The organism is uncultured Oscillibacter sp., assembly GCF_910579365.1.
GTDB lineage: Bacteria > Bacillota > Clostridia > Oscillospirales > Oscillospiraceae > Oscillibacter.
The window spans coordinates 1-57,345 of the sequence record NZ_CAJTUX010000001.1 but is presented as its reverse complement, the minus strand read 5'-3'; the positions used below and the strand labels follow the sequence as shown (position 1 = coordinate 57,345).

At 62.6% G+C, this 57,345-nt stretch carries 49 protein-coding genes and 2 pseudogenes (1 of these 51 only partly in view); 21 read left to right on the top strand and 30 right to left on the bottom strand.

The genetic code is table 11. The annotated features are described in order from the left end of the window. Together QZ329_RS00255 and QZ329_RS00250 are read right to left on the bottom strand one after the other, a co-directional pair. On the bottom strand, positions 1-54 hold the 5' portion of the coding sequence (locus QZ329_RS00255) for a CobW family GTP-binding protein (protein ID WP_295747103.1). Its footprint begins 1,101 nt before the window's first position; the window shows 54 of its 1,155 coding nt (coding positions 1-54); it begins with the start codon at positions 52-54; its stop codon lies off the left edge, out of view. A gap of 92 nt (positions 55-146) precedes the next feature. Then, a complete protein-coding gene (locus QZ329_RS00250; protein ID WP_295747101.1) occupies positions 147-1,034 on the bottom strand; it encodes a hypothetical protein in 888 nt (295 codons plus the stop codon). Positions 1,035-1,264: 230 nt separating this feature from the next. Here QZ329_RS00250 and QZ329_RS00245 point away from each other — a divergent pair, with 230 nt between their 5' ends. After that, positions 1,265-2,143, top strand: a complete 879-nt coding sequence (locus tag QZ329_RS00245; protein ID WP_295747099.1) for a carbon-nitrogen hydrolase family protein — start codon at positions 1,265-1,267, stop codon at positions 2,141-2,143. Between the two features lie 54 nt (positions 2,144-2,197). On the opposite strand, the gene QZ329_RS00240 is transcribed toward QZ329_RS00245, so the two are convergent. The 8 genes from QZ329_RS00240 to moaA are packed head-to-tail and all read right to left on the bottom strand — an operon-like array spanning position 2,198 to position 8,254. After that, positions 2,198-2,698, bottom strand: a complete 501-nt coding sequence (locus QZ329_RS00240) for a MogA/MoaB family molybdenum cofactor biosynthesis protein (protein WP_295747097.1) — start codon at positions 2,696-2,698, stop codon at positions 2,198-2,200. A 15-nt stretch (positions 2,699-2,713) separates the two neighbouring features. Further along, complete coding sequence (locus tag QZ329_RS00235; protein ID WP_295747095.1) at positions 2,714-3,772, bottom strand: ATP-binding cassette domain-containing protein; 1,059 nt, start codon at positions 3,770-3,772, stop codon at positions 2,714-2,716. Further along, positions 3,769-4,434, bottom strand: a complete 666-nt coding sequence (gene modB / locus QZ329_RS00230; protein ID WP_295747093.1) for a molybdate ABC transporter permease subunit — start codon at positions 4,432-4,434, stop codon at positions 3,769-3,771. Before modB ends, QZ329_RS00235 begins: the two co-directional genes overlap by 4 nt. An 18-nt stretch (positions 4,435-4,452) precedes the next feature. Further along, positions 4,453-5,277 carry a molybdate ABC transporter substrate-binding protein gene (gene modA / locus QZ329_RS00225; protein ID WP_295747091.1) on the bottom strand — a complete coding sequence of 275 codons (825 nt, stop codon included), beginning with the start codon at positions 5,275-5,277 and terminating at the stop codon, positions 4,453-4,455. Between the two features lie 59 nt (positions 5,278-5,336). Then, entirely contained in the window at positions 5,337-6,356 is a 1,020-nt protein-coding gene (locus QZ329_RS00220) for a molybdopterin-binding protein (protein ID WP_295747089.1), read from the bottom strand. Beyond that, positions 6,353-6,796: an MOSC domain-containing protein gene (locus tag QZ329_RS00215; protein ID WP_295747087.1), complete on the bottom strand. Its 444-nt coding sequence runs from the start codon at positions 6,794-6,796 to the stop codon at positions 6,353-6,355. Before QZ329_RS00215 ends, QZ329_RS00220 begins: the two co-directional genes overlap by 4 nt. Before the next feature lie 2 nt (positions 6,797-6,798). Continuing rightward, positions 6,799-7,269, bottom strand: coding sequence for a cyclic pyranopterin monophosphate synthase MoaC (gene moaC / locus QZ329_RS00210; protein ID WP_295747084.1), 471 nt, complete (start codon positions 7,267-7,269; stop codon positions 6,799-6,801). Positions 7,270-7,273: 4 nt separating this feature from the next. Next, entirely contained in the window at positions 7,274-8,254 is a 981-nt protein-coding gene (gene moaA / locus QZ329_RS00205; protein ID WP_295747082.1) for a GTP 3',8-cyclase MoaA, read from the bottom strand. Between the two features lie 86 nt (positions 8,255-8,340). On the opposite strand from moaA, the gene QZ329_RS00200 reads away from it, so the two are divergent. Beyond that, the gene (locus QZ329_RS00200; protein WP_295747080.1) at positions 8,341-9,036 is read left to right on the top strand and encodes a Crp/Fnr family transcriptional regulator; all 696 of its coding nucleotides are present in this window, start codon (positions 8,341-8,343) and stop codon (positions 9,034-9,036) included. Positions 9,037-9,174: 138 nt separating this feature from the next. On the opposite strand, the gene QZ329_RS00195 is transcribed toward QZ329_RS00200, so the two are convergent. Both QZ329_RS00195 and QZ329_RS00190 read right to left on the bottom strand, forming a co-directional pair. Then, positions 9,175-9,390: a hypothetical protein gene (locus tag QZ329_RS00195; protein WP_295747078.1), complete on the bottom strand. Its 216-nt coding sequence runs from the start codon at positions 9,388-9,390 to the stop codon at positions 9,175-9,177. Positions 9,391-9,444: 54 nt separating this feature from the next. Then, positions 9,445-10,755: an alpha-amylase family glycosyl hydrolase gene (locus tag QZ329_RS00190; RefSeq protein WP_295747076.1), complete on the bottom strand. Its 1,311-nt coding sequence runs from the start codon at positions 10,753-10,755 to the stop codon at positions 9,445-9,447. A 245-nt stretch (positions 10,756-11,000) separates the two neighbouring features. Here QZ329_RS00190 and mgtE point away from each other — a divergent pair, with 245 nt between their 5' ends. The 4 genes from mgtE to QZ329_RS00170 all read left to right on the top strand — a co-directional run bounded on the left by mgtE (position 11,001) and on the right by QZ329_RS00170 (position 14,638). Continuing rightward, a complete protein-coding gene (mgtE, locus tag QZ329_RS00185) occupies positions 11,001-12,383 on the top strand; it encodes a magnesium transporter (protein ID WP_295747074.1) in 1,383 nt (460 codons plus the stop codon). A gap of 493 nt (positions 12,384-12,876) precedes the next feature. After that, a complete protein-coding gene (locus tag QZ329_RS00180) occupies positions 12,877-13,527 on the top strand; it encodes a hypothetical protein (protein ID WP_295747072.1) in 651 nt (216 codons plus the stop codon). 68 nt (positions 13,528-13,595) lie between these two features. Next, on the top strand, positions 13,596-14,072 hold the full coding sequence (locus QZ329_RS00175) for a sigma-70 family RNA polymerase sigma factor (protein WP_295747070.1): 477 nt from the start codon (positions 13,596-13,598) through the stop codon (positions 14,070-14,072). Continuing rightward, positions 14,072-14,638 (top strand): hypothetical protein, encoded by a 567-nt coding sequence (locus tag QZ329_RS00170; protein ID WP_295747068.1) that lies wholly within the window; start codon positions 14,072-14,074, stop codon positions 14,636-14,638. The genes QZ329_RS00175 and QZ329_RS00170 overlap by 1 nt, the downstream gene beginning before the upstream one ends. Before the next feature lie 41 nt (positions 14,639-14,679). Here the strand turns inward: QZ329_RS00170 and QZ329_RS00165 are convergent, their stop codons facing one another. Then, positions 14,680-16,368, bottom strand: a complete 1,689-nt coding sequence (locus QZ329_RS00165) for a glutamine--tRNA ligase/YqeY domain fusion protein (RefSeq protein WP_295747066.1) — start codon at positions 16,366-16,368, stop codon at positions 14,680-14,682. A gap of 250 nt (positions 16,369-16,618) precedes the next feature. Between QZ329_RS00165 and QZ329_RS00160 the strand changes: the two genes are divergently transcribed. Together QZ329_RS00160 and QZ329_RS00155 are read left to right on the top strand one after the other, a co-directional pair. After that, positions 16,619-21,508, top strand: coding sequence for a M60 family metallopeptidase (locus QZ329_RS00160; protein ID WP_295747064.1), 4,890 nt, complete (start codon positions 16,619-16,621; stop codon positions 21,506-21,508). Next, the gene (locus tag QZ329_RS00155) at positions 21,505-22,827 is read left to right on the top strand and encodes an S-layer homology domain-containing protein (protein WP_295747062.1); all 1,323 of its coding nucleotides are present in this window, start codon (positions 21,505-21,507) and stop codon (positions 22,825-22,827) included. The genes QZ329_RS00160 and QZ329_RS00155 overlap by 4 nt, the downstream gene beginning before the upstream one ends. 88 nt (positions 22,828-22,915) lie before the next feature. Here QZ329_RS00155 and glpK read toward each other — a convergent pair whose 3' ends face one another. Together glpK and QZ329_RS00145 are read right to left on the bottom strand one after the other, a co-directional pair. Further along, positions 22,916-24,412 carry a glycerol kinase GlpK gene (gene glpK / locus QZ329_RS00150; protein ID WP_295747060.1) on the bottom strand — a complete coding sequence of 499 codons (1,497 nt, stop codon included), beginning with the start codon at positions 24,410-24,412 and terminating at the stop codon, positions 22,916-22,918. A 24-nt stretch (positions 24,413-24,436) separates the two neighbouring features. Next, positions 24,437-25,369 carry an alpha/beta fold hydrolase gene (locus QZ329_RS00145; RefSeq protein ID WP_295747058.1) on the bottom strand — a complete coding sequence of 311 codons (933 nt, stop codon included), beginning with the start codon at positions 25,367-25,369 and terminating at the stop codon, positions 24,437-24,439. A 222-nt stretch (positions 25,370-25,591) separates the two neighbouring features. Between QZ329_RS00145 and QZ329_RS00140 the strand changes: the two genes are divergently transcribed. Continuing rightward, complete coding sequence (locus QZ329_RS00140; protein WP_295747056.1) at positions 25,592-26,746, top strand: M20 family metallopeptidase; 1,155 nt, start codon at positions 25,592-25,594, stop codon at positions 26,744-26,746. Between the two features lie 157 nt (positions 26,747-26,903). On the opposite strand, the gene nifJ is transcribed toward QZ329_RS00140, so the two are convergent. From nifJ to QZ329_RS00125, 3 genes and pseudogenes are all read right to left on the bottom strand, one after another. Next, positions 26,904-30,410: a pyruvate:ferredoxin (flavodoxin) oxidoreductase gene (gene nifJ / locus QZ329_RS00135; RefSeq protein ID WP_295747054.1), complete on the bottom strand. Its 3,507-nt coding sequence runs from the start codon at positions 30,408-30,410 to the stop codon at positions 26,904-26,906. A gap of 139 nt (positions 30,411-30,549) precedes the next feature. Further along, positions 30,550-31,767, bottom strand: coding sequence for an AbrB family transcriptional regulator (locus QZ329_RS00130; RefSeq protein ID WP_365351160.1), 1,218 nt, complete (start codon positions 31,765-31,767; stop codon positions 30,550-30,552). After that, positions 31,676-32,932: pseudogene (locus QZ329_RS00125) on the bottom strand (MmgE/PrpD family protein); the annotation flags it as partial. The gene QZ329_RS00130 and the pseudogene QZ329_RS00125, both read right to left, overlap by 92 nt. A gap of 150 nt (positions 32,933-33,082) precedes the next feature. Here QZ329_RS00125 and QZ329_RS00120 point away from each other — a divergent pair. Further along, positions 33,083-33,958, top strand: coding sequence for a LysR family transcriptional regulator (locus QZ329_RS00120; protein WP_295747048.1), 876 nt, complete (start codon positions 33,083-33,085; stop codon positions 33,956-33,958). A 135-nt stretch (positions 33,959-34,093) separates the two neighbouring features. On the opposite strand, the gene QZ329_RS00115 is transcribed toward QZ329_RS00120, so the two are convergent. From QZ329_RS00115 to QZ329_RS00090, 6 genes are all read right to left on the bottom strand, one after another. Continuing rightward, the gene (locus QZ329_RS00115; RefSeq protein ID WP_295747046.1) at positions 34,094-35,458 is read right to left on the bottom strand and encodes an MmgE/PrpD family protein; all 1,365 of its coding nucleotides are present in this window, start codon (positions 35,456-35,458) and stop codon (positions 34,094-34,096) included. A gap of 3 nt (positions 35,459-35,461) precedes the next feature. Further along, positions 35,462-35,968, bottom strand: coding sequence for a 3-isopropylmalate dehydratase (locus QZ329_RS00110; RefSeq protein ID WP_295747044.1), 507 nt, complete (start codon positions 35,966-35,968; stop codon positions 35,462-35,464). Positions 35,969-35,991: 23 nt separating this feature from the next. Then, positions 35,992-37,251: an aconitase/3-isopropylmalate dehydratase large subunit family protein gene (locus QZ329_RS00105; RefSeq protein ID WP_295747042.1), complete on the bottom strand. Its 1,260-nt coding sequence runs from the start codon at positions 37,249-37,251 to the stop codon at positions 35,992-35,994. A 44-nt stretch (positions 37,252-37,295) separates the two neighbouring features. Continuing rightward, the gene (locus QZ329_RS00100; RefSeq protein WP_295747040.1) at positions 37,296-38,681 is read right to left on the bottom strand and encodes an MmgE/PrpD family protein; all 1,386 of its coding nucleotides are present in this window, start codon (positions 38,679-38,681) and stop codon (positions 37,296-37,298) included. 168 nt (positions 38,682-38,849) lie between these two features. Beyond that, positions 38,850-39,788 carry a LysR family transcriptional regulator gene (locus tag QZ329_RS00095; RefSeq protein WP_295747038.1) on the bottom strand — a complete coding sequence of 313 codons (939 nt, stop codon included), beginning with the start codon at positions 39,786-39,788 and terminating at the stop codon, positions 38,850-38,852. Then, positions 39,785-40,717 (bottom strand): LysR family transcriptional regulator, encoded by a 933-nt coding sequence (locus QZ329_RS00090; protein WP_295747036.1) that lies wholly within the window; start codon positions 40,715-40,717, stop codon positions 39,785-39,787. Before QZ329_RS00090 ends, QZ329_RS00095 begins: the two co-directional genes overlap by 4 nt. A gap of 361 nt (positions 40,718-41,078) precedes the next feature. Here QZ329_RS00090 and QZ329_RS00085 point away from each other — a divergent pair, with 361 nt between their 5' ends. The 11 genes from QZ329_RS00085 (at position 41,079) to citX (ending at position 53,607) form a co-directional block, all read left to right on the top strand. Beyond that, positions 41,079-42,260: a MalY/PatB family protein gene (locus QZ329_RS00085; RefSeq protein WP_295747034.1), complete on the top strand. Its 1,182-nt coding sequence runs from the start codon at positions 41,079-41,081 to the stop codon at positions 42,258-42,260. A 13-nt stretch (positions 42,261-42,273) separates the two neighbouring features. Continuing rightward, positions 42,274-42,849 (top strand): redoxin domain-containing protein, encoded by a 576-nt coding sequence (locus QZ329_RS00080; RefSeq protein ID WP_295747032.1) that lies wholly within the window; start codon positions 42,274-42,276, stop codon positions 42,847-42,849. 78 nt (positions 42,850-42,927) lie between these two features. Beyond that, positions 42,928-44,001 carry a tripartite tricarboxylate transporter substrate binding protein gene (locus QZ329_RS00075; protein ID WP_295747030.1) on the top strand — a complete coding sequence of 358 codons (1,074 nt, stop codon included), beginning with the start codon at positions 42,928-42,930 and terminating at the stop codon, positions 43,999-44,001. A 94-nt stretch (positions 44,002-44,095) separates the two neighbouring features. Then, complete coding sequence (locus QZ329_RS00070) at positions 44,096-44,527, top strand: tripartite tricarboxylate transporter TctB family protein (RefSeq protein ID WP_295747027.1); 432 nt, start codon at positions 44,096-44,098, stop codon at positions 44,525-44,527. A 15-nt stretch (positions 44,528-44,542) separates the two neighbouring features. Continuing rightward, complete coding sequence (locus QZ329_RS00065) at positions 44,543-46,081, top strand: tripartite tricarboxylate transporter permease (RefSeq protein ID WP_295747025.1); 1,539 nt, start codon at positions 44,543-44,545, stop codon at positions 46,079-46,081. A 114-nt stretch (positions 46,082-46,195) separates the two neighbouring features. Beyond that, a complete protein-coding gene (locus QZ329_RS00060; RefSeq protein ID WP_295747023.1) occupies positions 46,196-48,463 on the top strand; it encodes a hydratase in 2,268 nt (755 codons plus the stop codon). A 37-nt stretch (positions 48,464-48,500) separates the two neighbouring features. Next, positions 48,501-48,797, top strand: a complete 297-nt coding sequence (gene citD / locus QZ329_RS00055) for a citrate lyase acyl carrier protein (RefSeq protein WP_295747021.1) — start codon at positions 48,501-48,503, stop codon at positions 48,795-48,797. Next, on the top strand, positions 48,794-49,693 hold the full coding sequence (gene citE / locus QZ329_RS00050) for a citrate (pro-3S)-lyase subunit beta (protein ID WP_295747019.1): 900 nt from the start codon (positions 48,794-48,796) through the stop codon (positions 49,691-49,693). The genes citD and citE overlap by 4 nt, the downstream gene beginning before the upstream one ends. Then, positions 49,686-51,215, top strand: coding sequence for a citrate lyase subunit alpha (gene citF, locus QZ329_RS00045; protein ID WP_295747017.1), 1,530 nt, complete (start codon positions 49,686-49,688; stop codon positions 51,213-51,215). Before citE ends, citF begins: the two co-directional genes overlap by 8 nt. A 63-nt stretch (positions 51,216-51,278) precedes the next feature. Further along, positions 51,279-52,292: a [citrate (pro-3S)-lyase] ligase gene (citC, locus tag QZ329_RS00040; protein WP_295747015.1), complete on the top strand. Its 1,014-nt coding sequence runs from the start codon at positions 51,279-51,281 to the stop codon at positions 52,290-52,292. Further along, positions 52,264-53,607 (top strand): citrate lyase holo-[acyl-carrier protein] synthase, encoded by a 1,344-nt coding sequence (gene citX / locus QZ329_RS00035; protein WP_295747013.1) that lies wholly within the window; start codon positions 52,264-52,266, stop codon positions 53,605-53,607. The genes citC and citX overlap by 29 nt, the downstream gene beginning before the upstream one ends. 119 nt (positions 53,608-53,726) lie before the next feature. Here the strand turns inward: citX and QZ329_RS00030 are convergent, their stop codons facing one another. The 6 genes and pseudogenes from QZ329_RS00030 to QZ329_RS00005 form a co-directional block, all read right to left on the bottom strand. Then, positions 53,727-54,479, bottom strand: coding sequence for a copper homeostasis protein CutC (locus tag QZ329_RS00030; protein WP_295747011.1), 753 nt, complete (start codon positions 54,477-54,479; stop codon positions 53,727-53,729). A gap of 13 nt (positions 54,480-54,492) precedes the next feature. Continuing rightward, the gene (locus QZ329_RS00025) at positions 54,493-54,948 is read right to left on the bottom strand and encodes a low molecular weight protein-tyrosine-phosphatase (RefSeq protein WP_295747009.1); all 456 of its coding nucleotides are present in this window, start codon (positions 54,946-54,948) and stop codon (positions 54,493-54,495) included. Between the two features lie 185 nt (positions 54,949-55,133). Continuing rightward, complete coding sequence (locus QZ329_RS00020) at positions 55,134-56,021, bottom strand: site-specific integrase (RefSeq protein WP_295747007.1); 888 nt, start codon at positions 56,019-56,021, stop codon at positions 55,134-55,136. Between the two features lie 119 nt (positions 56,022-56,140). Continuing rightward, positions 56,141-56,327: pseudogene (locus QZ329_RS00015) on the bottom strand (excisionase). 240 nt (positions 56,328-56,567) lie between these two features. After that, positions 56,568-56,831 (bottom strand): hypothetical protein, encoded by a 264-nt coding sequence (locus tag QZ329_RS00010; protein WP_295747005.1) that lies wholly within the window; start codon positions 56,829-56,831, stop codon positions 56,568-56,570. After that, a partial coding sequence (locus tag QZ329_RS00005; RefSeq protein WP_295747003.1) for an ATP-binding cassette domain-containing protein occupies positions 56,828-57,345 on the bottom strand: 518 nt, incomplete at its 5' end. The genes QZ329_RS00005 and QZ329_RS00010, both read right to left, overlap by 4 nt.

Below are 57,345 nucleotides of genomic sequence, written 5' to 3'. Positions count from 1 at the left end.
CAGCGTGGTTTTGCCTGCTCCCAGGAAACCGGAGATAACGTCGATTTTCGTCATGGTATCAAGTCCTTTGCTTTCAATTTATTCAGCACAATCATACCACCGAATTTGCAAAATGCAACCCGGTTACAAAAATTTAACAGAAGACCTCAGCCCTCCGGCCCGCCGCCGTTTTCCTCCCGGGCCTGGTTGAGATAGTCCCGGTCGGCGGTCTTTTTGCTGGGGACGAAGCCCTGGGCCGCCGAGCGCTTTTTGCCCTTGCTCTTGGCGTAAAAGAAGCCGGTGAAGGAGAAGACCACCGCGCCGATGAAGTTGACGAAGAGGTCCTTCATGGTGTCGATCAGGCCAATGTCCAGATACCCGCCCAGGCCCAGGCTCTCGCCGTTGACAAGGACCTCCTGGATGCCGGGAACGGCCACGACCTTGTTGGACCGGGTGACGTCCAGGCTGGCGGAGTAGATGGCGTTTATGACCGTGTCCCGCTGCATGTCGGTGTGGAAGAACAGGTCCATGCCGAACTCGAAAAACTCCCAGAGCACGCCGATGGTCATGGAGAAGCAGAAGGCCACCAGGGCCAGGAAGACGGGGGAGAGGTCAAAGGTGAGGCGCTCATCGTCGTTGAGAAGGACTACCATGGCAAAGCCCACGGCGGCGGCCAGAAAGCCGTTGAGGGTATGCAGCATGGTGTCCCAATGGGGGACGACGACGTAAAAGGCGTTGACCTCCCCCAGGACCTCCGCCGCGTAGATGAAGCAGAGCACCGTGATTTCCAGGGCGGGAGGCAGCTCGATGTGGAACTTCACCTGAATCCAGCTGGGAACGTAAAGCAGCAGATACGCCAGGGCGCAGTAGAAGGCGCTCTCATAGCCGCCGATCATGATCTGCCGGATGAAGACCACGATGACCAGAAGCCGCAGGGTGTAAAAGACGATGAAGGAGCTCTTGTGCTCCCGCAGCTCCTTTTCCATGGCCTGCCGGAAGCTCTTCTTCTCCCGCTGCTTGGCGCGTTTTTGTTCCAGTTTGCTGAGCTTGGACATGGGAAACCTCCTTTGTGCAGCCGCCTCTATTTTAAACGGAATTCCGGCGGACTATGTTCCGACATTTTCTCAGTATAGCACAGCGCGGCCCCGCTGGCAAGCAGAGCCGCGTTCCGTTCAAAATAGGCGCCGCCCAAGCGTGATTCCGGCAATTTCAGGAAATCAGCTTGAGCCGGTTCGGGACCGGTGCTATAATCAAGACATCAAACTGGAGGCGCAAGAGGAGAAGAATGATCGTGAAACTTGCTTTATTACAAATAGCGGCGCAGGATACGCTTGACCGCACACGGGACAAAGGTATTTCATTTTGCCGCAGGGCAAAGGAGATGGGGGCAGACGCCGCGTTGTTCCCGGAAATGTTCAGCAACGGATATAACATTTATGACCGTCCGGTATCGGACTGGATGGGGGAGGCAATTCCGGCGGACCATGAATTTGTTAAGGCGTTTCAGGCGCTCTCAAAAGAATTGCGCATGGCGATTGGAATCACGCTGCTGGAGGAATGCGAAACAGGTCCCCGAAATACATTGATCGTTTTTGACCGTTTTGGAAAGCAAATCCTCCATTTTTCCAAAGTCCATACGTGTGATTTTGGTGTGGAAAGAAATCTGACGCCTGGAGATGACTTCCATGTTGCGGACCTTGACACGGAATCCGGGATCGTGAAAGTCGGGGCCATGATATGCTTTGACCGTGAATTTCCTGAAAGCGCAAGGATTCTTATGCTGAAAGGCGCTGAGATCATACTTGTGCCGAACGCCTGCCCGATGGAGATCAACCGGCTATCACAGCTTCGGGCAAGGGCCTATGAAAACATGCTTGGAATCGCGACCTGCAATTATCCTATAAGCGTTCCGGACTGCAACGGCCATTCAAATGCGTTTGACGGCGTCGCATACCTTCCCGGGCTCTCCGGTTCCAGGGATACCTGTATTGTGGAGGCGGATGAGACGGAGGGAATATGGATGGCGGTTTTTGACATGGATAGGATTCGGGACTACCGCCGCACGGAGGTTCACGGGAATGCTTACAGGCGGCCTCGCAAATATGGAATTCTTTGTTCGGAGGAAATCCATGAGCCCTTTGTCCGGGGGGACCGCAGAGAATAAAGAAGCGCACCTCGCCCCCGGCGGGGTTCCGCGCCCCGCCCGGACGCGTCTTTTCTACACATGCGGTTCGGCGGCGCAGTCCGCCGGGCCGCCTAGGAGCATGCGCAATCCGTGGTCCAGGGTGGGCAGCACGGCCTCCAGATTCTCCCTGGCCGCCTTGGGGCTGCCGGGGAGGTTGACGATGAGGGTTCCGCCCCGGATGCCCGCCGCCGCCCGGGAGAGCATGGCCCGGGGCGTCACGGCCAGGGACGCCGCCCGCATGGCCTCTGGAATGCCGGGGGTCATGCGCTGGCAGACAGCAATGGTGGCCTCCGGCGTCACGTCACGGGGAGAGAAGCCCGTGCCCCCGGTGGTGACCACCAGGGCGGCGCGCTCCTCGTCGGCAAAGTGGAGGAGGGCGTTTTGAATGTCCGGGAGCTCGTCCGGAACAACGCGTGTTTCGATCACCGAATACCCCGCTTCCTCCAGCAGGGAGACCACCAAGGGTCCCGCCGCGTCGGGCCGCTGGCCTGCGGAGCTCCGGTCGCTGACGGTCAGGACTGCCGCTTTGTACATAGAGCTTGTTCCTCCTTATTCCAAGAGCATCAGGTGTTCCGGGCGGACCGCCGCCAGGACCGCCGTCTGGTCCTCCAGCGCTGCCCAGGCGTCTTTTCGCAGCTCCATCCGCAGCAGAGGGGCCTCCGGCCCTGCCCCCTCCGGGCGGAGCATTACCAGCGTGGTAAACACGTCCTCCGTCACCCGGACCACCTGGCAGGGAAACGCGTTGACCTCCCCGGGGGCCGCCGGATGGACGTGGTTGGCCCGGACGCCCAGGGTGGCGGCGCCCTTTCGCCAGGGGGCGGCGATCCGGAACGTCAGCCCCCAGTCCGGAGCCTCCGCCAATTCCGGGGCGGGACCGGGGCGGACGGGGATGTAATTCTTACAGCCGGAGAGCCGGGCGGCGCTGACGGTGCCGGGATTTGCCATCAGCGCCTTCATATCCATGGCCGGCGCGGACCGGCCCCGGTCCAGCACGCAGACCCGGGGGCAGTTCCGATAGACCTCGCCCCGGTCGTGGCTGACCCACAGCACAGGGCCGGGGAAGCGGTCCAGCACCTCCCGAAGTTCCAGCTCCAGCTGCCATTTCAAAAAGCTGTCCAAAGCGGAAAAGGGCTCGTCCAGCAAAATGGCCCGGGGCTCCGCCGCCAGAATGCGGGCCAGGGCCGTCCGCTGCTGCTGCCCGCCGGAGAGCTGGCGGGGATAGAGATTCCCCAATCCCTCCAGGCGGAGCATGGCCAGAAGCTCCTCCGTTCTCCGCCGCCGGCGGCGCTTGTCCAGATGGCCCAGGCAGACGGCGATGTTTCGTTCCACCGTCATGTTGGGGAAGAGGGCGTAGTGCTGGAAGAGGAAGCCCACCCGCCGTTTCTGGGGCGGCAGGTCCACCCCCGCCCCGCTGTCAAAGAGGAGCTCTCCGTCCAGCTCGATGCGGCCCCGGTCGGGCTTGTCAATTCCGGCCACGCATTTCAGCGTTACGCTCTTCCCGCAGCCGGAGGCCCCCAGCAGAGCCAGGGCCTCGCCGTCCCCGGCGGTGAAATCCGCGTCCAGAAAAAAGTCCCCATAGCGCTTTTGAATCTGCACAGTCAGGCTCATCTTCTCCGGCCCTCCTTCCGCTCCAGCAGGTTTACCGCCAGCAGGACCACGGCGGAGATGGAGAGATTCACCAGCACCCAGCGCAGGGCCAGGACGTCCTCTCCGGTGCGCCAGAGCTGGTAGACCGTGGTGGAGACCGTGGCGGTGCGGCCGGGGGTGTACCCGGCGACCATGGATGTGGCTCCATATTCCCCCAGGGCCCGGGCAAAGGCCAGCACCGTTCCCGCCAGGATGCCCTGGCGGCAGTTGGGCATGCGCACGCGCCAGAAGAGAAAGGCGCCGCTCAGCCCCAGGGTCCGCCCCGCCTGGATCAGGGTTTCGTCAAAGGCCTCGAAGGCCCCCCGGGCGGTGCGGTACATCAGAGGAAAGCTCACGGCGATGGTGGCGAAGACGGCGGACCACCAGGTCATGGTCAGCTTCAGGCCGAAGACCTCCAGAAACCAGGAGCCCACCACCCGCTTGGGGCCCAGGAGCAGCAGCAGCAAATATCCCACCACCGTGGGCGGCAGGACCAGGGGCAGCGTCAGCACCACGTCCAGCACACCCTTCACCAGGGGCGGGGTCCTGGCGATGTAGTAGGCCGCGAAGACGCCCAGGAAGAACACGGCCGCCGTGGAGAGGGCGGCGATGCGGATGGAGTTGTAAAGGGGAAACCAGTCCATGGGGCCCTCCTTGTTCGCTTATCCCAGGGGTGTGAAGCCTACCGCTTCCAGCACGGCCGCACCGGCGGGGGAGCGGACATAGTCCAGGAATGCCTGGGCCTCGTCCGGGTGCCGGCTGATGTTCAGCACGGCGGCGGGGTAGATGACTTGGCCGCACATCTCTGCCGTGGCGGTGTCCACCACGGTGAGCCCGGCGGAGAAGGCGTCGGTGCCGTAGACGATGCCGCAGTCCACGGTTCCCTCGGAGACCTGGGTGGTGACCTCCTTCACGTTGGAGCCGTAAGTGAGGCAGCCGGTCAGGGCGCTCTCGTCCAGGCCCCAGTAGGCGAAGATTTTCTGGGTGTACTGCCCCACGGGAACGTCGGGGTTGCCTATGGCCAGCAGAATGCCCTGCTGCGCCTCCAGGCGCTCCTTCAGGCCGTCATAGCTCTGGAGGTTGGCCGGATTTCCCTCCGGAACCGCCAGGGCCACTTTGTTCTCCAGCAGGTCAAACCGGGTTTCCGTCAGCACGAAGTCCAGACCCTCGGTGTTCACGCCGGCGCCGGCGTCCAGCTGGTCCATCTGCTTTTGCCCGGCGGAGACGAAGATGTCGCAGTCCGCCCCTTCCTGAATCTGGGTTTTCAGGGTGCCGGAGGAGTCGAAGTTGAAGGTCAGGATGACGTTGGGATGTTCGTTTTGATAATTCTCTCCGATCTCCGTGAAGGTCTCCTGCATGGAGGCGGCGGCGAAGACGATGAGTTCCACATCCTGGGCGGCGGTCTGCGCGCCGGAGCTTCCGCCGCAGGCGGTCAGGGACAACGCCAAAACCAGCGCGAGAATCAAAGTCCATGTTCGTTTGTCCATCGTAATACTTCCTTTCGTATCACGGTGTGCGGGGCCCTTCTTGGAAGGCGCGCTCCGTGTTATTTTCCAAATCCGCAGTTGGGATAGGTGCAGACGTCACAACCCAGGCACAGCCCGCCTTCGCCCATGGAGGCGATCTCCGCCCTGGTGACGGGGACGCCGGCGGCGACGCGGGGCAGGACCAGGTCGAAAATGGTGCTCTTGGCGTACATGACGCAGCCGGGGAGGCCCATCACAGGCGTCCCGTCCGCAAAATATCCCAGCAGGAACATGGCCCCCGGCAGCACCGGCGCGCCGTAGCTGACGATGTTCGCCCCGCTGCGCTTCACGGCCCCGGGGGTATTGTCGTCCGGGTCCACGCTCATGCCGCCGGTGCAGAGAATGAGGTCCACGCCGGTCTCCCGGACCTGCCGGATGGCGGCGGCCACGGCCTCCACCTCGTCCCCGGGGGTCCGGCGCTCCACGGTTTCTATGCCGAAGGCCGCCAGCTTTCGCTCCACCACTGGGGTGAAGGAATCGGAAATGAGACCCTTGGCCACCTCGCTGCCGGTGGCGATGACGGCGGCGGTTTTCAGCTTCCAGGGCAGCAGCTCCAGCAAGGGAGCGCTTCCGGCGGCCTCCCCGGCCCGGCGGAGCGTTTCCTCCTCGATAACCAGGGGGATGACCCGCGTTCCCGCCAGCTTGTCCCCTTTCCGGACCGCTGTGTTTCCGTGGCGGGTGGCGATCATGATGTCCTCCAGGGCGTTGACGGCGTTGAGGCGCGCGCTGTCCACCCGGAAGAGCCCGTCGATGGCGGCGGTGAGCTCGATCTTCCCCTCCTTGACGGCGGAGCGGTCCATATGGGCGTTCCGGCAGAGGGCGCAGAGTCGCTCCGCCGCGTCGTTTTCGTGGACCATGCCGGGGGTCATCTCCCAGATGTACAGGTGCTCCTTACCCATGGACAGCAGGACGGGGATGTCCTCCTCCCGGACCACGTGGCCCTTGCGGAAGCGGGCGTCCTTGTACTGCCCGGGAATGATCTGCGTCATGTCGTGGCAGAGCACGTGGCCCACGGCCTCCTCGGTGCGTATCCGCTTCATGTCGCCGCCTCCTCCAGAATCTCGATGGGGTCCCCCTTGCGGACGGTCCCCTCCTTCACCACTACGGCGAAGATGCCCTCGGTGGGCATGACGCAGGTTCCGGTCAAGCGCTTGATCTCGCAGTCGCTGTGGCACTGCTTGCCGATCTGCGTCACCTCCACCACGGTTTCTCCCAAGCGGAGGCGGGTTCCCACAGGGAGGGTTTTCAGAGATAGCCCCCGGGTGTTGATGTTCTCGGCGAAGGCCCCCGGCTGAAGCTGGGGCAGCAGGGCGCGCATTTTGTCCACGCTCTCCTCCGCCAGCAGGCTGATCTGCCGGTGCCAGTCCCCGGCGTGGGCGTCCCCCTCGATGCCGTGGCGGAGCCTCAGGCGAATTTCCGGGACCTCCTTTTTGACGGTGCCCTTCCGTTCGCTGATGTTGACGGATACCACTTCGGCCATGCTCACCACTCCTTTTCATAGTCGCCGCTCTTCCCGCCGGTCTTCCGGCAGAGGCGGATGTCACAGATTGCCATGTCCTTCTGGACGGCCTTGCACATGTCGTAAACCGTCAGCGCCGCAGCGGAGACCGCCGTCAGGGCCTCCATCTCCACGCCGGTCTCCCCCTTGCACTTCACCTGGGCCCGGATGTGAACGGCGGCCTCCTCCAGGGCGAAGCGGATGTCCACCCCCGTCAGCCGGAGAGGGTGGCACATGGGAATGAGCTCGTGGGTCCGCTTGGCGGCCAGGACGCCCGCCACCTGCGCCACGGCCAGCACATCCCCCTTAGGGGCTCCGCCGGTGCGGATGAGCTCCGCGGTCTCGGGAGCCATACGGATCCAGCCCTCCGCCTCGGCGGTGCGGAAGGTGACGGGCTTCTCCGTCACGTCCACCATGCGGGCCCGGCCCTGTTCGTTAATGTGGGTCAATTTCATAGGTTCAGCCTCCAATCTGGTGCATGTCCCGGCCCGCGTCGCTGTGGCCGGTTTCCGTCATGTGGTGCCGCTCCGGCTTGGCGGCGGCGCCCTCCCGGATGGCCCGGCGCAGGTCCTCGCCATGGAGGCCCCGGAGGGGGAACTCCTGGCCGGAGTGAAGGCAGGGCTTCAGCTTCCCGTCCGCCGTCACCCGAATGCGGTCGCACTCCCCGCAGAAGCGGCGGCTCATGGGCTGGATGAGCCCCACCAGTCCCGCCCCGCCGGGGGAGCGGTATCGCCGGGCCACGCCGGAACCCTCTGCGGGACGGAGGTCCGGGCAGGCCTCCAGCACGGCTCCGGCCGGAAGGAACGGCCCGTTTTTGCCCGCTCCGATGGGCATGAGCTCGATGAAACGGACCTCCACGGGGAAGCGGCGGGCAATGTCCACAAAGGCGGGGATTTCGTCCTCGTTGAAATCCCGCATCAGCACGACGTTGAGCTTCGTCCCGGTGAATCCGGCGGCGGCGGCGGCCTCCAGGCCCTGAAACACATCCTCCAGCCGGCCCACCCGGGTCATGTAGGCGAAACGGTCCGGGCGGAGCGTATCCAGGCTGACGTTCAGCCGGTTCACGCCCGCCTCCCGAAGGGGGGCCGCCAGCTGGGCCAGGGCCACGCCGTTGGTGGTGAGGCAGAGCTCCTGCACGCCCCTGGCGGCGGAGACACCCCGGCAAATGTCCAGGATTCCCCGCCTCACTAGGGGTTCTCCCCCGGTGAGACGGACCTTCCGGACGCCGCAGTCCGCGGCGGCCTGGGCGATTTCCACCAGCTCCTCCACGGAGCAGACGCCGTCATGGTCCCGTTTCGGCACGCCCTCCGCAGGCATGCAGTACCGGCAGCGGAGGGAGCAGAGGTCTGTGACGGAGAGGCGGAGATAGGTAATGGTTCTGGCGTAGCGGTCCCGCATGGCGGCGTCCTCCTCTTCCGGCGGCAGTGTGATGAAATTCATTATAGTAAAGGGCTGCAAAAAATGAGGTTGTTTTAACAACGTTTTTCCGGTATAATTTTCAAAACGACCGGCCGGGAGGGAAGACGATGGATACGGCGCTGCCTGTGCTGAAACAATGCCGCCTCTTCCGGGACCTGCCTGAGGAGGTCCTGGAGAAGAAGATTTTGCCCCAGGGAACGTTCCGGATATTTGAGAAGCAGTCCGTCCTCATTGCGCCGGGGGACCGGGTGGACTGGTTTACGGTGGTCCTGGGGGGGAAGGCGCAGATCTTTCAGATATTTTCCGACGGGTCCAGCAGCCTGATGGACGCCCTGGGGCCCGGCCACACCCTGGGAACGGACCTGATCTGCACCCGGAGCCGCCGGTCCCCCTATTATGCCGCGGCGGCGGGGGGGCTCCGGGTCCTCCGGTTCCCCGGGGCGCTGCTGCTGGAGCCGGGGGGCCCCTGGGAGGCCGAGCGGCAGATATTGTGGCGGAACCTGATGACCATTTTGTCCGACGGGAACCTCCGCAAATACTACCGGCTGGCCATCCTGTCCCAGCGGGGCCTTCGGGACCGGGTGCTGGTCTACCTCACCATGCAGGCGGAGCGGCGGGGGACCATGACTTTCCGTATCCCCTTCTCCCGGGAGGAGTTGGCGGCCTTCCTCTGCGTGAACCGCAGCGCGTTGTCCCACGAGCTGAGCCGGATGGAGGCGGAGGGGCTGATCCGGTTCCGGAAAAATGAATTTACCCTCCTCTCCGCCGGGGAGAAGCGAAGCGCCTGGAGCGGAATGGAATAGAAAAAGCCCCCGCGCTTGGCGGGGGCTTCCAGCGTGTCAAAAAACGCAGAAGACTGACGCAACGGGAAGGAAGAGAGTTACGAGAGGAACCCAGGAGGGGTTCCTTTCGTTTTCAATCAGAAGCTTTTCAAAACTTTTTTAAAGGTTTGAAAAGCTTGCGCAGGCTGCCGAAAAGACTTTTTCGACAGCCTCAAGCCCCCGCGCTTGGCGGGGGCTTCGGACGCCGTCCGGCGAACCGAAAGTCACAATGCGAAAGACAACGATTTGGCGGATGATTTCCTCGTCCGGTATGGTGCTGTCCCGAAGCTGAGCCGCGATTTCAGAGGCTTTTTTCCTCAATTCCAAATCGGTCATGTTTGTCCAAGTGCCTTCCCTTGAATGCGTGCCGCCGGAATCGGAGGGCGGCGTTTACCGCTCGCACTTCCAGAAGGCCACGCTGTAGGGGGGCAGCTCGCTGCCGCCGCCAAAGTCGTGGAGCTTTCCGGTGATGAGATCCACCGCCTGGCCGCAGCCCGCGTCAAAGTGGGCGGTGTAGGGCGCGTCGGAGGCGTTGACCGCCACCAGCACCCGCTCGGAGTCCGTCCGGCGCTGGAAGATGGTCTGGTGGTTGGTGAGGACGATGTCTTGGAAATCGCCGTAGCACAGGGCCTCGCTCTCCGCGTGGGCCTTCGCCATGGCGGCGATCTGGTCCGTCAGGTCCGTCCACTCCGGCGCGTCGAAAGCGGGGCGGAGGGCGTCGTCCCCTTGTGACTTCTCCCCCAGGGCCCCCCACTCGCTGCCGTAGTACAGGCAGGGGATGCCGGGCATGCCGAAGAGGAGACCGTAAATCAGGGGCAGGTGCCGGGGATTTGTCAGGATGCTGGCGGCCCGGGTGACGTCGTGGTTGTCCACAAAGCAGAGGAGGCGCTTGCCCTTGTAGAGGGTCCACGGCTCCGGACCGAACTGGCGCTTCAGGCTATGGACGATCTCGAAGAGGTTCATGGAGTTCAGGCTGGAGTACAAACCCTTATAGCACTCATAGTTCGTGCAGGAGTGGAGCAGACCGTCTCCTACCCAGCGGTTATAGTCCCCGTGGAGGGTTTCGCCCACCAGGAAGAACTCCGGCTTCAGCCCCTCAGTGAACTGCCGGAGGCGGTGGAGGAAGTCCGGTTCCAGGCAGTAGGCCACGTCCAGCCGGAGACCGTCGATATCGAACGCGTCCACCCAGAACTTCACGCAGTCCAGGAGGTAGTCCACGACGGCGGGATTTTGGAGGTTCAGCTTCACCAGCTCGAAGTGCCCCTCCCAGCCCTCGTACCAGAAGCCGTCGTCATAGTTGGAGTTGCCGTCAAAGTGAATGTGGAACCAATCCTTGTAGGGGGAGTCCCACTTCCGCTCCCGCACGTCCTGAAAGGCCCAGAAGCCCCGGCCCACATGGTTGAACACGCCGTCCAGCACCACCCGGATGCCGTGGCCGTGGAGGGCGTTCACCACGGCGGCGAAGTCCTCGTTGGTCCCCAGGCGGCAGTCTACCTTCCGGTAGTCCCGGGTGTCGTAGCCGTGGCGGTCGCTCTCGAAGATGGGGGAGAGGTAGACCGCCCCGGCCCCCACTTTCCGGATATGGGGAGCCCAGTCCGCAATTTTGCCGATGCGGCTCACGGGGACGCCGTCGTTCTCTCTGGGAGCCCCGCAGAAGCCCAGGGGATAAATCTGGTAGAATACGCTTTTGTCAGCCCACATAATCAAACCGTCCTTTCTTGGCGGAGGGGGATTCGCCGGATTTCCCGGCACTGGACACAAAGGTGTTGTACAGATTTTTATTATAACACACTTCGGGGAAAAGGTCGAGGAAAATTCTCTGCCGGGGACTTTCCCCCGCCCCGCCCTTGACAGGGGCGAAAAATAGGAATAGGATGGTAGAAGTGAGAGAAGCCTATTTTTTGGGGTTTTTCCGGCTATTTCTTCATGGAAAGGGGGTCCCGTGCATGTTTGAGGCGCGAAATGACCGGGCAGAGCTGCTGGAAGAAATGGAGGAGTTGTACCGCCGAAAACGCTACGCGGAGCTGCGGGACCTGCTGCTGCCCATGGAGGCGGCGGACATCGCCGCCCTCTGCACGGATTTGGACGAAAAGGTTCCAGTGGTCTTCCGGCTGCTGCCCAAGGAGCTGGCGGCGGAGGTCTTCGTGGAGCTGGACAGCGACGACCAGGAGCTGCTGATTCACAGCTTTTCCAACACGGAGCTGAAAGAGGTGCTGGATGAGCTGTACCTGGACGACACCGTGGACATCGTGGAGGAGATGCCGGCGGGGGTGGTCAAGCGCATTCTGCGCCACTGCGACCCGGAGATGCGCAAGAGCATCAACGAGATTTTGAAGTACCCCGAGGACTCCGCCGGCAGTATCATGACCACGGAGTTCGTGGACTTGAAGGCCAACATGACGGTGGAGGACGCGCTGAAGCGCATTCGCCGGACGGGACCGGACAAGGAGACCATCAACATCTGCTATGTCATCGACGACCGGCGGCACCTCATCGGTCTTTTGACCATCCGCACACTGCTCCTGGCGGAGGAGGACGACGTGATTGGTGACATCATGGAGCGCAACCTCATCGCCGTTCAGACTCTGGACGATCAGGAGGTCGTGGCCCGGTCGCTGAGTAAGTACGACTTCCTGGCCCTGCCTGTGGTGGACAAGGAGAACCGGCTGGTGGGCATCGTCACGGTGGACGACGCCATCGATGTCCTCCAGGAGGAGGTCACGGAGGACATCGAGAAGATGGCCGCCATGCTCCCCGGTGACAAGCCCTATCTGAAAACCGGCATTTTCGAGACCTGGAAGGCCAGGACGCCCTGGCTGATGCTGCTGATGCTCTCCGCCACCTTCACCGGCATCATCCTGACCCACTTTGAAAAATCTCTGATGGCCTGCGCCATTCTGACCTCGTTTATCCCTATGCTCTCCGGTACTGGCGGCAACAGCGGCACTCAGGCCTCCACCGCCGTCATCCGGGCCCTCTCTCTGGGGGAGGTCCGGTTCAGCGACCTCTTTCAGGTGCTGTGGAAGGAGTTCTGGGTTTCCGTCTGCTGCGGGCTGTGCCTGGCGGCCGCCAACTTTGTGAAGATGATGCTGGTGGACCGCTGGCTTCTGCAAAACCCCACGGTGACGCCCCAGGTGGCCCTGGTGGTCTGCGCCACGCTGGTGGGGACGGTGCTCTGCGCCAAGCTGGTGGGATGCTCCTTGCCGCTGCTGGCCAAGCGCATCGGCTTTGACCCGGCGGTGATGGCCTCGCCGTTTATCACCACCATTGTGGATGCGCTGTCCCTTTTGATCTACTTCCGCTTTGCCTCGGCGATCCTGGGGCTGTGAGCGGAGGGGCAGCGCCGCGAAACGCCGTCCGGTCCCTTAGAGATGTGTCTATAAAACAGTAATCTGAAAAATTACGAGCGCCATCTGCCGGCGCGAAAAATAAGCGGAGGGTGGACTTTGATCCATTCTTCGCTTATTTTGCGTTTTTGGGAGCAAAATAGTTGCTTTTTATTGCAAAAAGCGCAATATGGACGCGTGAAAGAATGGTTCTCTTTGCCCAGCGCTGCAATCTCATCAAAATGAGAATTGAAAGAGATTGCTTTCCTTCAAATTTGGCTGTCCCAAAAAAGAAAAAGCGTCCGCCAGGGACGCGCGGCCGCACAAAACTTTTGTGCGTTCAAGGGGGTTGGGGCAAGATTGTGTCAAAACGCTATGAAAAGGTCGTTATTATGGTATCAAAGCGCGGAACGGCAGGGACGGGAATTATACGAAAGGAAAAATTCAGGATTGCATTTGCAGGGCAGAGGAAAAGATAGCCGCGTATTTGGAGGAATTGGAACGAATTGATAAAGAAATGGAATCAGAAGACCAGGCCAGAACAATAGAGGCTGCCATTGTGTCTCCTGTGGAACGCAGGACAGAATTGGAAGGGTATCTTGAACGTATTACCTGGGGAGAAGAAACGCAGGTGTCGCTGACCGATCCGGACAGCCGGCTGATGAAGACGAAGGACGGTATGCCGGTGTGTCTAAATGTCCAGACCGCTGTGGACGGCAAGAATAAAATGGTGGTGGAGTCTGCGGTCTGCAATCAGGTACAGGACAAAAATCTGATGTCGCCTATGGCAGAAAAAGCCTCAGAGATACTCGACGCAGATCACATGACGATCGTAGCGGATAATGGATATGACAATGTAAGCGATGTGGCGCAGGTGCTTGCCGGAAACAACATTCCGGTTGTATGCGGCGGCGATTATGAATTCTGGTATCCAGCGACTGCGGAGAAGGCAGGAGTTATAACCGGTTATGATGAGACAATTGCCCGTTCGGTATATATTCCAAGCGCGTGCTCACATTGCCCCAAGAAGTGTACGACGATGCGGTATTTCTATGAGGAACGGATGATAATGAATAAGGGATCTTCTTTTCAGTCACAGTCGGGGTCCCCCGGTTTTTTTGAGGAAATTTTCAGGAAAATGAGATAGAATCCATCTCTGAGGGATATTCCCTACAGAAGGGCCCTTCCAAACCAGACCAAAGAAGGTGAGGCGCATTGACGGACCAGCGGTTCCGGGAGGCCGTGGAGCTTTACGGCGACATGGTGTTCCGGCTGGCATACAGCTATCTGAAAAACCGGGCGGATGCCGAGGATGTGATGCAGGAGTCTTTGCTGAAGCTTTATACGGAGGCAAAGGACTTCGAGTCGGCGGACCATGAAAAGCACTGGCTGCTTCGCGTGGCGGCCAACGAGTGCAAAAAGCTCCTCCGCTCCCCCTGGCGGCGGCGGACCGATCCCCTGGAAGAGGCGGAGGAGGCCGCAGTCTTTGACCAGCCCGCCCAGACGGAGCTGTTCCGGCAGGTGATGGCCCTGCCTCCCAAGTACCGGGCGGCGGTATACCTCTACTACTACGAGGGATACTCCGTCAAGGAGACCGGGGAGCTGCTGGGGGCCAGGGCGTCCACCGTACAGACCTGGCTCATGCGGGCCAGGGGACAGCTGAAAACCAAACTGAAGGAGGCGGAAGCCTGATGATGGATGAAAGATTGTACTGTGAGACCTTTTCCCGGCTCCGGGCCTCCGACGAGGCGAAGAAGGAGGTCCTTGTGAAAATGAACGAGATGAACGAGAAAAAGACCATGCGGAGACCCTGGAAAGCCCTGCGGGCGGTGGCCATGGCCGCCGTGCTTACCCTGGCCCTGGCGGTCAGCGCCAACGCCGCCACGGACGGCGCGCTGTTCGAGAATATGCGGATTATCTTCCAGGATGATTCTCGCATTGTGCTGGAAAACGACGCGGGGGAGCGGGTAGAAGTCACCGGCGTCTTTGCGGACGCGGAGCTCCAGGATGGAGTGCTGATTTTGACCGTGGACGGTGCGGAGTTTGATATCACGGACGAAATTGCGAAAAGCGGCGTTTACACCGGAACGGTGAAAACCGCCGAGGGCACGGATGTGGACGTGACCGTCACCGGCACCCTGGAAGACTGCGAGGTTCAGCTGTCCTCCCGGGACGGGGATACGGAGTATAACGTCTCTACGGAAAGCTCCGCCGCTGCGGAAACCTACACCAGCGTTGTCACCACCGTCACGGATTAAACAAAAAACCGCCGGAGGGATTGCCCTCCGGCGGTTCTGTTTTACTTCTTAAAGCTGTCTTTCAAGCTGACACTCCGGTTAAACACCAGGTGTCCTGGGGCACTGTCCTTGCTGTCCAGGCAGAAGTAGCCCTGGCGCAGGAACTGGAAATTCGCCGGAGCCTGGGCTGCCGCCAGGGAGGCCTCCACCTTGCAGCCGGTGAGGACTTCCAGGGAATTGGGGTTCAGACACTCGATGAAATCCTTGTCGGCAGCGTCGGGGTTCTCGTCGGAGAAGAGGTTGTCATACAGCCGGACCTCCGCGTCCGCGGCGGTGGCGGCGTCCACCCAGTGGATGGTAGCCCCCTTGACCTTCCGCCCGTCGGCAGGGTCGCCGCCCCGGCTCTCCGGGTCGTATTCGCAGAGGATTTCCGTCACGTTCCCCGCCTCGTCCTTGATGCAGCCGGTGCAGCGGATGAGATAGGCCCCCTTGAGGCGACACTCCGGTCCACCGGGATAGAGCCGTTTGTACTTGGGTACGGGAGTCTCCAGGAAGTCCTCCGCCTCCACCCACAGGTTGCGGGAGAAGGGGACCTCCCGGGTTCCGGCGGCGGGGTCTACGGGGTTGTTTTCCACGGTGACGGTCTCCGTCTTCCCCTCGGGGTAGTTGATGATGGTGAGCTTCACGGGCCGCAGCACCGCCATGACCCGCTCCGCCACGGCGTTCAGGTCCTCCCGGAGGCAGTGCTCCAAAAAGCCGTACTCCACCACGTTGGCGGACTTGGCCACGCCGATGCGCTCGCAGAAATTCCGGATAGACTGGGGAGTGTAGCCCCGGCGGCGCAGGCCGCAGAGGGTGGGCATCCGGGGGTCGTCCCAGCCGGAGACGCGGCCCTCCTCCACCAAACGGCGGAGCTTGCGCTTGCTCATGACCGTGTGGTCGATTCCCAGGCGGGCGAACTCGATCTGCCGGGGCTTGGCGGGCAGGTCGCAGTGCTCCACGACCCAGTTGTACAGGGGCCGGTGGGCCTCAAATTCCAGGGAGCAGAGGGAGTGGGTGATGCCCTCCAGGGCGTCCTGAATGGGGTGGGCGAAGTCGTACATGGGGTAGATGCACCACTTGGTTCCGTGGCGGTGGTGGGGCAGGTGGTTGATCCGGTAGAGCACCGGGTCCCGCATGTTGAAATTGCCGCTGGCAAGGTCAATCTTGGCCCGAAGGGTCATGGCCCCGTCGGGGAATTCCCCCGCCCGCATCCGGCGGAACAGGTCCAGACTCTCCTCCATGGGGCGGTCCCGGTAGGGGCTCCGGGCGGGGACGCCCACGCCGCCCCGGTATTCCTTGAACTCCTCCAGGGTCAGTTGGCAGACGTAGGCCAGCCCCTTTTTGATGAGGCCCTCCGCCTGGCGGTAGTCCTCCTCAAAATAGTCGGAGCCGTAAAAGAAGCGGTCCCCCCAGTCGAAGCCCAGCCAGTGGATGTCCTCCTTGATGGCCTCCACGAACTCCTCGTCCTCCTTGGTGGGGTTGGTGTCGTCCATGCGGAGGTTGCAGAGACCGCCGTATTTTTCGGCGGTGCCGAAGTCGATGGTCAGCGCCTTGCAGTGACCGATATGCAGGTAGCCGTTGGGCTCCGGGGGAAACCGGGTGTGGACTGTCAGTCCGGCGAACTGCCCGCCGGGGGCGACGTCCTCCTCAATAAATGCGTGGATAAAGTTCCGGCTTTCCAATTCCGGCGTTTTGATTTCGTCCGCCATAAGCGAGAATCCTCCCAATACAAAATAAAATGACAACTTATTATACAGGACCGGCAAGGGGATTGCAAGGGGGATTTTGATTGGCCGGAGCCGCCGCTTTTTCCGTACCCCGGCAGCTGCGGAAAGGGGCGGCAAATGGGGAAAATCTCATCTTGCCAAGCGGAGGGGGATTTGCTATAATCTATCCACCAATGCAGTTTTTGGGGCGGCGGCTTTCCCGCCCCAGACACGGAAAAGAGAGGATGCCGCAATGCGTATCAAACAACGAATCCTATCCCTGCTGCTGGCCGGGGCTCTGCTGCTGCCCGCTCTTCCGGGGGCAGAGGCGGCGGAGCGGACCGGCACGGAGACCGGAAGCATTTCCGCCACCTTGCGGGTAGACTGGCCCCAAAACCTGGAGGAGCTTCAGAATCGGGAGGTCCGGGCAGAGCTCTTCCAGGGCGGCCGTTCCCTGGGAACCCTTTCCATGACGGAGGAGGACGGACAGGCCCGGCTTGGCGAATATCCGGCGTCGGTGGCTCTTCGGAACAAGGACGGGGGAGCCCTGGGCGGCGGCAGCTGGCCCGGCTATCTGGACTTGAACGTCAGCGATCTTCCCCAGGGGGACTACACGCTGGAATTTACCGGAAGAGGCTACACGGCCTTCCGGCAGGAGCTGTCTCTGGAGGAGTGTTCCCAGCATGTGATTCTGGGCACGTCGGACGCCGCCTTCACCCTGGGCGACGTGAACGGGGACGGCCAAGTCAGCGCTCAGGACCGGGAGAACCTGTCCCAGGCTCTGGCCTCCGACGCCGGAGAGGACCTGGAGCGCTATGACCTCAGCGGCGACGGCGTGATTGACATTTATGACCTGGCTTACATTTCCAGGAACCTGGGCTCTGTGGGCCGGTCCGAGGTTTTGGAGACGAATTATCTGGCTCCCCCGGTGGACGCTGTCCGCCTGGAGGGTTCTTCCAATCTGGTTTCCGGCGATTTGGAGAGCCTGTTCCGGAACGACGGCGAGACCGTGACCCTGGAGTCCGGGGGAGGGCCGCTGGAATTCACGGTGCCGCTGTCCCGTCCCTCGGAGATGTCGGAAATTCGAATTATCTCCCCGGAGGGACCCGAGGCGATGCAGACGGGTACGGTGGCCGTGGAGTATGAGGACGGCGAGGTGGAGAATTTCCCCTTCGATCTCTCGCTGCCGGAAGGGTTCTACGCCATTGGCCCGGAGGAGGGCCGCAGCGTGATCGTCATCTCCCTGGGACGCCGGGTGGCCGTGAAGGAGATCACCGTCACCGTGACCCGCACCGCGGGCGGGGAGTACACGACGGTGGAGTCCATTCAGTTCATCCGGGATATTGTTCCCGAAAATCCCGTTCCCGCCAACAACCAGGTTCGGAATCTCACCGCCGCCGCCGGCAGCGAGCGGGTCAGCCTCCGCTGGAGCGAGCTGTCCAACGTCTCCGGCTACCGGGTGGATTATTGGCTCAAAGACGGCGGCGACCGGAGGTCCCTCCGGGTGGACGTGCCCCGGGCGGAGATCACGGGGCTGGAGAATCTGAAAACTTACCTCTTCACGGTTACGCCGGTGGACGGCTCCTGGGAGGGAGTTACCTGTGAACCCGTGGAGGCCACGCCTCAGCCCGCCAAAGTTCCCAGCCCGCCGGACATGGTAAACGTGGGCGCGCTGGACAGCGCGCTCCAGGTCTCCTGGAAGGCCAGCGAGAACGCCACGTTCTATGAGGTCTGGTACAAAGCGGAGGGCGATTCCGCCTATGGGCAGTGGGGCGGCCGCCTCAGCGGCACCAGCACCACGATTACCGGCCTGACCAACGACCTCCTCTATTCCATTTACATTACGGCGGGGAATGAGATCGGCGTCAGCGGTCCCTCCCGCGTCTACACGGGCACGCCGAAGGCGGTGGACTACAGCCGCCCCGAGGGAATTCCCACGGAGGGTGTGCTGGAGGGAACGGATATCCAGCGGGTCTGGCTGCGGGACAGCGGCAACGTGTCCTCCACATCCTATCCTGTGGACGAGCCCTTCCAGCCCTCCTACATGGCTGACGGAGACTTCCGCACCCATTGGACCTCTCAGTCCTGGGGTGACGGCAATTTCAGCCGGAATAAGCAGGTGCTGGCCTCCTTTGCCCAGCCCGTGGACCTCAGCAGCGTCATCTGGGTACCCCGTCTGGACGGGGGATACCGGAACAATCTGCGGGTTTATACCGTCACCGTCTGGCAGGAGGGGGACGATCTCAGCGGCCCCGGCACCCTGGTGGCCCCGGATCCCCTTCAGGGAGGTCTTGCCAACGACCAGCACACCTGGCTGAGCGTGGGGAACAATCCCGGCGCGACAAAATTTGCCGTGCTTCCCTTCGAGCCGGTGACGGACGTGGTGCAGATCGGCATTACCATCGAGCAGGTGGCCTATACGGCGGTGAGCCTGTCGGAGCTGATGTTCATGGAATACGATCCTGCCCGCTGCCTGCCGGACAACATCGCGGACCTGTTCGCCGATGAGCTGCGCACATCTTTGAGACCCGGCGTTTCCCAGACGGACATCGACGCCCTGCGCCAGCGCCTGAACAGCGACGAGCGGAATTACTATCTGAACCTGAATACCCTGGCCGACGAGCTGGACCTGGCGGAGGAGCTTCTCCGCGGACAGAGCAGCGGCGCGGTGATCAACGGCGTGGACTCCCGCAGCGGCGGTCCTGACGGCCAGACCTACGGCCAGGGAGGCAGCGACCTCCAGCCTCTGGGCGCCGCCGCCAGCGCGAAGCAGGAGATCACCATTTACGCCTCCGGCATTCCGGAGGGGGAGCGGCTTACCGTGTACGCCAGCCAGTATAACGCCGAGGCTTCCGCCTGGAAGATGGAAATCGGCGCGCTGCGGAACGGGCGGAATGTGCTGACTATTCCCCAGATCGGCAGCCAGAACACCCCCAGAGGCGGCAGCCTGTATCTGACCTACAGCGGCGCCAATCCGGAGGGCATCCGCCTCCACGTCCGCCGGGCGGCGGATATTCCGGTGCTGGAGCTGGCGGATTGGTACGCCATGAGCGACAGCGCCCGGCGGGAGGAGCTGGCCCGTTATGTGGAGGAGCTGGAGACCTACGCCGCCGGACTGACCGGAAGCGCCGCGACAGACTGCTTCAACGTCACGGAAATCTCCACGCCCACCATGCTGTTGTCCCTGCCCGCCGCGGCGGTGCTGAACGGCGCGGGCCAGAGCCAGGCGGAGCGGATTGAGACGATTTATCAGTCCGTTTTGGCCTGGGAGGACCTGATGCACATCTGCAAGACCACTCAGGGCATTGACCGCACCTATGAGTGGAACGACATGCAGACCCGGCAGAATATCCGCTGCATGCAGATGTTCACCGGCGCGTTCATGTACGCGGCGGGGAACCACGTGGGCATCGGCTATGGTTCCTGCGCGGGCATGGTCTGCGGCAAGCCGATCAGCGCCATGGGAAGCGGCGACACGGCCAACCGGCTTTTCGGCTGGGGCATTGCCCACGAGATCGGCCACAATATGGATAAGCTGGGCAAGGCCGAGATTACCAACAACCTCTATTCCCTGATGGTCCAGACCTATGACGGGAACGAGAACACCCTGGCGTCCCGTTTGGAAAAGAGCAATAAGTACGCGGGTATCTTCAACAAGACCGCCCAGGGCTACCCGGGAGACTCCAACGACGTCTTCGTCCAGCTGGGTCTTTACTGGCAGCTCCATCTGGCCTATGACGACGGGGCCGACCCCATGGGCTTCTATAACCGTTTCTTCAAGGCGTGGAAATCCGGGACATATTTCGGCGGCGAGACCGGCTATCAGGACAGGGTGGCCCGGACTGCCTCCGCAGTGGCGGACCGGGATTTGACGGAGTTCTTCACCCGCTGGGGCATGGTCCTCAGCGACAGCACGAAGTCGGCTCTGCGGAGCTATGGAACCGAGAGCCGCGCGGTCTGGTACCTGAATGACGCCAGCCGACGGGACCGCCTGAACAATGTCCCCCAGGGACAGGGGAGCGTCTCCGTCACCGCGGTGAAGTCCGGGGACAGCCAGGTGGAGCTGGAGATATCCTCCAGTCTCAGCCAGGGGAATCTCCAGGGCTATGAGGTTCTCCGGAACGGCGTGCCCATCGGCTTTACCAGCGGAGGGAGCTTCACGGATATCATCGGCTCCGCCAACCACCGGACTTATACCTACAGCGTCCGGGCTTACGACAGTCTGGGCTATTGCTTCGGCGAGGATACGGCGGAGGAAGTGCGGATTGCCTATGACAAGACCGTTTCCGCAGACTCCTACACCGTGACCCGGGAGGGGGATACCGTTGTCTTCCAGCTGACGGAGGAGACCCCGGTTTCCGGCCTGAAGCTCAGCGGAGCGGAGCGGCCCTCCTCCGGCGGCTTCACCGTTACCGTCACCAGCGGGGACAGCACGACGCTGGCCCGCTCCGGAGACTTCTCCGAGGGGAATCAGGCGGTGGACGACCTGGACAGCTATCTCACATACTTCCAAAAGCCCGGCGCGCCGGTATCGGATACCCGCATCTGGACCTATGACGCCCAGACCGTCACCATCACCGGCATTCCCGACAATGTGCCGGAGAGCGACATTCAGCTGGTCAGCTATGCCGGCGACGACGTGGCTTTCCTGGAGCAGGCAGCCGTGGGCGTGCTGGCGGAGGATTATCAGTATGGTACCAGTTCCAGCCAGGTGATTTCCGCCGGGACGCTGATTGTCGCCGGAACCTACCGGGGGGACCCCACCTATCAGACGGTGAAGATTGAGGGCCGGTTCGTCCAGACCATCCTCGACGGCGACGACGAAGTGCGCGTTGACGAGGAGACACGCTGGCTGGACGGCAGAGCCATACTCTTTGCCGAGATTCCGGAGGACGGCGAGGTCAGCGACATCAGTGACGGCCTCTTCCTCTTCATCCCCGACGTCCAGCGGGAGGCGGAGCTCCAAGGGGAGGTCAGCAGCTGCGGCGCCGAAAACCTTCTGCCGGCGCAGATGCGGGCGGTACTCTCCCGGACGGACCTGCCCGACTCTGCGGACAGCCAGCGGGTGACGGCGGAGACCCTTTGGATCAACACTCCCGGCGGAACCGATCTGCCGGAAATCAAATTGGAGGAAGGCGAATGAAGCGTTTACTGACTGGCCTTCTGGCCCTGTGCCTGTTCTGCGGCCTGCCGGTTTCGGCGGCCGGGAATGCGAATCCGTCCCTCTCCTATCGGGAGAGCGGCGGAGGCGTCCACCTCACATTGGAGGGGATGGACGAGCGAATTTACGCCGTCCAGCTGGAGCTGGTGCTGGAGGGGAATTGCGGCGATGTCCGCTTTTCCCCGGCGGGAGAAGGCGTCTACAGCCCGGACTGCCATGTGGAACCGGGTCAGGGCACAACCGCCGTAACCATCTACATGGTGGCGGATGAGCAGCTTTTGTCCGGCGGATCGCTGGGCTTGGGGACGCTGACGGCGGAGGGCAGCTTTGGCATGCCTGGCCAGGCGGAGCTGCTTTTGCTGGATTGGAACCTGGAGCCCATCGGCGGCGGAGCCAAACAAGTGCCCCTGACCAGAATCCGGGACACGGGAGGAGCCTCGTCGGGAGGCGGAGGCTCCTCCGGCATTGTGAATAAGCCGGCGGCGGCGGAGAAGACCTATACGGTCCAGGCCGCCTCTTCGGAGCACGGCTCCGTCAGCGTCCGGCCCGCCAAGGCGAAGGAAAAGGATACAGTGACGCTGACGGTCTCTCCGGATGCCGGATACGTGCTGGAGTCCCTTGTGGTCAAGGACCAGCAGGGGCGGGAAATTCTGCTGAAGCAGGCCGGCGAGAACCGCTACACGTTCTCCATGCCCGCCGGGGAGGTGGTGATCTCGGCCTCCTTTGTTCCGGAAAAGGCTCCTGAGACCGTTTCGATGGCCTTCCAGGACGTGGTTCCTGGGGACTGGTGCTACGATGCGGTGCGCTATGTTTTTGAGAAGGGGCTGATGAACGGCACCTCCGCTACCACGTTTACCCCCAACGCCCCCACCACACGGGGCATGATCGTGGCCATTCTCTACCGGCTGGAGGGCTCGCCCGCTGCGGGACTTTCCCAGTTCAGCGATGTGGGTTCCGGAGCCTATTACGCCTCCGCCGTCTCCTGGGCTTCGGCCAACGGCATTGTCAATGGCTACGGCGACGGGACCTTCCGTCCCGGAAATCCGATTACCAGAGAGCAGATGGCGGCGTTCCTCTACCGCTATGCGGTGTACAAGAACCGGGCCGGCTCTGCCCGGGCGGATTTGAGCGCCTTTGCCGATGCGGGGCAGATTGCCTCCTATGCCGTGGAACCCCTCCGCTGGGCCAACGCGGCGGGGCTGATCAACGGCGTCACGGCGAACACGCTTTCCCCTGCCGGGAACGCCACCCGGGCGCAGGTGGCGGTGATACTCAGCCGCTTTGCGCAGAACGTACTTTAAGCCCCTCGAGGCTGAAACAGAGAAACCCGGCGGACCCTGAAGGGTCCGCCGGGTTTCTCTCTGGAGATCTGTGCTCCTCCTAACATTTTCATCCATCGTCTCTGGCCCAGGCGACGGCGCAGCGCACCGCCCGGCTCCAGTCCTTCCGCAGGCGGCTCCGGGCCTCGCCGGAAATTGCGGGAGTAAATGTCCGTTGGCAGACCCAGCCGCGTTTGACGTCTTCCAGGTCCCGCCAGAAGCCGGTAGCCAGTCCGGCCAGATAGGCCGCTCCCAGGGCGGTGGTCTCGATGCACTGGGGCCGCTCTATGCAAATGTCCGACAGGTCCGCCTGGAACTGCATGAGGAAATTGTTGGCGCTGGCGCCGCCGTCCACCTTTAAGGAGCCCAGCTTCAGACCGGATTCCTCCTTCATGGCAGCGAGGAGGTCGTTGGTCTGATAGGCCAGAGATTCCACCACGGCCCGGATCAGGTGGGCCCGTGTGACGCCGCGGGTCAGACCCACGATGGTGCCGCGGGCATAGGGTTCCCAGTAGGGAGCGCCCAGTCCCACAAAGGCCGGGACCACACAGACGCCTCCCGCGTCCTCCACGCCGGCGCAGACCTCCTCCGTCTGGGCGGCGTTGTCCAGAAGCTTCATCTCGTCCCGGAGCCACTGGATGGCCGCTCCGGCGATGAAAACGCTGCCCTCCAGGGCGTAATGGATGGCGCCGGTACCGGCGGCGATGGTAGTAATCAGTCCCCGGTTGGAGCGGACAGCCTCCTCCCCAGTGTTCATCAGCAAAAAGCCGCCGGTGCCGTAGGTGCTCTTCACGTCCCCCGGGAGGAAGCCGCACTGCCCGAAGAGCGCGGCCTGCTGGTCTCCCGCCGCCGAGGCGATGGGGATGGACCCGCCGAACTTATTTGTGCTGCCGTAGACGTGGCTGCTAGGCAGCACCTGGGGCAGCATGGAGGCGGGAATCCGGAAGTAATCCAGAAGCTCCCGGTCCCATTGGAGTTTGTGGATATCAAAGAGCATCGTGCGGGAAGCGTTGGTGTAGTCCGTGGCATGGACCCGGCCCTCCGTCAGGTTCCAGATGAGCCAGGAATCCACGGTCCCGAACCGCAGCTCTCCCCGTTCCGCCCGCTGCCGTGCGCCGGGGACGTTATCCAGAATCCAGGCGATTTTGCTGGCGGAGAAATACGCGTCGGGGATGAGGCCGGTTTTCTGCCGGACGGTTTCCTCCAGTCCGTCCCGCCGGAGCCGCTCTATGCGGTCCGCCGTCCGGCGGCACTGCCAGACGATGGCGTTGCACACGGGCCGCCCGGTGCCGGCGTCCCAGACAATGGCGGTCTCCCGCTGGTTGGTGATGCCGATGGCGGCGATATCCTCCGGGTGGGCGTCCATTTTCTGCATGGCTTCCATGGTGACGCCCATCTGGGTGGACCAGATTTCCATGGGGTCGTGCTCCACCCAGCCGGGCTGGGGGTAAATCTGGGGGAACTCCTTTTGGACCACGCTGCGGATGCACCCGCTCCGGTCAAAGAGAATGCAGCGGGAGCTGGTGGTGCCCTGGTCCATGGCGATCACATATTTTTTTTCGTTCAACTCGTCCCTCCTGCGCCGCTGGGCTCAGCCCTGGAGAACGCCCTTGAAAAAGTCGATGACGCCCTGCTCCACCTCGTCCTTGAGGCCGCTGTAATTGTGAATCTCGTGGCGGTAGCCCTCGTAAATCCGGGTGGTGACCTTGTGGCCGGAATCCTCCAGCCAGCGGCTGACCTGCCGGACGCCCTCGCCATACTGCCCCACGGGGTCCTCGCCGCCGGCGATGTTGTAAATGGGGAGGTCCACCGGGACCTTTTCCGCCCAGGCGGGACCGGTAATCAAATCAATCATCTGGCAGAAGTACAAAAACGCGCGGTTGCTGGTGGGGCGGGAGAAGGCGTCGAAGGGGTCCGCGGCGTGGTCATACTGAACGAAGGGGTCGGAACAAATCCACTCGTTGCCGTACCGGACCTCCTCCTCACACCGGGCGAACATCCAGCCCATCAGGGCCCCGGCGGCGTTGGGGTCGGACTCCGCGCCCTTTCCGGCGTCCACGGCGGCCTGGAGCATGTCCATGCCTTCCTTCAGGCCGGGAAAGACGCCGGTGGTTCCGCACAGGGTGATGCCGGAGAGCTCCTGGCCATAGGCGGTGATGTAGTCCCGCGCGATGAAGGAGCCCATGCTGTGGCCGAACAGGAAATAGGGGAGGCCGGGATACCGCTCCTTGACCAGCCCGGTAAAGGTATGCTCGTCCTCCATCATGGTGCGGGGGCCCTTGTCGCCCCAGTCTCCCCAGGTGCCGCCGGCGGCGGCGGTTTTGCCGTGGCCCACGTGGTCGTCTGCCGCCACGATGAACCCGGCCTCTAAAAATTTGACGATCATGTGCAGATACCGCCTGGAATGCTCTCCAAAGCCGTGGACCAGCTGGATGATTCCCAAGGGTTTGGCGGCGGGAACGTAAATCCAGCCCTGAACCTCGTCCCGCTGGTTGAAGGACTTGAAGCTGATCTCGTGCAACATGGCAGACCCTCCTGTTTGTATACCGGCGTTTCCGCCTGAATTTTGTCTCCGTGGAAACAAGAAAATTATAGCACAGCCCGCCTGAAACTGGCAAGAGAAATGGAGGGGAATTCCTCTGCCGGCCGCTTCCCGCCTTGACTTATGGAACGGCCGGTCTTATACTGAGACCGATATCGCGGGCGGAGGCGCGCCGTTTTCCGTCACGGGTTTGGAGGAGAGAACATGGATTGGAGCACAAGGGAAGAGGTGCGGCTTACACAGGAGCTGGTCCGCATAGAGAGCAGCGACCCTGGAACCTACGAGGGAGCGGTGGCGGACTTTGTCTGGAACTGGCTGAGGAGGGAGACCTCCGCCCAGCTCTTCCGGGAGCCGGTGCTGGACGGACGGGAGAACGTCGTTGCCCGTTTGCCGGGGCAGTCCCGGGAACACGACCTGACATACATCTGCCACATGGACACCATGCCCGTAGGGGAGGGCTGGAAGCATCCGGCGCTGGAGGGGGAGATCACTGGCGGGCGGCTCTATGGCCGGGGCGCGTGCGATATGAAGGCGGGGCTTGCCGCCGCCATGCTCGCGTTTCGAAACATCTCCCGGCGGGGAACTCCGCTGCGGTACGGATTTCAGCTGATCGCCACGGTGGACGAGGAGAACGCCATGGCCGGCGGAGAACAGGCGGTGCGGGACGGCTATGTGAACCAGGGAAGCTACGTCCTGGACGCGGAGCCCACGGACGGGAAGATTCAGGTGGCCCACAAGGGCAAGACGTGGTTTGTCCTGAAAACCCACGGCAAGACCTGCCACGCCAGCATGCCCCAGGAGGGAGCCGACGCCGTGGCCGCCATGGCGGAGCTCATCACGGGAATCCGGCGCAGGGTGGAGGCCCTGCCCCGGCATCCGGAAATGGGCCCCTGCACCGCTGTTTTTGGCACCATCCAGGGGGGCTGGAATCCCTACATTGTCCCCGATGCGTGCGCCGCCACGCTGGACATGCGGCTGACGCCTTCCGTCACCAACGAGCAGTCGATTGCGCTGGTGGACGAAGTCATCGCGGAGGTTCTGGAGGCGGTCCCGGGGGTGAGCTGTGAGCGTGCGGTCACGGCCCGGCGGCCCGCCGTGGAAAAGGATGAAAACTCCGTCCTCCTGGCCCAGCTGCGGGCCGCTGCGGCGGAGGTGATGGGAGCGGAGCCGCCGGTAACATTCTTCCCCGGCTATACCGACACCGCCGTAATCGCCTCCCTGACCGGCTGCCGGAATTGCATGTCCTTCGGTCCCGGCAGCCTGGAACAAGCGCACCGGCCGGACGAGTTTGTCCCCTGCGAGGAAATTGTCCGCTCCGCGGCGGTGATGACCCGGCTGGCGGAGAGAATCTTGCTGTGAAGGAGAGTTCAAGAAGCGTTCCCCGGCGAGTCAGGCGGGTGCGCGATCAAAAAAACGCCGGCGGCGCATGGATGCGATTCCATGCGCCGCCGGCGCTGTAGACAGGTGTCCGGCGGTCCCTGCCCGCGGGTCTCTGGCCAGGCGGAAGGAGAGACGCTTATGCCTGCCCGGCCATTTTGCGGTAGGACGCGTAGCGCTCCGCAGCCTCCCGCTCCGCCTGGGCGAAAAGCTCCTCCGCGTTCCGGGGGAAGGTTCTGTGGAGGGAGGCGTAGCGCACCTCTCCCTCCAGGAATTCCTGGAAATTCAAAGTGGGCTCCTTGGAGTCCAGGGTGAAGGGATGGTCTTTCTTGGCGGGATTGTAGCGATACAACGGCCAGTAGCCGGAGTCCACCGCCCGCTTCATCTCGGCCTGGGCCTGGTCCATGCCCGCCTTGATGCCGTGGTTGATGCAGGGAGCGTAGGCGATGACCAGAGAGGGGCCGGGATAGGCCTCCGCCTCCGTGATGGCCTTGAGCAGCTGGTTGGGGTCCGCGCCCATGGCCACGCTGGCCACGTAGCAGTTCCCGTAGGCCATCATCATCTTGCCCAGGTCCTTCTTTCCACTCTTCTTGCCGGAGGCCTGGAACTGGGCCACGGCCCCCAGCGGCGTGGCCTTGCTGCTCTGCCCGCCGGTGTTGGAATAGACTTCCGTGTCCACCACGAAGATGTTGATGTCCTCGCCCATGGCGATTACATGGTCCAGCCCGCCAAAGCCGATGTCGTAGGCCCAGCCGTCCCCGCCGTACATCCAGACGGGCTGCTTGGCCAGGTGCTCCCGGTGGCGGAGAATCAGCATTTTCAGCTCATCCGCCCGGCCGGTGAGGGAGGCGGCGTCCAGCGCGGCGTCCAGCCGCTCCGACGCGGGCATGGAGGCGTTGACGTCAGAGTAGGTGTCCAGCCACTCCGTAATGGGGCCCTCCAGTTCGGGGACCAGCTCCTTGAGCTCCCGGACCCAGGCCCGGGTCTTCTCGCGCTGCTGCTTTACGGAGAGATACATGCCCAGGCAGAACTCGGCGTTGTTTTCAAAGAGGGAGTTGCTCCAGGCGGGGCCCCGGCCCTGCTTGCCGGTGGTGTAGGGAATGGAGGGCATGGCCGCGCCCCAGGCCTGCGAGCAGCCGGTGGCGTTGGCCCAGTACATCCGATCGCCGTAGAGCTGGGTGAGCAGCTTGGCATAGGGCGTCTCTCCGCAGCCGGCGCAGGCCCCGGAGAATTCGCACAGGGGCTGGCGGAACTGACTTCCCTTCACGGTCTCGACCTTGAATACGTTCTTCTCAGTCAGGGTGAGGCCGTATTTCCAGGCGGGGGAGACGGAGAGCTCCCGGGTCACGGGCTCCATCCGCAGCGCCTTCCCGCTCATGGGGCAGGAGGCGGCGCAGCAGCCGCAGCCGGTGCAGTCCATCTCGCTGATCTGAAGGGAGAAGGAGAGCCCCTTGGCCCCCTTGGCGGGGACGGAGACGAAGTCCCCCGGCGCGCCGGCGGCCTCGGCCTCATCCAGAAGATAGGGCCGGAGGACGGCGTGGGGACAGACAAAGGAACAGCGGTTGCACTGGATGCAGGCCGTGCTGTCCCATACGGGAATCTGGGTGGCGATGCCACGCTTTTCATAGGCGGTGGTGCCCAGGGGCATGGTGCCGTCCTCGTATCCGGCGAAGGCGGAGACGGGGAGACGGTCGCCCTGCTGGGCGTTGCAGGGGCGCAGGATGCGGCGGATGAAATCGGGGACCTCCTCCTCCGCCGGTTTGGGGAGATCGGCGCAGGTCTTCCAGCTCTCCGGGATGGAGACCTCTGTCACATGCTCCGCACCCTGGTCGATGGCGGCCAGATTCATCTGCACGACCTTCTCGCCCTTCTTGCCGAAGGTCTTCTCGGCGGCCTTCTTCATATAGCCGGCGGCTTCCTCCATGGGGATGATGTCCGCCAGACGGAAGAAGGCGGCCTGCAGCACCATGCTGGCATGGTCCCCCAGGCCCAGGCGGTGGGCGATGGCGTTGGCGTCGATGATGTACAGCCGGGCGTTTTTCTCCGCCAGTCCCCGTTTGACCGCCGGGGGAAGCTCCCGCTCCAGCTCCTGGGGCGTCCAGCGGCAGTTCAGAAGGAAGGTTCCGCCGGGCTTCAGCTCGGAGATGATGTCGTATTTATCCAGGAAGGACTGGTTGTGGCAGGCGACGAAGTCCGCCTCCTTTACCAGGTAGGACGAGAGGATGGGCTCCTCCCCAAAGCGCAGATGGCTTCGGGTGATGCCAAAGGACTTCTTGGTGTCGTACTCGAAATAGGCCTGGGTATACAGCTCCGTGTTGCTGCCGATGATCTTGATGGAGTTCTTGTTGGCGCCCACGGTGCCGTCGCTGCCAAGGCCCCAGAATTTGCAGCTGACCATCTTCTTGTGAACCAGGGGCAGGGGGGGACCCACCGGCAGGGAGCGGTGGGTGACGTCGTCCTCGATGCCGACGGTGAAGCCTGTGAAGGGCCGGTCGGAGCGCAGGTGGTCGAAGACCGCTTTGATCTGGGCGGGGGTGGTGTCCTTGGAGGAGAGACCATAGCGCCCGCCGCAGATGTAAGGCGCGTCGGGACGGTTGGCGTAAGCGCCGCAGACAGTCAGGTACAGCGGGTCGCCCACGGCGCCCATCTCCTTGCAGCGGTCCAGTACGGCCAGCTTTTTCACCGTCTTGGGCAGGGCGGACAGGAAGTGCTCCGCCGAGAAGGGGTTGAAGAGATGCACCTGAAGGAAGCCCACCTTCTCGCCCGCCGCGTTGAGGTGGGCCACCGTCTCCCGGGCGGTTCCGCTGACGGAGCCCATGGCGACGACGGCTCGTTCCGCGTCGGGAGCGCCGTAGTAGTTGAAAAGGTGGTAATCCTGGCCGGTGACGGCGTTGATCTGACGCATGTAGTCCTCCACGACGTCCGGCAGCGCGTCATAGAAGCGGTTGTTGGCCTCTCGGAACTGGAAGTAGACATCCGGATTCTGAACGGTGTTCCGCAGGGAGGGATGGTAGGGATTCAGGGCGGATTCCCGGAACCGGCGGACGGCGGCCCAGTCCAGGAGCTTGCCGAACTCCTCATAGGGGATGGTCCGGATTTTCTGAATCTCGTGGGAGGTGCGGAACCCGTCGAAGAAGTGCAGGAAGGGGATACGGGTTTTGATGGCCGCCAGATGGGCCACGCCGGCCAGGTCCATGACCTCCTGCACGCTGCCGGTGGACAGCATGGCAAAGCCGGTCTGGCGGCAGTTCATCACGTCGCTGTGGTCGCCGAAGATGGACATGGCGTGGGTGCCCACGGTGCGGGAGGCCACGTGAAGCACCGCCGGCTGCCGGGTGCCGCTGATGCGGTGCATCACCGGGATCATCAGCATCAGCCCCTGGGAGGAGGTGAAGGTGGTGGCCAGGGAGCCGGCTTCCAGCGCGCCGTGAACCGCGCCGATGGCCCCGGCCTCCGACTGCATCTCCACCAGATTGACGGGCTGGGTAAAGAGGTTCTTCCGCCCGTTGGCGGACCACTCGTCCGTTTTTTCCGCCATGGGGGAGGAGGGCGTGATGGGATAGATGGCCGCCACTTCGGAAAATGCGTAGGCCACGTACGCCGCGGCTTCGTTGCCGTCCGCTACGATGAAATTCGTTCCACTCATTTTGCCGGACTCCTTTTTTGTAATATGGAGGCATTGTCTGATATAGACAAAATGCCTGCGTCTCTATAGGAACCATATCACCATTTTGACGAAATGTCAATGTCTGTAAATCGGCGGAACCGGCTTGCGGAAGAAAATGTCAGAGGGGATACCACCCGGCGAAGAGCTTGATCATGGCGGGCATGAAGGCCATGGCGCACAGATAGCGCACCAGCTGCAACACGGCCACCTTGGGCGCTTCGCCGCCCTGCTCCAGGGAGACCAGGGCCATGTCCGACATCCCCGCCGGCACCGAGGCGAAGAGGCTGGTGGGCAGGTCCAGATCATTGGTCTTATAAAGCAGAAACCCCAAAACGTAGTTGACCGCCACGCAGTTGACCGCCACCATCACCGCCGGCAGCGCCAGCTCCCGGAAGTGCAGAATGTCCGCCAGGGTGATGGTCACGCCGATGTTGACCCCGGCCAGGCACTGGGCGGCCAGCTTCATCCCCTTGGGGAGATAGGCCTCTCCGCTGCGGATGTTGTAGGCGGCCACGGCGAACATGGGCAGAACCATCGCTCCCGCCGGAAAGCCGCTGAGCTTTCCCAGCGCGCCGGCAAGGGCGACGATGGCCAGCGTAATGGCCATGTGTTTTCCGTCCCGAAGTTTCCGGCCGCCGCCGGGAAGATCTCCCGCGTCCCGGCTCTGCTTTTCCGGGGCGAAGCGGGCGCAGATCCTGGCGTCCAGCTGGGGGAGAATCAAAATGGCGATGAGATAGCGCACCAGCTGCAAGGCCGTGGACTGGGCCGGGTCCGCCCCTACGTCCGCCGAGATCAAAGCCACGTCCGTCATGCCGCCGGGCATGGAGGACAGCAGCGCCGTGGCTGTGTCCACCGGCGCGGTGTGGTGAATCAATAGTCCCGTGCAGAAGGTGAGAAACACGATGCCGCCGAAAAGCTGAAGGGAGGGCTTTCCAATGCTCCGCAGCTCCTTCAGGTCGCTCCGGCTGATGCGCTGTCCGACAAAGCCGCCGGCCACCGCTTGGACGCAGGTTTTCACAAATCGGGGAAAATAGCCGTATCCCGTGGCGATCTGAAAGATTCCCACCAGAAGAATCGCCCCCGCCATGGCCCCGGCGGGCACCCGCAGCTTGTACAGCGCCCAGGCGCCCGCCGCGCCAATCAAAAGGGTAATCAACAGCCGTGTCAGCAATGGATTCCCCTCCTCACGGCACCAGAAGGTCCACAATCCGGCTGAGGTCCTCCGCCTCCTCCAGGGACAAAATGGCCTCCATAGACGCCTCCACCCGCTCCGGCGGCAGCAGCCGTCCGGCGCAGGCGCGGTATTTTTCCCGAAGCTCCTCCAGACGAAGGGGATCGTGAAGGGGATGCCCCTTTGAGAAGCGGACGCTGTTTTCATAGCGCCGCCCGTCCCGCAGGAGGAGGACCACCGTCTGCTGCCCGGCGCCGGAGGCCGGGGTGTCCACGATCCGCTCCATCATCTCCACGCTGTCCGCCCGGGTGATCCGGTCCTCTGCGTACTGCCGGAGCGTGAGCTCCCCGTCCAGCAGCGCCAGGGCGATGCCGTAGCTGAGGCTGTACCGGGCCTCCAGATCGGTTTTGGGCAGGCGGTAGCGGTAGGTGGGCTTATCCATCTGCAAGTCCACCAGGACCCGTTCCACCTCTTCCGGCCGGATGCCGTACCGCTCCCGCAGCTCCAGCACGGCCTGCAGCACCTTGTGGTGAGCCCAGCAGTTGGGATAGGGCTTGATGGTGATGCCCGGGTCCAGCAGCCGGGGCGTTTTTCCCAGGTCCTCCGTCAGTTGGCCGATCTCATAGCTGCCGGGGCCGCACAGGGCGTCCATCAGGCCGAAGCGCCCCTCCAGGGGCTGGGGATCGGCGGTAAAGCCCTCCTTGGCGAGATAGGCCGCCGTGACGCCGTTCCGGCTGGCGTTTCCGGCGTGAAGGCCCATGCCCATGTTCCCGATGTTCTGGCTGAGCCCGCCGCCCAGGGTGGCGGCGATGCCCAGGGCCCTTTGGGCGGTCTCCAGGTCCAGCCCCAGAAGCTTGGCGGACTGTGCGGCGCCCGCCACGGCGCCGAAAAAGCCTGTGGGGTGCCAGCCCCGCTTGCGCATTTCCCAGGCCTCCGCCGTGACGGCGTTCAGCCGCTGGAACACTTCATAGCCCATGACCTGGGCCGTCAGAATCTCCCTGCCGGAAATGTGACGCTCCTCTCCCAGGGCCAGCAGGCCCGGCACCACGGTTACGGAGGGGTGGGAGGGGCCGGAATCGTCAAAGCAGATGGTGTGGGCCAGAATGCCGTTGGCAAAGGCGGCGTTTTCCACCGTCAAACGCTGCCCGGTTCCGATTACCCGGCAGTTACCCTGGGACCCAATCCCCTGAAAATAGCGCCGGACGATGCCGCTGCGGGGCTCCGCCGCCTCCGCCAGAGCCGCGCCCACGCAGTCCAGAAAATGGCGCTTCGCCAGTTCGACCGCCTGGGGCGGAAGGTCCTCAAAGCGTACTTGCAGTACGTAACGCATCAGTTCCTTGGTGTATTCCTTCATGGGTCTCTCCTTTCTGTTTTCAGCCCTTGTCTTTTCACGCTGACTTGATTATAATGGGAGCGGTCATAGAAGTAAAATACATTATTTTCGGATAAACAATAGAATTATTCTATGGAGGGTCTTTATATGAACAACAGCGATTGGGAGATTCTGGTGACCCTGGCCCAAAAGCGCAACATCACAAAAACGGCGGAGGTCCTCTTCCTGGCCCAGCCCTCGCTGTCCTACCGGCTGCGCCGGATTGAGGCGGAGTTCGGCGTCTCTCTGTTTGACCGGGTTCCCTCCGGCGTGACGCTGACGCCCCAAGGCGAGCGGCTGGCGGCCTATGCCCAGGACATGCGCCTGCGTTACCGGGCTCTGCGGGACGATCTGTCCGACATGGCGCCGGTTTTGTCCGGGACGCTGCGGCTGGGCGTTGGAAGCGCGTTTGCCAACGCGGACCTGCCCCAGCTCCTGCGGAGCTTTGGCCGGCGCTATCCCGCTGTGACCATCAACCTCAAGACCAGCCGCAGCAGCCAGGCATACCGCTCCCTGGTGGAGGGGGAGGTGGACATCGCCATCGTCCGGGGAAGTCCGCAGTGGAGCGAGGAGCGGCACCTTCTGCGGGAGGAGCCGGTGTGCCTGGCCGCCAGAACGCCCATCCCCTTTGCGGACCTGCCCCGCCGCCCCCAGATTCTGGTTCCCCCGTCGGACACCCACGCCAGCAACATCCGCTGGTGGCAGGAGCACTTTTCCGTTCCGCCTCTGGTGCTGATGGAGGTGGACAACATGGAGACCGGCCTGCGGATGGTGCAGCAGGACCTGGGGTGGATGCTGGTTCCCACCCTGCTTTTGAAAAGCGCGCCGGACCTCTTCCGCCAGCCGCTTTTGTGGAAGGACGGCAGTCCCTATATTCGCCAGACCTGGGCGCTGTGCCGCTCCTCTGTCAAGAGGGGCAGGCTGGCCGCCGCCTTTTTGGATTTTTTGGTGGAGGCGGAGAAGGGAGAGCATCCTCTGGATTGAGAAGGCGCGGAGAATGGGCAGAGGGATTTTTCCGCAGGAAGCCGCGAAAGGAACCCGAGGCGGATTCCTTTCGCGGCTTCTTTTCTTTTCAGAGAGAGTGGGTGTGTTATTTAGGAAGGGGAGAATTCTCCGCCGTCAGGCCAGGTCCGGGAGGCGCTCCAGGGTTTCAACCCGAAGGATGCCGTCCATCAGCGCCTCCGCCCGCCTCCGGCCCAGGGCCGGGACGGTCAGGTCGAAGAACTTGTCCCGTTCCCGCTCCGGGGACAGCGGCACAGCCACGCTGCCGGACATATCGTCCACCTGGCAGGACAGCGTTTCACCGTTCTCCAGCGTCACGGTCATCCGGCTGCCCCAGCGCTGGGGATAGCGGCGGGTGAAGTCCTCGCTGGAGACTACTTTCGTGGCCTGGGCCACCCGGCGGACCTGGGGGTCCTCCAGCAGGTCCCGGCAGAATTCGCCCCGGGTTACCTGCCCCCGGGCAAAGGCGGCGGCACAGGTGAAGGGAATGCTGAATTTCGCCTCCACGGGGCTTTCCGGGTATTTTGCAAAGCCGCATTGCAGGACGCCCACCTCATAGGTCTCCACCAGAACGGAGCGAATCTGCTCCGGACGGAGGCCGTGCTCCTCCCGCAGGCGCAGGGCGGCGTCAATGGCGTGGTGCGTGGTGCGGCAGCAGGGATAGGGCTTCTTGTCGATCTTGGTGATCTCATAGTCTTGTCCCAGTCCGGCGGTGAGCCGGGAGAGGTCAAAGCGGTCGCTGACGGCGGGATAGAGTCCCCCGTCCTGGGCGTCCAGAATGTGGGCGGGACCGGTCATACCGGCCTTGGCCAGCAGGCAGGCGGACACGCCGTTGAGAACCGCCCGGGCGGGGTGGAGCTTCTTGCAGGTGGCTCCCTCCGCCAGGAAGGCCCACAGGCCGCTGGACTGGGTGCCCGCCATGCCGAAGGCGCTGAGGGTCTGGTCCTCGTTCAGGCCCAGCAGTCTCGCGGCGGCCGCGGCGGCGCCGAAGGTACCGATGACCCCCGTCGTATGCCAGCCCCGCTTGCGGTTGCTGGCCACGTCCATGCCCAGGCCCACCCGGCCCATGACCTCATAGCCCGCCGCGACGGCCTCCAGAAAGACCCGCCCGCCGGCGCCGAGAGCGTCGGCAAGGGTCCAGGCGGCAGGGATGACCACCGCGCCCACGTGGGACTTGGAGCCGGTGTGTACGTCGTCCAGCTCCAGCTCGTGGGAGAGGAGGCCGTTGCACAGCAGTGCGTTGAACAGCCCGGTCCGCCGGCCCTGTCCCCAGGCGGCGGCCTCGAGACCGTTTTTTCCCAGTCCGGCCCAGTCCTCATAGGCTTGAAGGATGGAGCGGATTTCGGGGGACTCCGCCGCCCCCAGCGCCGCGCCCAGGTTATCCAGCACGCAGCGGCGGGCGGCGTCCAGCGCCGGTTCCGGCAGGTCCTCCAGCCGGAGGCGGCAGGTGAAGCGGGCAAGCGCTCTCAGTTCCTCCGCCATGTCTCAAATATCCAGGGAGTTGTACTTCTCAATGTAGTTGAGAAGGCCGCCCTCGTTGATGATCTTGACTTCTTTTTCCGACAGGGTGAAGGGCATGGCAAAGGCGGGGTCGTTGACCTTCTTGATGACCCGGCCCTTCACGTCCACGAACAGCTCGTCCCCCTCTTCGATGCGGTCGGTGTCGCACTCGATGAGCAGCATGCCGTTGTTGATGGCGTTGCGGTAGAAGATGCGGCCAAAGGACTTGGAGAGCACCGCGCCCACGCCGGCCAGCTTGATGATGATGGGGGCGATCTCCCGGCTGGAGCCGCAGCCAAAGTTCCGGTCCGCGACGATGAAGTCGTCCGCCTTCACGCCCTTTACAAAGTCGGGCCGGGCGTCCTCCAGCACGTGCTTGGCGTATTCCTGGGGATTGGCCCGCAGGGAGATGAGACGGCCGGGGGCGATGGAGTCGGTGCTGACGTTGGAGCCGAATTTCCAGGCTCTGCCCTGGATGGAATCTCTAATCATATCAATTACTCCTTCCGAATCGTTCAACCCATGACTTCGCGGGGATCGGTGATATAGCCGGTCAGGGCGGTGGCGGCGGCGGTGGCGGGGCTGGAGAGATAGATGCTGGCGGTGGGGTTGCCCATGCGGCCCTTGAAGTTGCGGTTCTGGGTGGCGACCACCACCTCGTTGTCCGCGGGGATGCCCTGATGCACGCCCATGCAGGGGCCGCAGTTGGGGGCCTCGATCATGGCTCCGGCCTCCGCCAGGGTCAGCAGAGTGCCGTCCTTCAGGCACTCCTTGAAGACGTAGGTGGAGTTGGGAATGACCAGCAGGCGGGTGCCCTTGGCGACTTTTTTGCCCTTGAGAATCTCGGCGGCCACCCGCAGGTCCTCCACCCGGCCATTGGTGCAGCTGCCGATGTAGATCAAATCCACATGCTCGTGGCTGCAATTTTTGGCCAGGTCCACGTTCTCCACATAATGGGGCTTGGAGACCAGGGGCTCCAGGGCGGCGGCGTCAATGTCAATGACCCGCTCAAAATCGGCGTCGTCGTCGCCCCGGATTTCCACGTAGTCCGCCTCCCGGCCAAACTTCTTCAGGTATTCCCGGGTGTGCTCGTCCGTCTCCATGATGGCGTTCTTCGCGCCCACGTCCACGCCCATGCTGGTGATGGTCAGGCGGCCCTCCATGGAAAGGCTGGCGATGGTGTCCCCCCGGAATTCCAGGGACTTATAGATCGCCTGATCCGACTTGATGATGCTGGCCAGCTTCAGCATGATGTCCTTGGCGTACACGCCCTTGGGCAGCTTGCCGGTGACGTTGATCCGGAAGGTCTCCGGCACCTTGATCCAGGTCTGCCCGAAGCGGGTCACGGCCACCATGTCGGTGGAGCCGCAGCCTGTGGCGAAGCAGCCGTAAGCGCCGTGGACGGTGGTGTGGGAGTCGCCCACGATGCAGACGGAGCCGCATTTCAGAAAGTTCTCGTACACATGGGCGTGGACGTGGCCGGTGCCGCCCTCCTCCCAGTGGCAGCCGTGCTCCAGGGCGTACCGGCGGCAAAGGGCGTGCTCGTTGGCGACCTCTTTGGTGGACTCGGGGCCGAACTCGTTGGCGAAGAGCAGCCGTTCCGGGTCGAACACCGGGTCCTTGTCATATCCCCGCTCCTGCATCAGGCGGACCAGCAGGGGGCCGGAGCCGTCGTGCAGGGCGGCGAAGTCCACGTTGACCACCACCGTCTCCCCGGCCTTCACGGCGTGGCCCATATTTTTGCTGATGATCTTTTCTACGAGTGTCTGTCCCATCATTCATACTCCTATCTTAAAAATATTCGAAATTTTATAGATACTCAACGGCGCAGGGCGGCGATCAGCTCCCCGGCGCCGGGCAGCGCGTCAAAGCGGCGGAGGATGTCCGCGATCTGCTGAATCTGGGCGGAGGTGTAAAAGGGCTCCAGATTGTCCATGAATTTCTTCTGTACGGCGGCGGGGTCCAGGGGATTCTGGGCGGTGCCCATCTCATAGCGCTGGTCCCGGACAAAGCGCCGGCCGTCCTTCAGTGTCACGGTGAGGAAGCCGGGGAAGTAGCCCGGGTTGCGCTTGGAGTTGTCGTCCACGCACTGAATCCGGTCCATCAGGCCGCAGAGCTGGGGGTCCTGCGCGTACTTCAAATCAATCTCCCAGGGGCTGACCCGGCCCTTCGCCGCCGCCACGGCCACTACATATGGAAGACTGAACCGCATGATATAATCCGTGTTGGGCCGGGTTTTGCTCTCCCGGGGGGTGCAGACAATGGGATAGCAGCGGCTTTCAATGCGGCACTCGGCGGAGTCGATGTCCTCCGCAGTAAAGCCCTCCTCCCGCTGGAGGGCGAGCATGCAGTCGATGAAGGAGTGGGTCATGTGGCAGACGGGATACAGCTTGACGGTGATCTCCGTGGTGTGCCAGACCTCTCCCAGGTCGGAGAAGGCCTCCTCCAGACCGTCCGTTCCGCCGCAGTGGGTTTTCCACATTCCAAATTCGCCCTCGAACACCTCCCGGGGGCCGGTGAAGCCATTGCGGGCCAGGCTCAGAGCATAGATGGCGCTGTGGGCGGCCCAGCCGGGGTGCATCTTCTTCACCCAGCTGCCGTCCCGCAGGAACTCCTGCAAGGCCGCCGCCTGGCTGCCGCAGATGCCCAGGGCGTTGACCAGCGTCTCCCGGCTGTCGCCCAGAAGGCGGGCCGCCGTGCAGGCCGCCGCGAAGGGGGCCACAATGCCGGTACCGTGGAAGCCCACGTCGTGAAAACGGCCCTTTGCCGCCAGCGCCAGGCGGACAATGATCTCCCAGCCTGCGAGAATGGCCTCCATCATTTGCCGTCCGGTGGCCCCGCACTGCTCGCCCACGGTCAGGGCTGTGCTGACGACCGCCGCGCTGGGGTGGACGATGCCGCCCACGTGGGTGTCGTCATAATCCGCGCCGTGGATCAAAGCGGCGTTGTATAGAACCGCGTCCGCCAGGCGGGCCTTTTCCTCCGTGCCCCACAGCGTGCAGCAGGGCACGGAGCCCATCTCCTTCAGCGCGCCGCGGACCGCCTTGGCATGGTCCATATCCTGACAGGACATCGCCACGCCGAAAGTGTCCATCAAAAGCAGTTTTCCGTATTCCACCACAGCCTCCGGCGCCTTTGAGAGGCTGGGAGACAGAGCAAACTCTGCGATTCTCTGCGAAATGGCCGTCTGGTTCTGGGTCCCCATATACGCCCGCCTTTCCTGACACGATCAATTTATTTCCCCGAGGGGATTTTTTATAGATAGATGATATAATAAGGGTAATATAAGGAGAAATGAAAGTCCAATATTCTTTCTGCGTGCCCGCTATTGCTTTTTTGCACAGGCGCGAAAAAAGCGCCCCCGAAGGGACGCTCATGTCTTTGCCGGCGTTTCTTCCTGGACCGGCCGGTGGCCCAGGGCTTTCAGCATCAGCCGCTTCAGCTGCCCGGCGGCGTGGGACAGGTTCTTGCCATTCAGCGTGGCGATGCCGATGGTCCAGCTGGCCTCCAGCTCCGGGTCCATTTGATAGTGCTCAATAGGGCCTTGCTCCGTCCGGGTGCAGCTCTCCGGCACCAGCGCATAGGCAAGGCCGTTGTAAGCCAGCATGGCCGCGGTATAATTGTTGCGGGTCTGGAAAATCACCTGGGGCTCAAAGCCCACCCGGCGGAAGACCCGGTCGCAGACCACCCGGCTCTTCTGGCTGGGATAGCCCAGAATGAAGCGCCTGTCCCGGAATTTTTCCAGCTGGACATAGCGCGTCCCCTCCTTCTCATAGCCGTACAGGGGAGCGAAGGCGTCCTCCCGGGGGGCCACCAGGACCAGCCGCTCCGTCATCAGCGGCTCAAAGGCGATGCCCCGGCCCAGGGCCGGCTGGCTGACCACGGCGAAATCCAGCCGCTGGTTCAAAAGACCTATGGACAGGTCCGCCGTGCTCATCTCGTGGAGCTGGATGGAAATGTTGGGATAGCGGCGGTGAAACTCCGGCAGGACGGAGGGCAGCACCTGCTGGGAGCGGTTGGAGCCCATGCCGATGTCGATGGTGCCGCTGTATACCCCGTCTCCGGCGAAGTCAAACCGCAGGTTCTCCTCCTCCTTTAAAATTTCCCTGGCGCGGCGCAGGCAGATTTCCCCGAAGTTGGTGGGAACCGGCCCGTCTCCCGTGGTGATGAACAGCTGCGCGCCCAGCTCCTCCTCCAGCCGCTTGATGTTGCGGGTGACGGAGGAGCGGTTGACCCCCAGGCGTTCCGCCGTCTTCTGGGCGGAGCCGCAGGCGGCGTATTCCACAGCGTATCGAAGCAGAGTGGTGTTCATGAAAATACCTCCGGCGTAGACGCGATACATTCCTGCATGATTCTGGCCAGCTCCAGACAGGGCTGCGACAGGGGGAAATTGGGGGCGTAGGCCGCCACCAGCTCCCAGCTGGCGTTCCAGGCGGGGGGAAAGCGGAAGTAAGCCGTCCGGTACTGCTTGGAATAATGGCGGGCAAAGCTCTTGGGCGCGAAGGCGGCGCCGATTCCGTCCGCAGTCAGGGCCAGCGACGTGGCGAAGCTGGCGGTGGAGAAGAAAATCTTGGGAACGATGCCGGCCGCCGCGCAGATATTGTCCGCCACCTGGCGGCTGCGCTGGTTGGGAGTCAGCATGTTGAAGGATTTCCGGGACATGATTTCCGCAGTGACAAGGGGGAGGGAATCGCCCTTGGCGGAGGCGGACAGATAGTCCGGGTCATCCGGAGGGACGGCGAGATAGATTTCCTCCCGAAATAAGGAGACGTATTCCAGGTCGTAATCCCGAAAGGGACGGTGAAGCACGGCCAGGTCCAGCCGCCCCTCCCAGGTTAGCTGCTCCAGCTGGGCGGAGGAGTTCTCCAGCAGCCGCAGGTCCATCATGGGGAAACGCCGGTGATACAGCTTTAAAAGGCCCGGCAGAAGCAGCCTGCCCTGAAAGGGCGTGACGCCCAAAGTGACGCGGCCCCGCTGGGTGCCGGCGGCCTCGCCGATCTCGTATTCCATCCGCTGGTAGGCCTGCTTCATCCGCTCCGCAGCAGCCAGATAGGCCGCTCCGGCCTCCGTCAGCCGCAGTCCGCCCTGCCCCCGGTGGAAAAAGACGGTGTCATATTCCGCCTCAATTCGGTGCAGCGCCTGGGTGAGAGACGGCTGGGCAATAAAGAGCTGTTCCGCCGCCTTGGTAATGCTGCCGCACCGCGCGATGGTAGAGACATACAAAATTTCCCGGTCCGTCATCCCGATACCCCCGTTTTTGAAAACAGCGCCGGCTTTGACAAGCGCCCTCTGAATGTGTATTTTAAAAAGAGCGCCGCAGAGCCTCCGCCAGCCGTTTGATTCTAATACAAATCCGCCGGACATGCCACTGGTAAGCTTTGGATGGTCCCGCTTATTATAGCATCTGACCGCAATACTTGCAAGCCAGGCCGAATACTTTGTGCAAAAAAGCTATGCCCCCTGTGAAATATAAGTATTTGAGTCGAAAAAACAATCCATTTATAATGTGAGCATCAAGACGCGGCGCACCAGCGGGCGGCAGGGCTTTTGAGAGGACCTTCGGCCCCGTTTGTCAATCATGAACAGGATAAGGAGTAGAGGTATGAAGTACGATTTTGACGAGATCATCGACCGGCACAACACAGGCTCCTCCAAGTGGGACAATGTGGGCGTCCGGGTCGGAAACCCGGAGGCGCTGCCCATGTGGGTGGCGGATACCGACTTCCGCTGTCCGCAGCCGGTGGTGGATGCTGTGCTCCAGCGTGCGGCGCATCCCGTCTATGGCTATCCCTTTGTCACGCCGGATTTCAAGAAGGCCACTGTGGACTGGGTGGCAAAGCGCCACGGCTGGAAGATGGACCCGGACTGGCTGGTGTTCGCCACCGGCATCGTACCCGTGTTCAACACCATGATTCAGGCCCTGACCGAGGAGGGGGACCAGATCATCATCTCCCGCCCGGTCTATCATCCCTTCGGCTTCGCCATTGAGGACAACCACCGGGAGATCAGCGACAACAGCCTGCTCTACCAGGACGGCCGCTATACCATCGATTTTGACGACCTGCGCCGCCGGGCGGCGGACCCCAGGGCCAAGCTGATGATCATCTCCAATCCCCACAACCCGGTGGGCCGGGTCTGGACGCCGGAAGAGCTGGCGGAGATGTCCTCCATCTGCGCGGAGAACGGCGTGGTGGTCATCTGCGACGAGATTCACTCGGACCTGGTGCTCTACGGCCACAAGCATACGCCCATGGGCATGCTGGGCAGCGAGAAGGAGCGGAACAATGTCATCACCTGCTACGCGCCCTCCAAAACCTTCAACTGCGCCGGACTGCGGGGCTCCGCCGTGGTGGTTCCAAATCCCGAGCTGCGGAAGCTGCTGAACGACCGCTTCAAGATGAACCGCAGCATTCAGCAGAACATCTTCGCCGTTCCCGCCCTGGTGGCCGCCTATACCCAGTGCGAGGACTATCTGGAGCAGCTGCTGCCCTATCTGGAGAAGAACGTGGACTTCCTGCGGAGCTATCTCCAGGAGAAGATGCCCAAGATCAAGCTGGTGGAGCCGGAGTCCACCTATCTGATGTGGCTGGACTGCACGGAGCTGGGCATCAGCGGCGACGAGCTGGCCCATTTCATCATCCACGAGTGCAAGGTCGCGGTGAGCCGGGGCGACGGCTTCGGCCAGGAGGGCAAAAACTTCATCCGCCTGAACATCGGCTGCCCCACCTCTGTGCTGAAGCAGGGACTGGACCAGATTTACCAGCAGTACAAATTGAAATTTTAAGGAGGTTTCCATTATGCCCAGAGCCGCTGCGGGAGACCGCTTCCCGGACCTTGCCTTTGAGACCTATTCCGGCGAGCGCTGCACCGTTTACGAGGTGGTGCGCCGCAGGAAGCACACCGTCTTTTGGGTCATGCGGTTTATCGGCTGCCGCTTCTGCCAGTATGACATAGACATGCTTGCATGGCAGTATGCCCGCTTTACCGACAAGGACACCCAGGTGTTTGCCGTCCTGCAAAGCAGCCGGGAGTCCATCACCGGCCTGAAAGGGGACTTCCAGGTTCCCTTTGACGTGGTGTGCGACACCGACCACGCCTTCTATCAGGCTCTGGACATTCGTGCCGCCGCCACCAAGGAGGACCGGATGCCCACCAGCCCGGAGGGACTCGCCCAACTGAAAGCCAAGCAGGAGGCCGTGGCCGCCCGCGGCTACCAGCGCAAAACCGGCGAGGGGGAGGCCCAGCAGCTGCCCGCCCTGTTTATTGTGGACCAGGAGGGGAAGATTGAATACGCGCACTACGCCGTCAACAGCATTGATATTCCGGACTTTGACGAGATTCTGCGCCTGGTGGACGGGCAGGGGACTGCCTGAGCAGGCCCGTCCGCATATCCTTTTGTGAAGAGGAGAGGAAGCTCTCTTTTTTAAAACAAATACGATGGAGGAATTACAATGAAAAAGTTTCTTGCACTGGCCCTGAGCCTCGTTCTGGTCCTGGCCCTGGCGGCCTGCGGCAACTCCGGAACGGGCAGCAAAGAACCCGCTGGCGGGGACAACTCCAGCAGCTCCGATACCAGCTCCAGCGGCAGCTCCGAACCGCAGGGCAGCGAGCTGGCCTACCCGGAGAAGGACATCACCCTGATCGTTCCCTTTGACGCCGGCGGCGGCAACGATATCTATGGCCGCATCATCGCCAAGATCGCCATGGAGAACGGCTATTTCAACGGCCGGAACATCATCGTGGAGAACCAGCCCGGCGGCGGCGGAGCCATCGGTCAGGCCTATGTGGCCAACACCGCCGAGCCTGACGGCTACACCCTGCTGACCTTCACCGCCTCCGGCATCAGCAACCCCATCTTGAAGGACGTCCCCTTTACCGTGGACGACTTCAAGACCATCATCTGCGCCAACGCCGACCCCGCCGTTCTGGTGGCCCGGGCCGACGCCCCCTTTGACGATCTGGAGGGCCTTCTGGAGTACGCCAAGAGCAACACTCTGATCGCCAACGACTCCGGCTTTGGCACCTCCAGCCACGTCCGTACTCTGGACTGGACCTCCAAGCTGGAGGAGGCCACCGGCACCAAGATCAACTATGACTGCATCCATGTGGACTCCGGCAGCGTCCAGATTTCCGAGCTGATGGGCGGCCATGCCGACCTCACCTGCCTCACCGCCGGCGAGTGCGCCGACGCCATCCTGGAGGGCAACATCAAGGGCATCGCCATCATGGCCAACGAGCGTTTCGAGGGTCTGCCCGACGTTCCCACCTTCAAGGAGCTGGGCTATGAGGGCTTCATCGACGGCGCGGACCGCGCGATCTCCTGCTCTTCCAAGGTGCCCGACGACGTGTACAACTATCTGGTGGAGGAGTTCACCAAGCTCTGCAGCAGCGACGAGTTCATCAACGCCATGAAGGAAGCCAACCTGACGCCCGCCTGCCGTTCCGCCGCCGAGTATCAGGACTTCATCGACATGAAGACTGACCTCTTCATGAGTCTGAAGGATTATCTCCAGGCCGGCGAATAATACCCTACTCACACGGGTTCCTAATCAGATCAGAAGGACTGGGGCGGGCGGAACCGCCCGCCCTGGTCCTTCCCATTTACACAGAGGTACGCAAATGACGAAAAACAAACTGGTCTCCCTGCTGAGTCCTGTTGCCTTTCTCCTCTTCGGCATCTGGATCAAGGTCTCCACGCTGTCTATGAACAAGCGGGACGCCACCTTTCCCTCCCTGGTTTCCTATGTCATCATCGTGATCTCCGTCATCGACCTGATCTCTGAGCTGCGGAAGGCGGAGCACAAGGACTGTTTCAAGGACACCAACATCCTCCGGGTGCTGATGTGTTTGGCCGCCATGTTCCTGTATGTATTCCTGCTGAAGAAAATCGGGTTTTTCTTCGATACGGTTCTGCTGGGCGCCTTTATCATGTGGACGCTGGGTTATAAGCAGTACAAAATCCTGGCCGTCTGCGCCGTGGGAATCTCCGCGGTGGTGTTTGGCGTGTTTTACGGCTTGCTGCATGTCCCCCTGCCCACGCTGTTTCTGTAAGGAGGGTTTGTCAACATGGAAAATATCTTGCTTGGTTTTCAGCAGCTGGCGGACCCTGTTGTACTGCTGACGCTGTTTCTGGGCGTGCTTTTGGGACTGACGGTGGGCGCGCTGCCCGGCCTGAACGACAGCATCACCATCGCCGTGCTGATTCCCGTCACCTTCGGCATGCAGCCCACGCTGGCCTTTGCCCTGCTGGTGGGCATCTACTGTTCCTCCGCCTGCGGCGGCTCCATCCCGGCGGTGCTTCTGGAGATTCCCGGCACCGCCTCCGCCGTGGTGACGGCCTATGACGGCTATCCTTTGAAACAGAAAGGGCATGGTCTCCAGGCGCTGAGCGTGTGCATGACCAGTTCTGTTTTCGGCGGCATCTGCAGCGCCCTGGTTTTGATGTTCCTCTCGCCTGTGCTGGCCTCCGTGGCCCTGAAATTCGGCCCGCCGGAGTATTTCATGCTGGGCATGCTGGGCATCGCCACCGTCATCGGCATGGCGGGCAAGGACTGCTGGAAGCATTTTCTCTCCATGGGCTTCGGCCTGTGGCTCAGCTGCGTGGGCGTCAGCACTTCCACCGGCATGACCCGCTTCACCTTCGGCTCCATGAGCCTGATGGACGGCATTCCCCTGGTGCCCCGGATGATCGGCCTGTTCGGCATTCTCTCCGTGCTGAAGATCGCGGAGAAGGTGGGAAAGAAGTCCGGCGACTGGGACAGCGAGATGGTGGAGGAGGCGGAACACGAGGTCCACGCCAACACCGGCGACAAGGTGGCGTTTCCGGACCGGGCCATGTGCCGCCGTCTGCTGCCCACCTGGCTGCGGGCCTCGGCCATCGGCAACATTCTGGGCTGCCTCCCCGGCGCGGGTATGACCATGGCCATCTTTACCGCCTACGACGTGGAAAAACGGGTTCACCCGGAGAAGAAGTTCGGCACCGGCGAATGGGAGGGCATTGCCGCCCCCGAGGCCGCCAACAATGCCGTGGTGGCCAGCTCCATGGTGCCGCTGCTGTCCCTGGGCATCCCCGGCAACTCCACCGCCGCCCTGTTCATCGGCGCGCTGACCATTCACGGCATGGTGGCGGGCCCCACCCTGTTTACCAAGAACCCGGATATGGCCTACCTGATCATCGTGGCCTTCCTGGTGGGCAACATCATGATGCTTCCTCTGGCGCTGCTGTACTGCAAGTATCTGGCGGCGCAGGTTTTGAAGCTCAATCCCAACGTCCTCTCCGCCGGCATTCTGGCGTTGTGCATGGCCGGCGCCTATGCCTATAAAAACAATCCCTTCCATGTGGGCGTGGCCATTGCCTTCGGCATTGTGGGCTATGTGTTCTACAAGTTCAACATCCCCACCGCGCCCTTTATCCTGGCCAGCATTCTGGGCAGCATGATGGAGTCCAACTTCATCAACAGCCTGGTGTACACCGGCTCGGCCACCATCTTCCTCCAGCGCCCCATCAGCTGCGCGCTGGTGATCGTCTCCGCGGCCTTCATCCTCTGGCCCTGGGTCGGCCCCCTCGTCAAAAAGCTGCTGGGCCGGAACAAGTCCGCCGCCTGATTCCCAGCCGGCAATGCAGACGGCTTTCCCCTTCGCATTGGCGGGGGGAGAGCCGTTTCCATATTCCATGAAATGAAACCGGCGGCGCGACGCCGCCCTTGGAGGTAACGATTTATGGTTGAACTCATTCGTCAGCCGGTCCGCCTGGGACCCGGCGGTCCCCAGGTTTTGACCGGCCCCGCGGCCCTGGAGGCGGGGCGGCAGGAGACCATCGCCTACGGTATTTTGAACGCCCACAACCGCGCCGCCGGCGGCGGCATGAAGCTGAAATTCGACTCCCTCATCTCCCACGACATCACCTATGTGGGCGTGATCCAAACCGCCAGGGCCAGCGGGCTGAAGGAGTTTCCCCTGCCCTATGTGCTGACCAACTGCCACAACTCCCTCTGCGCCGTGGGAGGCACCATCAACCGGGACGACCACATGTTTGGCATGTCCGCCTGCGAGAAATACGGCGGGATCTTCGTCCCCGCCAATCAGAGCGTCATCCATTCCTACGCCCGGGAGACCCTCAGCGGCTGCGGGCGCATGGTGCTGGGGTCCGACTCCCACACCCGCTATGGGGCCCTGGGGACCCTGGGCGTGGGGGAGGGCGGCGGCGAGCTGGTCAAGCAGCTGCTGGGCCGCACCTATGACATCGCCCCGCCGGAGGTCATCGCCGTGTGGCTGAAGGGCCGCCCCCGCCATGGCGTGGGCCCCCAGGATGTGGCCCTGGCCCTGGTGGGCGCGGTGTTTGCCAACGGCTTTGTGAAGAACAAGGTTCTGGAATTCGTGGGTCCCGGAGTGGAAGCGCTCTCCATCGACTTCCGCAACGGCGTGGACGTCATGACCACGGAGACCACCTGTCTCACCTCCGTCTGGCGGACGGACGGCGAGGTGGAGAAATTTTTCCGCGTCCATGGCCGCCCGGAGGACTATCAGACTCTGGACCCCGGGGCCAATGCGTGCTATGATGGAGCTGTGGTTATAGACCTGGATGCGGTGGAGCCGATGATCGCCTTCCCCTTCCACCCCAGCAACGTCTATTCCATCCGCGCCTTCCTGGAGAATCCCGCGGACATCCTGGAGGAGGTGGAGCGGAAGGCGCAGACCCAGATTGCCAACCCCAATCTCCGGCTGGACCTGCGGAGCAAGCTGCGGGACGGCCGCTTCCGGGTGGATCAGGCGGACATCGCCGGCTGCTCCGGCGGCGGCTTCGAGAACCTGGTGCACGCCGCCCGCATTATGGACGGCAAGGCCATTCCCAACGAGTTTTTCACCATGAGCGTCTATCCCGCCAGCGGCCCGGTGCTGATGGAGCTGCTGCGGACCGGCGTGGCCGGGAAGCTGATCTCCGCCGGGGCGATTCTCAAGCCCTCCTTCTGCGGGCCCTGCTTCGGCGCGGGAGACGTGCCCTCCAACGGGTCCATCGCCATCCGGCACACCACCCGCAACTTCCCCAACCGGGAGGGGTCCAAGCCCAAGGAGAATCAGATGGCCTCCGTGGCCCTGATGGACGCCCGGTCCATCGCGGCCACCGCCGTCAACGGCGGCTGGCTCACCCCCGCCACCGAGGTGGACTACGACGACTCCACGCCGGAGTACCACTATGACAAGACCCTGTACGCCAAGACGGTCTACAACGGATTCGGACACCCCAAGCCGGAGACGGAGCTGCGCCTGGGTCCCAACATCACCGACTGGCCGGAGATGATCGCCCTCCAGAAAAACGCGCTGCTGGAAGTGGTCTCCGTGATTCCCGACAGTGTGACCACCACCGACGAGCTGATTCCCTCCGGGGACACCTCCTCCTACCGCTCCAACCCGATCCGCATGGCGGACTTCACCCTCTCCCGCCGGGACCCTGCCTATGTGGACCGGGCCAAGGCGGTGCGGGACCTGGAGCTCTCCCGCCAGAGCGGGAAGCCCTCGCCGGAGCTGGAGACCCTGGCCCGGCAGGTGCTGGACGCTGTGGGCCTGTCCGGGGACGCGGCCTCCTTCCTGGGGGAGACCTGCCTTGGCAGCGTGGTCTGCTCCAACCGGCCCGGCGACGGCTCCGCCAGAGAGCAGGCGGCCTCCTGCCAGCGGGTGCTGGGGGGACTGGCCAATATCTGCGTGGAGTACGCCACCAAGCGCTACCGTTCCAATCTGGTCAACTGGGGCATGATTCCCTTTACCTGGGACGGAGACCCGGCGGAGCGGTTCTCCCCCGGGGACCGTATCTTCATCCCCGGTGTTTACGAGGCGGTGCGGTCTCAGGCGGCGCGGGTGGAGGCCTGGCTCATTCCCGCCGGCGGTTCCGCCGAGAAGATCACCCTGGAGCTGAAGGCGCTTGCCCCGGAGGAGGCCGCCATCATTCTGGCGGGCTGCCTCATCAACTACTATGCCGGCGCGTCGGACTGAGGACGGCGCCGCAGAGGAAAGGAGAAGCTGGAAAACGATGATTGTGAAGAAAGCTGCCGTCTCCGGCACAATGGAATCCAGCGACATCATGGTGACGGTTGCCCCCAACGAGGGCGGCGGCATCGAGATCGACCTGAACAGCACGGTGGAAAAGCAGTTCGGCGCCGCCATCCGCGCCGCCATTACCGAGACCCTGGAGGCGCTGGGGATTCAGGATGCCCGGGTCGCCGCGGTGGATAAAGGCGCGCTGGACTGCGTCATCCGGGCCCGGGTGAAGGCCAGCGCCTTCCGGGCCTGCGAACGGGACGACTATGTGTGGGAGGTACGGAAATGAAACGGCTGAGACGTACCATGCTCTTTGTGCCGGGCAACAACCCCGGCATGATTAAGGACGCCGGAATCTACAGTCAGGACTCCATCATGTTTGATCTGGAGGACTCGGTGTCCCTGGCGGAGAAGGACGCCGCCCGCTTCCTGGTGTACCAGGCCCTGCTCAGCATGGACTATGGGGACAAGGAGCTGGTGGTTCGGATCAACGACCCCGCCACGAAGACCGGGCGGGACGACCTGGAGGCCATTGTCCGCACCCGGCGGGCCGTGATCCGCCTGCCCAAGACGGAGCGGGCCGAGGACGTGCTGGCCTGCGAGGCGGAGATCGCCCGCATTGAGCGGGAGAGCGGCATCGAGGAGGGGTCCACCCTCATGATGGCCGCCATTGAGAGCGCCGCCGGCGTGCTGAACGCGGAGAAGATCGCTTTCTCCAGCAAGCGCCTCACCGGCATCGCCCTGGGGGCGGAGGATTACGTCACCGACCTGAAGACCAGCCGTTCTCCCGGCGGCATCGAGCTGCTCTTTGGCCGCAGCATGATTCTCCTGGCCGCCAGGGCCGCCGGAATCGACGCCATTGACACCGTGTACAGCGACGTGAACAACGAGGAGGGCTTCCGGGCCGAGGTGGAGCTGATTCACCAGCTGGGCTTTGACGGAAAGTCCATCATCAATCCCAGACAGATCAAAACCGTCCACGAGGTCTATACCCCCACGGAGAAGGAGATTCAAAAGGCCCTGGCCGTGATGGAGGCCATCGAGGAGGCCAACCGGAAGGGCTCTGGCGTGATTTCCCTGAACGGGAAGATGGTGGACAGGCCCATTGTTCTGCGGGCCCAGCGGGTTCTGGCCCTGGCCAAGGCCGTGGGCGCGCTGCGAGAGGAGGCTGACATTCATGACTGAGCGGTATATTCCGCACCTGGAGGAGCTGGGCGCCCTGGGCGGACCCTTTTCCGATGAGAATCTGGGCAAGAGCTATTCCACCCTGGCGGAGCGCAAGGAGTCCTACAGCAAGATTGTCCCCTCGCTGGAGGAGGCGGTTCGTCTCTCCGGCCTGCGGGACGGCATGACGGTCTCCTTCCACCACCATTTCCGCAACGGTGACTACATCGTCAACCAGGTGATGGACAAGCTGGCGGAGATGGGCTTTCGGAACCTGACGCTGGCCGCCTCGTCCCTGACGGACTGCCACGCCCCGTTGATCCGCCACATCCAAAACGGCGTTATCCGCCGGATTGAGACCTCCGGCCTCCGGGGGGAGCTGGCGGACGCCATCTCCGGCGGGCTGATGGAGATTCCCGTGGTTTTCCGCAGCCACGGCGGCAGAGCCAAGGCCATTGAATGCGGAGAGCTGCCCATCGACGTGGCCTTTTTGGGCGCGCCCTCCTGCGACCCCTACGGCAACGCCAACGGCTACAGCCGGGACGTGGACGGCGGCGTCATGTGCGGCTCCATGGGCTACGCCAAGTGCGACGCCCAGCACGCGGCCAAGACGGTTATCCTGACCAACCATATCGTCCAGTACCCCAACGCCCCTTTCGGCATTCCCTCCACCGACGTGGACTACATTGTGGAGGTGCCCCAGATCGGCGATCCCGCCGGCATCATGTCCGGCGCCACCCGCTTTACCAAGAATCCCAAGGAGCTGACCATTGCCGAGTCCGCCGCCAACGTCATCGCTGCCAGCGGCGTGTTTGAGGACGGCTTCTCCATCCAGATGGGCTCCGGCGGCGCGTCTCTGGCAGTGGCCCGCTTCCTGCGGGAGAAGATGCTGGCCAAGGGCATCACCGCCAGCTTTGCCCTGGGCGGCATTACCGGCTCCATTGTGGACCTCCATGAAGAAGGGCTGGTGAAGAAGATTCTGGACGTCCAGTCCTTCGACCTGCGGGCGGCTGAGTCCCTGAAGAACAACCGCTTCCACCAGCAGATTTCCGCCTCCTACTACGCCAGTCCCGCCGACCCCGGCTGCGCCGTGAACCTGCTGGACGCGGTGGTGCTCTCCGCTCTGGAGGTGGACACGAATTTTGATGTGAACGTCCTCACCGGTTCGGACGGCGTGATTCGGGGGGCCATCGGCGGCCACCCGGACACGGCCTACGGCGCGGCGCTGGCTATTGTTGTCTGCCCCCTGGTCCGGGGCCGCATTCCCTGCGTGGTGAACAAGGTCAACACTGTCGTCACCCCCGGAAAGACCGTGGACGTGGTGGTTACGGACTATGGCATCGCCGTCAATCCCCGGCGCTACAAGCTGCGCCAGCGTTTGGTGGACGCCGGCATCCCCGTGTGCGGCATCGAAGAGCTCCAGAAGCGGGCGGAACAGATTGTGGGTGTGCCCGCGCCCATCGCCTATACGGACAAGGTCGTGGGCGTCGTCACTTACCGGGACGGCTCCGTCATGGACCTTATTTACCAGGTGGAGGACTGAGCGAACGGACACGGCGGCTCCGTATGGGGCCGCCGCGCCTGTCTTTGAAAGGGGGACGAGACGATGGAAGTGGAATTTGGAACGCTTCGGGGCCGCCGGTTTCAAGCGGTCCGGCAGTTCCTGACGGAGGGCGGACTGACGCCGCCGGAGACGCCGCCGCCCTTTACCGTGACGCTGCTGGAAGAGGGAGAACCGCAGGCCACCGGCTCCCTGGACGGCGGACTGCTGGAATACGTCGCCGTCCGGCCGGGGCGGCAGGGTGACGGTCTTTGCGCCGCCGTGGTCAGCCACTTGACCCGGCAGGCCCTCCAGCAGGGGAGGGAGCACCTGATGCTGTGCACGAAGCCGGAGAACCGGGGCCTCTTCGGCGGACTGGGCTTCTATCCGGTGACGGAGACGGCCGGCATGCTGCTGATGGAGAACCGGCGGCGGGGGGTGGAGGACTTTGTCTCCGCGCTGCCCCGGCCCTCCGTGCCGGGGGGACGTGTCGCCGCCATAGTGGCCAACTGCAATCCCTTCACCAGGGGGCACCGCCATCTGGCGGAGCGGGCGGCGGAGCGCTGTGACTTCCTGTATGTGTTTCTCCTGTCCGAGGACCGGAGCTTTTTCTCCGCCGGGGCCCGGCTGGAGCTGGCCCGGCGGAATCTGGCGGACCTGCCCCATACGGCGGTCTGCCCCACGGGGGACTACCTGATTTCCAACGCCACCTTCCCCACCTACTTCCTGAAAGATCAGGCCGGCGCCGCCTTTCACAGCGCGGAGCTGGACCTGAAGATCTTTGCGGAGCGGTTCGCCGCCCCCCTGGGCATCACGATGCGCTTCATGGGGGAGGAGCCCTTCTGCCCGGTTACCCGGGGGTATAACGAACAGATGCTGGCGCTGCTTCCCCAATGGGGGATTCAGCCGGTGGTGCTTCCCCGGCTGGAGGAGGGGGGCGCGCCCATCAGCGCCAGCCGGGTGCGGGAGCTTTTCCAAAGGGGGGAGCTGGAAGAACTGCGGCCGCTGGTTACGGAGACGACCTATCAATATTTGCTTGAGGAGTACCGTCATGGAGCTTCGGGACATTCTGGGAACTGATTTTGTGGAGCTGGAGGAGATGCTGGCCGAGCGGGAACGGCGGGCGGAGGTCCAGAGCCGCCTTCTGGCCGCGCAGGACGGCGGCCTGCTGTGTCTGAGCCTGAATATGGCGGGGCCGGTGAAGCGCTTTCCTCTGCTGCTCCGGGGCTATCGGGAGGGCCGCCGCCGGACGGAGGCGGCCCTGGACCGTGCCGGAGTCTCTTGGAGGTTCCTGGAGGAGCGGCTGGAAAGGGCGGGGCCCTGCGCCTTTTATCAGGTGAGAGAGAGCGTCCCGCTTCCGGAGGTGAAGGAAATTCTCTGCGGAGTGGAGGACGTCGGCCCCCTGGGCAGACTGCTGGACCTGGATTTGCTGCGGCCCGATGGGGAAAAAATCTCCCGCCGGGAGGCGGGCCGCCCGCCCCGGCGGTGTCTTCTCTGCGGGGAGGAGGCGGCGGTCTGCGGACGGAGCCGCCGCCACTCCGTGGAGGAGCTCCAGAGAGAAACTGTCCGGCTGCTGGAGTCCGGTTTTTCCGCCCAATGGGCGGACCGGGTTGCCGCCCGGGCCGTCCGGGCCATGCTCTATGAGGTGTCCGTCACCCCAAAGCCGGGCCTGGTGGACCGCCGGAACAGCGGCGCTCACCGGGACATGGATTTTTTCACCTTCCTGGACAGCATCGCCGTCCTGGGGCCCTGGTTCCGGCGGTTTTGCCTGCTGGGCTTTTCGTCGGCGGAGCGGGAGGACGCGGTCCTGTTTTCCTCCGCCCGGAGCCTGGGACAGGAGGCGGAGGAGGCCATGCGATCCGCCACCGGAGGGGTGAACACCCATCAGGGGCTGATTTTCTCCCTGGGCCTTCTCTGCGTGGCGGCCGGACAGCTGTATGCCCTCCGGCTGCCGGGAGGCGGCGAGGCGTCTCCGGGGGTGGAGGACCTCTGCCGCCGGGCGGCGGCCCTGGGGGTTCACGCGCCGCTTCCCGCCGGGTGGGAAAAGGACCGTTCCCCAGGCGGAGCCCGGGGGGAGGCCGCAGGAGGCTTTTCCTCGGTTCGCCGGTGGGTCCTGCCCGCCTTGCGGCAGGCGGAGTCCCTGGAAGAGGGGGGACGGAGGGCCCTGCTGGCCCTGCTCTCCCAGGTGGAGGATGCGAATCTTCTCCGCCGCGGGGGCCGGACGGCGCTGGAGGAGACCGCCCGGCGGGCCCGGCGGGTTCTGGCCGCCCCGGAGGGGGACTTTCCAAAGGAGCTCCAGGACTTCGATCAGGCGATGATTCAGGCGAATCTGAGCCCCGGCGGCTGTGCCGACCTCCTGGCGGTGGGGTACTTCCTGCTGTTCATGGAGTCCTGATAAAAAGACCCCGCCCGAAGGGATACTCTTTCCGGAAGAGCCCTTCGGGCGGGATTTTGCGCGATTATGGCTGCGGCGCGGCCATGCAGCTGCAGTGCCGCTGCGGATGGAACGTCTTTTCAGTCCCCAAGGCTGTGGACCGCTTCCGCGCAGGCCCGGAATTCCGCTTCGTCGGTTTGCCAGAGCTCATACTCCGACAGGGAGGGCAGCCCCATGGAGACCGTGCTTTTCCGGTAGAGCATACCGCTGTCCACGGGGCCGCTCCGTCCGGTGGTGTGGAAGGTGCGGATGCCGGCGCGGCGGTGGATGTCCCGAATGGTTTCCTTCCGCACGCCTCCGCCGGCCATGATGTGGATTCTGCCTGCCGCCTGCGCATGGAGCGCCTTCAGAACCTCCGTTCCCGACGGCGCGTCCTTGGCCTGTCCGGAGGTGAGAATGGTCCGGCAGCCGAGGCGGACGGCGGACTCCAGAGCGGCGAGGGGGTCCCGGGTCATGTCAAAAGCCCGGTGAAGCGTGACATCCATCTCTCCGGCGCAGTCCATCAGGCGGGTCATCGCCCCGGCGTCCAGATCGCCCTCCGGCGTCAGCACGCCGATGACGACGCCGTTGGCCCCCAGGTCCCGGAAGCGCCGGATTTCCTCCCGCATTTCCTCAAGCTCCATTTCCGAGTAAAGAAAGTCCCCGAAGCGGGGACGGATCAGGACGTTGACCTTCACGGGGCAGTCCCGCCGGACCTGTTGGAAGAGGGAGGGGGAGGGGGTGGTGCCTCCGATGGACAAATTGGCGCAGAGCTCCAGCCGGTCCGCTCCGCCCCGGCAGGCCGCCAGGGCGGAGACATGGGAATCCACACAGCCTTCAATCAAACCGCACATGACAAAGCTCCTTTCAAGAGGGGGCCAGGACGGCCAATAGGCCCTGGCAGCCTTCCAGTACGTCCTGATAGGTGGTCTCAAAGTCTCCGGTGTACCAGGGGTCCGCGACCTCGCCGGGGCGGTCCGTGTAGTCCATGAGGGCGTGAATTTTTCCCTCCTGGTCGCCGCCGCAGATGCGGCTCATGTTGCGCAGATTGGCCCGGTCCATGCCGATCAGGAGGTGGTACTGGGCGTAATCGGCTTTTGTGAGCTGGCGGGAGGTTTTCCCCGCGCAGCCGATGCCGTGCTCCGCCAGCTTCCGGCGGGCGGGAGGGTAGACCGGATTGCCGATCTCCTCGGTGCTGGTGGCGGCGGACTTGATGCAAAATTCGCTCTCCAGTCCCACTTTTTTCACCAGGTCTTTCATTACAAACTCAGCCATCGGGCTGCGGCATATGTTGCCGTGGCAGACGAATAAAATTTTTGTCATATCCTCAAACCTCTTGAACGTATTGATATTCCGGGCCTTGCGGGCGTCTTGCGGTATGTTCTTCTATTCATTCTCCTGGCATATCCCGGCATAAAATAGCACAGCTTTGACCCCAAAAGCAGTACAAGAAGTAGTAAATCAGGGGTGTTCGTTTCATTTTACTACTCGCTGTCTGCGACCCTTTTTCACTCCTCCCGCGCGTCCTCAAAGCCCAAATGGGTGTAGGTGTTCAGCGTGACGCCAATATCCGAGTGCCCCATGAGATACTGCGGCGTCTTGGGGTTCATGCCGCTCTTTGCCATGTTGGAACAGAATGTGTGCCCGCAAACGTGCGGGGTGACTTTGGGCATCTGCACCTTGTAGATGCTGTTGTATTTCTGGCAGATGTGTTTGAAGTAATGTTCCCGGTGAAGCGCCACCATCGGCTTGCCGGCACAGTACCGGGAGAAATGCTTGTCACCCTTTACAAATTCCAGAAATGCCCGCTCCTGCTTCCTTGTGATTGCTTCCTTTGTCACGCTGTTGTTGACAACAACGGTGGCAAGCTGAAACTCAAACGGATTTTTGCGTATCAAATCATCATCAGCCGCCATCTGAAAGGCAGGCCGGACAACGCCTCGAATGGAGTGAATAGAACGGTACCTTCTGCTGTCCTGCTGCAATTTGATAAGCCAGCACCTGGCGTTGGACAGCTTTATCCGGTCAATACGCTGCCGGTCAAAGCCCTCTTTTTTGATGATGTTGAGGACAAAATTATAGTTGGCCTCGGTATTGTGCCGGACGCCGGTTTTCTGCGAAAGATACTGTTCCACCAAATCCAGAACGGTTATTTCTCTACTACGGGGGATAATGGCGTCCTCAATGTCCCGCCGAATTTGCTTTTCCTTTTCCTGCAGGGCAAGCCCATCACGTTTCTCTTGGGGCGTGCTGTCTGCGGCTTCCGGCTTCCAACTGAAAACAAACTGGGGTTTGCCGGTGGTGTCAACGTATTTGTACGCATATTGTCCGCCTTTGCGTTGGCTCTCTTTGTTGCAAAGCATACGGTTTTTGCTGTCACGTCGTTTTCCGCTCACATTGCGTGCCTTTCTGTGAAAAGAGCCTCGGCAGGATATAAAAATATTATATCATAGCCAAGGCTCCATTTCCATATTTATTTGAACCGGCTGTTCAAGACTTTTGCAGAATAGGGCGGTTAAAGCGACGACAATGCGTCCAGAAATTGCTCAAAACGCTGACGCTTGATGAGGATTTTTACGCCATTTTGTAATGACAAATCCAGCGTCCAAATTATCGTGTACCAGCTTTCGCAGTTTCTTTTCTCCTATCCCGAAATAGCGGAAGGCCTCCTCAATGGTGAGGCAGAAATGGTGAGGCTGAATTTGTCCTTTACCTGAATGCCGATTTTCTCGGCCATAGTTCACCAGCCTTTCTTTGAAATATCCAGACCCGCAGGCGGGAGACGGGCTTTTTTGAAAATGGCAATCTTAACTTCTCACAATGAAATATCCACACAGCGGCTGCCTCCTAAAGCCGCCAAATTCAAAGCGGCGGCCAAAGTACCGCCGCTATGTGGAACGTGTATAAAGCCAATATGGAGCCTGTGTGAAACGGAAATTTTGTTATTCCCTCGGTGTGACTACAATACCGTCTGCATTATCCGTGTCACGGAAGCTGTAGGTAAAGCCGTCAGGTAAGGTCACATCGCCGGAATTGCCCTCGGTGTCCAGGCCCGGTTCGGTGTCGATTGCAATGTCTGCATCATCAATTTCCACTGAGTTCCCCAAATTTGTGTCCTGATCGTCGTTGCCCTTCTGATCGGTACAGCCAGTAAACAACGAGAAGCAGACCAGAACACAGGCCAAAATCATCATAAATTTTTTCATCCCATTTCCCTCTCTTTCAAATGTCCTCGTTTGATTTCCAGAACCACATCCGCCTGCTTTGCCACCTCGCCAGAGTGCGTCACGACCACCACGCACTTCCCGAACGCATGGGCGCTTTCTTTCAGAATTGCCGTGATTTCCCTGGCGGTGTCGGCGTCCAGGTTCCCCGTCGGCTCGTCCGCCAGAATAACCGGGGCATCGGAGGCCAGCGCCCGCGCAATCGCTACCCGCTGCTGCTGTCCGCCGGACAGTTTCAGCACATTCCGCCGGGTTTCATCCTTTGTAAGCCCCAGCCGTTTCAGAATAGGAACGGCCTCCAGCTTGGCGGTGAGCCGCACATTTTCAACGGGCGTCATGTAGTCGATCAGATTGTAACTCTGGAAAATCAGCGAGATATGATTTCTGCGGTGGTACTCCAGCCCCTTTGCCGTAATATCCTCGCCGTCAAACAGGACGCTGCCCTGTGTCGGCACATCCAGCCCGCCCAGCAGGGACAGCAGCGTGGTCTTGCCCG

Bases quoted from the DNA above. Each gene is read 5' to 3' on its own strand.
- QZ329_RS00250 (WP_295747101.1), bottom strand. From the start codon at position 1,034: ATGTCCAAGCTCAGCAAACTGGAACAAAAACGCGCCAAGCAGCGGGAG.
- QZ329_RS00245 (WP_295747099.1), top strand. From the start codon at position 1,265: ATGATCGTGAAACTTGCTTTATTACAAATAGCGGCGCAGGATACGCTT.
- QZ329_RS00240 (WP_295747097.1), bottom strand. From the start codon at position 2,698: ATGTACAAAGCGGCAGTCCTGACCGTCAGCGACCGGAGCTCCGCAGGC.
- QZ329_RS00235 (WP_295747095.1), bottom strand. From the start codon at position 3,772: ATGAGCCTGACTGTGCAGATTCAAAAGCGCTATGGGGACTTTTTTCTG.
- modB (WP_295747093.1), bottom strand. From the start codon at position 4,434: ATGGACTGGTTTCCCCTTTACAACTCCATCCGCATCGCCGCCCTCTCC.
- modA (WP_295747091.1), bottom strand. From the start codon at position 5,277: ATGGACAAACGAACATGGACTTTGATTCTCGCGCTGGTTTTGGCGTTG.
- QZ329_RS00220 (WP_295747089.1), bottom strand. From the start codon at position 6,356: ATGAAGCGGATACGCACCGAGGAGGCCGTGGGCCACGTGCTCTGCCAC.
- QZ329_RS00215 (WP_295747087.1), bottom strand. From the start codon at position 6,796: ATGGCCGAAGTGGTATCCGTCAACATCAGCGAACGGAAGGGCACCGTC.
- moaC (WP_295747084.1), bottom strand. From the start codon at position 7,269: ATGAAATTGACCCACATTAACGAACAGGGCCGGGCCCGCATGGTGGAC.
- moaA (WP_295747082.1), bottom strand. From the start codon at position 8,254: ATGAATTTCATCACACTGCCGCCGGAAGAGGAGGACGCCGCCATGCGG.
- QZ329_RS00200 (WP_295747080.1), top strand. From the start codon at position 8,341: ATGGATACGGCGCTGCCTGTGCTGAAACAATGCCGCCTCTTCCGGGAC.
- QZ329_RS00195 (WP_295747078.1), bottom strand. From the start codon at position 9,390: ATGACCGATTTGGAATTGAGGAAAAAAGCCTCTGAAATCGCGGCTCAG.
- QZ329_RS00190 (WP_295747076.1), bottom strand. From the start codon at position 10,755: ATGTGGGCTGACAAAAGCGTATTCTACCAGATTTATCCCCTGGGCTTC.
- mgtE (WP_295747074.1), top strand. From the start codon at position 11,001: ATGTTTGAGGCGCGAAATGACCGGGCAGAGCTGCTGGAAGAAATGGAG.
- QZ329_RS00170 (WP_295747068.1), top strand. From the start codon at position 14,072: ATGATGGATGAAAGATTGTACTGTGAGACCTTTTCCCGGCTCCGGGCC.
- QZ329_RS00165 (WP_295747066.1), bottom strand. From the start codon at position 16,368: ATGGCGGACGAAATCAAAACGCCGGAATTGGAAAGCCGGAACTTTATC.
- QZ329_RS00160 (WP_295747064.1), top strand. From the start codon at position 16,619: ATGCGTATCAAACAACGAATCCTATCCCTGCTGCTGGCCGGGGCTCTG.
- QZ329_RS00155 (WP_295747062.1), top strand. From the start codon at position 21,505: ATGAAGCGTTTACTGACTGGCCTTCTGGCCCTGTGCCTGTTCTGCGGC.
- QZ329_RS00145 (WP_295747058.1), bottom strand. From the start codon at position 25,369: ATGTTGCACGAGATCAGCTTCAAGTCCTTCAACCAGCGGGACGAGGTT.
- QZ329_RS00140 (WP_295747056.1), top strand. From the start codon at position 25,592: ATGGATTGGAGCACAAGGGAAGAGGTGCGGCTTACACAGGAGCTGGTC.
- nifJ (WP_295747054.1), bottom strand. From the start codon at position 30,410: ATGAGTGGAACGAATTTCATCGTAGCGGACGGCAACGAAGCCGCGGCG.
- QZ329_RS00120 (WP_295747048.1), top strand. From the start codon at position 33,083: ATGAACAACAGCGATTGGGAGATTCTGGTGACCCTGGCCCAAAAGCGC.
- QZ329_RS00115 (WP_295747046.1), bottom strand. From the start codon at position 35,458: ATGGCGGAGGAACTGAGAGCGCTTGCCCGCTTCACCTGCCGCCTCCGG.
- QZ329_RS00110 (WP_295747044.1), bottom strand. From the start codon at position 35,968: ATGATTAGAGATTCCATCCAGGGCAGAGCCTGGAAATTCGGCTCCAAC.
- QZ329_RS00105 (WP_295747042.1), bottom strand. From the start codon at position 37,251: ATGGGACAGACACTCGTAGAAAAGATCATCAGCAAAAATATGGGCCAC.
- QZ329_RS00100 (WP_295747040.1), bottom strand. From the start codon at position 38,681: ATGGGGACCCAGAACCAGACGGCCATTTCGCAGAGAATCGCAGAGTTT.
- QZ329_RS00095 (WP_295747038.1), bottom strand. From the start codon at position 39,788: ATGAACACCACTCTGCTTCGATACGCTGTGGAATACGCCGCCTGCGGC.
- QZ329_RS00090 (WP_295747036.1), bottom strand. From the start codon at position 40,717: ATGACGGACCGGGAAATTTTGTATGTCTCTACCATCGCGCGGTGCGGC.
- QZ329_RS00085 (WP_295747034.1), top strand. From the start codon at position 41,079: ATGAAGTACGATTTTGACGAGATCATCGACCGGCACAACACAGGCTCC.
- QZ329_RS00080 (WP_295747032.1), top strand. From the start codon at position 42,274: ATGCCCAGAGCCGCTGCGGGAGACCGCTTCCCGGACCTTGCCTTTGAG.
- QZ329_RS00075 (WP_295747030.1), top strand. From the start codon at position 42,928: ATGAAAAAGTTTCTTGCACTGGCCCTGAGCCTCGTTCTGGTCCTGGCC.
- QZ329_RS00070 (WP_295747027.1), top strand. From the start codon at position 44,096: ATGACGAAAAACAAACTGGTCTCCCTGCTGAGTCCTGTTGCCTTTCTC.
- QZ329_RS00065 (WP_295747025.1), top strand. From the start codon at position 44,543: ATGGAAAATATCTTGCTTGGTTTTCAGCAGCTGGCGGACCCTGTTGTA.
- QZ329_RS00060 (WP_295747023.1), top strand. From the start codon at position 46,196: ATGGTTGAACTCATTCGTCAGCCGGTCCGCCTGGGACCCGGCGGTCCC.
- citD (WP_295747021.1), top strand. From the start codon at position 48,501: ATGATTGTGAAGAAAGCTGCCGTCTCCGGCACAATGGAATCCAGCGAC.
- citE (WP_295747019.1), top strand. From the start codon at position 48,794: ATGAAACGGCTGAGACGTACCATGCTCTTTGTGCCGGGCAACAACCCC.
- citF (WP_295747017.1), top strand. From the start codon at position 49,686: ATGACTGAGCGGTATATTCCGCACCTGGAGGAGCTGGGCGCCCTGGGC.
- citC (WP_295747015.1), top strand. From the start codon at position 51,279: ATGGAAGTGGAATTTGGAACGCTTCGGGGCCGCCGGTTTCAAGCGGTC.
- citX (WP_295747013.1), top strand. From the start codon at position 52,264: ATGGAGCTTCGGGACATTCTGGGAACTGATTTTGTGGAGCTGGAGGAG.
- QZ329_RS00030 (WP_295747011.1), bottom strand. From the start codon at position 54,479: ATGTGCGGTTTGATTGAAGGCTGTGTGGATTCCCATGTCTCCGCCCTG.
- QZ329_RS00025 (WP_295747009.1), bottom strand. From the start codon at position 54,948: ATGACAAAAATTTTATTCGTCTGCCACGGCAACATATGCCGCAGCCCG.
- QZ329_RS00010 (WP_295747005.1), bottom strand. From the start codon at position 56,831: ATGAAAAAATTTATGATGATTTTGGCCTGTGTTCTGGTCTGCTTCTCG.